We start from the raw sequence: 55,962 nt of genomic DNA, 5'->3' as shown, positions 1-55,962 counted from the left end.
CACCTCGAGGTGATCCGGGACCGGATCGAGCGGGAATATGACATCGACCTGATCACGACTGCACCGTCTGTGATCTATCATGTCTACCTGCGCGACGGCACGATGAAGGAATTGCACAACCCCGCCGACATGCCGGACCTGACCTATGTCGATCACCTGGAGGAGCCGCGCATCAAGGCCACGATCCTGGTGCCCGACGAATATCTGGGCGACGTGCTGAAGCTTTGCCAGGACCGGCGCGGCATCCAGCAGGATCTGACCTATGCGGGCAGCCGGGCCATGGTCGTCTATGACCTGCCCCTGAACGAGGTGGTGTTCGATTTCTATGACCGGCTGAAATCGGTCACCAAGGGCTATGCCAGCTTCGATTACCAGCTGACCGGCTACCAGCAGGACAACCTGGTGAAGATGTCGATTCTGGTGAATGATGAACCCGTCGATGCGCTGTCGATCATGGTGCACCGCGACCGCGCCGAGATGCGTGGCCGGTCAATGGTGGAAAAGCTGAAAGAGCTGATCCCCCGCCATATGTTCAAGATCCCGATCCAGGCCGCCATCGGCGGCAAGGTGATCGCGCGCGAAACGCTGGCCGCCCTGCGCAAGGACGTGACCGCCAAATGCTATGGCGGCGACGCCACCCGGAAGCGCAAGCTTCTGGACAAGCAGAAGGCGGGCAAGAAGAAGATGCGTCAGTTCGGCAAGGTCGAGATCCCGCAGCAGGCCTTCATCAACGCGCTCAAGATGGATACGTGACGGGACGGGGTCTTGCCCCGCCCGCGGGGTGCCCTCCCGTGCATTTGCGTTAATACAAAATTTACCAGTCTGAACAGATACTCGCACCCAGTGCAGGGCAGTTCGCCGCGCACCCCAATCGAGTATCGCCCATGCAAAAGATCATTCCTGCCGCACTTGTCCTTGTGACCCTTGCTGCTTGCGACGTGCCCACCCAAGACCCTGTCGTGACCGCCTATAACGGCGACAGTGTGAACATCATCCAGCCGGCCTTCACCTCGGCCACGGATGCGCAGCTTCTGGCGCTGGCCAACAGCATCTGCCAGCGCGGGTCCAAGAAATTCGCCGAACGTGTGTCACAGCGGGCCTTGCCTGATTTTCAGGGCACGGAATACCTGTTTCTGTGCCTGAACCGGCCCTGATCCAGGTATCGCTTGGCCTCGGGACATGGATGTCGTATTCTTTTCGCTGCATATGTTTTAGCGAGTCTCGATATGTCTACATCCTCACCACGCGCCTATTCCCGCCTTCAGATCCGCCTGCACTGGCTGATCTTCGGGCTGCTTGTCCTGCAATACCTGCTGCACGAACCCATCACCGAAGCCTTCGACATGATCGAGAACGGTCTGGTGCCCGCCTTCAATCCGCTGGTGGCGTCACATGTCTTCGGTGGTTTCCTGATCTTCGTTCTGACAGCGACGCGACTTTATGTACGCGCCGGGCGCGGTGTCCCGCCTCTGCCGGATACCGATCCGCCACTGCAGCGGATCGCGGCCCATGTCACCCATTACAGCCTTTATGCCCTGCTGATCGCCCTGCCGATCAGCGGCGCGGTGGCGTGGTATCGCGCCAATGAGGCCGCGGCCGAGGCGCATGGCGTCATGCGCCTGATCCTGCTGGGTCTGGTCGCGCTGCATGTGGTGGCCGCCCTTTATCACCAGTTCGTGCTGAAGGACGGGTTGATGCGGCGGATGCGAAAGGGCGAAACCATCTGATACAGATCAAGGTGAGGGGCGCTCTGCCGTATTAGGCTTGCTTCAAGTCGGAATCGTCACGGAGGGCGCACCATGCTGCGACTGGGGTTCATCCTTCATCTGTTCATCGGTGCGACCCTGGCCGGTGTCGGTGTGATTGCCGCGCTAGGTACGGGGTTCGACAGTCTGTACCCGATTTTGGGCGCGGCGCTGATCGGGTTCCTGGCCGCCTTTCCGGTGACCTGGTTCGTGACGCGCAAGCTCTACGAGGGTGCTTGAGGCTTTGGGATACCCGCTGTCACCAGCGGGTCTGCAATCCTGTCTTTCGAGACAGGCGGGACGGTGGCGGTGCGAGGGAGGGGTCCCCGTTGGGGCCGCCGCCGTCCCGATAATCCGGGCTAAGGGGGGGGGCTGTGCGGCTTCCCCTTTTCTGTTGCGTCAACTGGCCAGCCAGGTCCGAACCGCCGCTTCGAATTCGCGCGGCTTTTCGGCATGCAGCCAATGGCCGGCGCCGGGGATCTTGGCAAACCGCGCCGCCGGAAACAGCCCCTTGATCAGGGCGCGATGTTCAGGCGCCACATAGTGCGAATTGGCGCCTGTCAGGAACAGCGTGGGCTTGCCGAACTGCGCCGCCGTATCGGGAAAGCCCAGGATATGCGGCATCTGATCCGACAGCACATCCAGGTTCAACCGCCAGCGCCGGTCCTTGATGTCCAGTGACTGGGTGAAGAAGGCCGGCAGAACGGGATCATCGACCAGTGCCGCCAGCTGCGCCTCGGCGTCGGATCGCTTTTCGACCCGGGACAGGTCCACCGCCTGCATCGCAGCGATATAGCGGCTTTGGTCATGGGTATAGGTCACGGGGGCGATATCGCCCACGATCAGCCGCGCGACCATATCGGGATGGGTCAGGGCCAGCATCATCGCGGCCTTGCCCCCCATGGAATGTCCCAGCACCGCCATCGGGCCGCCTTCTGCGTGGATCACGGCGGCCAGGTCTTCGGCCATGTCGGGATAGGTATGGCTGTCCGCCCAGGGGCTTGCGCCGTGGTTGCGCATATCCACCGCGATCACGGTCCGGTCGCTGGACAGCCGCTTGGCGATCACGCCCCAGTTGCGCCCTGAACCATAAAGGCCATGGGCGATCAGCAGCGGTGTGGGGCCATCGGGGCCGTCATGGCGAATGATGTTCAGCATGGGCGCGGGGATAATCGCTTTCGCATGAACTGTCTACGGGATCAGGGCTGCGCGGCATCCACCAGCGCGCGGAACAGGGCGCGCTGTCTGCGGGCATAGATCAGGTATTCCGGGTGCCATTGGACACCCAGCGCGAAGGGCGGGCTGCTGCGCTCGACAGCCTGAATCATACCGCCGCCATCGCGCGCCGCGATCCGCAGGCCGGTGCCCAACCTGTCCACCGCTTGCGAATGCAGCGCGTTCACCCGCATCGGCGCCAGACCCGCAATCGCGGCCAGACCCGTGCCGTCCAGCACCGTCACATCCTTGCGCGGCAGGATCGTGCGGTAGTAGCGGCTGTCGCCATAGTGATCATAGGCGCGTTGATGCAGGTTGCCCCCTAGCGCCACGTTCAGCATCTGTGCGCCGCGGCAAATGCCCAGCACGGGTTTGCCAAGGTCCAGCGCCTGACCGACAAGGCGCTGCTCCAGCGCGTCGCGGTCCGGGTCAAGCCTGGCTTCGGCCACTAGCTCGCCCTGGTAGAGCATGGGCGAGATGTCATCCCCGCCACCCACGACCAACCCGTCGACGGCCGTCATGTCCGCCTCGCCCCTGCTGTCCCACCGGCGCGCCCGCCCCCCGGCCAGCCAGATGTTGAGGGCGATCACGGGAAACACCCGCCACCCCGTCCGGCGCGAGGTGGTGACACCGATGCAGGGCCTCATGACCAGATCGCCGCAGGGCCAAGCGTTGCCTGCACGCGCAAGGCCCAGTCGCCGCGCGTGCCGGTCAGGCTGTCGCGGTGATCGCGCCACAACTCTGCCAGATGCGCCAGAAGATCCGGGTCGGCGGCCACCCGTTCGATCAGGACCCAGCGGTTCCACTCATAGACAGCCGACCAGCCCGGCGCGCCCAGCCGCGCCTCGGGCAGGCGGTAGTGATAGGTCGGTCGCCCGCCTTTCAGCATGTCCGGGTCCATCAGCGCGGATAGCGCCGCAGGGCGCAGATGTTCCAGCAGTGGCAGCAGATCCAGCCCGCGGTTCCTGGTCGGTGTCAGGCGCGCATAGGCGCGCAGCAGGTCATCAAGATCCCAGGCGTCGCCTTCTGTCGCCAGCAGGTCCACCAGGGTCTGTGGCCAGGGATCGACAAAGGGCAGCAGCCGCCGGGATGGGTCGATCGGGTCGATCGCCCGCAGCCAATCCTCCATCAGCCCGTAGGCCCGCACGACAGGCAGGATCCCCGTGGCATCGGTCCCTGCCACTTCGGGGTTCAGATGCATGCCGAAGCCGTAGAACAGGCCGTCTTGCGACCCTTCCGCCCCGGCCGCGACCAGATCCCCGATCAGCCTGTCCACCCGGGCAAGATCGGCGGGCAAAAGCGGCGCTGTCACGATTTCAACCGGCACGACCGCGCGCGACCAGTCCAGCAACTTGTCGGCGATCACATTGCCCGCCCTGTCGCGCAGCACGATGTCCAGCTCGACACCGACATCGCCAAGCGCGCCGCCGGTCACGGTCAGGTCGTGATCCGTCTGTGTCCGGACGTCGCCACCCCAGGCGGCCTGCACGAGCCCCGCGGTCTGCGCTTCGGTCAGGCCGGCCAGCTCGATCTCGACCCCGACACGGCGCGGCTTGCCCTCAGGTCCCTTCGCCAGGGGCAGGGGCCAGGGCTTTTCCAGCGGGATGCGGGCGCGGGTTTCGGTCAGATCGGTCAAGGGGTTGCACTCTCCATGCCATCTGCGGGACAAGGGAACATATGGTCTATCGACACCCAATGGCAACCTTGGCCCTGATCGGGGCACGGATATGACAGGGGCGCGGCGCATGTCGCTGGCCGTGGTGGTGCTTGGCCTGACCCTTTGGGTCGGTATCGTGCACCTGCCCGTCTGGCTGCCCCCGGTCACGCCGGCAATCATCGCGGCGCAGCCGCTGCCGGGGCAGGGGCCGCATCGCGTGTTCGGATATGCGACGATGACCAACCCGGCAATCAGGCTGGCCGTGCTGGGCCGGGTCACACCCGCCCAGGAGGCGCGTCTGGCAGGGTTTCGCCGCGACGGGCGCGACATGCGCCCTGATCAGGACGCAATGCTGTCCGGCATGGTCTTTGCCGTCGATGACCGGGGTCTGTTACGTCTGGATCGCTATGAGCGGCTTGGCGCGCGCTACCGCCGCGACAGTGTCACCCTGGCCGACGGCTCGCGTGCCTGGGTCTACAGGTTGATCCGCGATGACTGACATGCCGACAGAACAGCCCACAGCCGACCGCAAGCGGCGCATCTTCGCCCGGCTGACCGGCAGCGACCCCGCGGATCTGCAACAGGACGAGGCCGCGAACGGGTTGATCCATGTCACCGCGCTGTCCCTGACAAAGGTGGCGGACAGCCTGATCGACCCCAAGCTGGTGCTGGCCTGGCTGCTGTCCGCGCTGGGGGCCCCGGGGTTCATCATCGGTGCGCTGGTGCCGGTACGCGAGGCGGGGTCCTTGTTGCCGCAACTGATCCTAGCGCGGCGGGTCGAGCAGGTGGCACAACGCAAGCGGATCTGGGCCATGGGCGCGGCGATGCAGGGGCTATCGGTCCTGGGAATCGCCTGGGCCGTTCTGACATTGCAGGGCGCCGTTGCCGGCTGGACCGTGCTGGGGCTGTTGGCCGTGCTGGCCACTGCGCGCGCCGCCGCCTCGGTCAGCTACAAGGATGTGCTGGCCCGGACTGTCGCCATGGGGCGGCGCGGCGCAGTAAGCGGCCTTGCCGGCGTTGCTGCATCTGTCGCGGCCTTCGGTTTCGGCCTGCTGATGGCGCTGGGTATCTTCGATCTGGCGATTCCGGTGCTGGCGACGGCGCTTGCCGTGGCGGGGGGGGCATTCCTGTTGGCAGGGGCGCTGTTCCTGCGGCTGGCCGAACCCGCGAACGCCGGTGAAGCACCAGATGACAACGGGGCGGCGGCCCTGTTCCGCCCCCTGTTCGAGGATCGACAACTTCAGATGTTCGTGGCCGCAAGGGCCGCGCTGACCGTGACGGCGCTGGCGCCGCCCTTCATCGTGATGCTGTCATCGGCCAACGGACAGCGCGCGCTGGATCAACTGGGTCCGATGGTCATGGCCTCGACCGCGGCGGCGGTGGTGTCATCCTATGTCTGGGGGCGCTTGTCGGACCGGTCCAGCCGCCAGACCCTGATGGCCGCCGGGGCGCTGGCGTCAGTGGTTCTGCTGATCATCGGGCTGGTCGGGATGCAGCCCGTGGGCCTTGGTGGCGCCTGGGGCGCGGGACTGGCCGTGTTTGCCGCGCAGATTGCCTATGAGGGGGTGCGCGCCGGGCGCAAGCTGCACCTGACGGACATGGCGACTGATGATTTTCGCGCCCGCTATACCGCCTTGTCGAATACGCTGATCGGGGTCGTGCTGATGGCGGGCGGTGTGTTCGGACTGCTGGCGGACCGCTTTGGTCCCGCAATCCTGCTGGTTGTCTTCGCCGTGCTTTCGCTGGTCGGGGCCATCATCGCATCCCGGCTGGACGAGGTGCAGCGCCCCTGAGCACGGCATGTCATAGTGCCCCTCCGGCGGTTGCAGAATCGTCAAGTGATTGATCTGGTGCGGAGATCGCGCGTCATGCGACGCACACCCGGACAGCGCGCAGGAAGGCTTTGTCATGACATTTCCGCAGATGATGATCTTTGGCATCCTTGCCCTGACCATGGCGCTGTTTCTGTGGGGGCGGCTGCGTCATGACGTGGTGGCGCTGGCCGCGCTGATGGCTTGCGTGGTCACCGGGCTTGTGCCGGCGGCGGATGCTTTCGCAGGGTTCGGGCATCCTGCGGTCATCACCGTGGCCTGCGTTCTGGTTCTAAGTCATGGATTGCAACAATCCGGCGCTGTTGATGGGTTAGCGCGCAATATTATGCCGCGAAACGCGGGTAAGCTTGCAACACTTGGCGCGCTTATGGGGCTTGGCGCACTTCTGTCCGGTTTCATGAACAACGTGGGCGCGATGGCGCTTCTGATGCCGATTGCCATACAGGTCTCGGGGCGTCTGGATCTGACACCGGGGCAGGTGCTGATGCCGCTGGCTTTCGGCACGATCCTGGGGGGCATGACCACGCTTGTCGGCACACCGCCCAACCTGATCGTGTCGGGGTTCCGCGCCGATGCCGGGCTGGACCATTTCGGCATGTTCGACTTTGCCCCCGTGGGTGTATCGGTGGCGGTGGTGGGCGTGCTTTTCGTGGTTCTGCTTGGCTGGCGGCTGGTGCCGGCGCGCAAGGCGTCCAGCAGCGAGGGTTTCGAGACCGGCGCCTACCTGACCGAGGTCCGCGTGCCCGCCAAGGCCAAGGCCGTGGGGATGACGCTGCGCCAGATCGAAACCGATCTGACAGGCGCCGATGCACAGGTCGTCGGGCTGATCCGCAACGAGGTCAAGATGATCGCGCCCCATGGCGGACGCCGGGTGCGTGAAGGTGACATCCTGATGCTGGAGGCCGATGTCGAGGGGCTGGCCGAAGCGCTTTCGGCTTTCGGGATCAAGCTGGAGGAACAAGGCTCGTCCTCGGACAGGGCCGAAAAGGCGGAAAAGGCGGACCAAAAGGACAAATCCAAGGCAAAGGCAAAGGCCAAGGCCGCGTCGGACGGGGGCAAGGACGCGAAGGCGACCAAATCCAGTGACAAGGACGCCGCAGCGGACAAGGCAGCGGACAAGGCGGCGGGCAAGGCGGCGGGCAAGGATGAAGGCGGCACTGAGGATGACGATGCAAGCCGTCGGGAAGACGATATCGTCCTGCGCGAACTGGCGGTTCTGCCCGGATCATCGATCGTGGGGCGGTCGGCCAGCGACATGCACCTGCGCTCGCGTTACGGGCTGAACCTGCTTGCCGTCGCGCGCGAGGGGCGCCGCCCGCGCGCTAGGCTGCGGACGCTCAAGCTGAAGTCGGGTGACCTGCTGCTGATGCAGGGGCCGGTCGAAGTGCTGGCGGATTTTGCCAATGATGCGGGTTGCGTGCCACTGGGCGAACGGGATCTGCGGATACCGGATGCGCGCATGGCGGTCCTGTCCACGGCGATCATGGGCGGGGCCATCGCATTGGTGACATTTGGACTGTTGCCGGCGGCGGCGGCCTTTGCGCTGGGCGTGCTGTTGTCGATGGTGCTGCGGACCGTCCCGCCGCGCGATGTCTATACCGCCATCGACTGGCCCGTGGTGGTGCTGCTGGCCGCGCTGATCCCGGTCGCGGGCGCGATGGAGCAGACAGGTGCCGCCAACGTGCTGGCCGGGCTGATGGTGGAAACCGTGGCGCAGGGCAATGCGATCGTGGCGCTGGCGGTGATCCTGATCGTCACGATGTTCCTGTCCGACGTGATGAACAATGCCGCGACGGCGGCGGTGATGTGCCCCATCGCCCTGGGGATTGCGGCCACGCTGGGCGTCAATCCCGACAGTTTCCTGATGGCCGTGGCGATCGGTGCCTCCTGCGCCTTCCTGACGCCGATCGGGCATCAGAACAACACGCTGATCCTGGGACCTGGCGGCTTCCGGTTCAGCGATTACTGGCGGCTGGGCCTGCCGCTCGAGGCGATTGTCGTCGCGGTCAGCCTGCCGATGCTGCTGATCGTCTGGCCGCTATGACGGGGCGGGGCCTTGGCGCGCGGCGCAACCGGGGCTAGAGTGACGAGACAAAGGAACACATGCCATGCATCACTACTCGCTTCTTGATCTGTCCCCGATCCCGGAAGGGGCGGAGGCCGTTCAGGCGCTGGCAAATACCGTCGATCTGGCGGTGAACGCCGAGCGCTTCGGCTATCACCGTTACTGGCTGGCCGAGCATCACAACATGCCCGGCATTGCCAGTGCCGCCACGGCCGTGGTGATCGGGCGGGTTGCGGCGGCGACATCGACCATGCGGGTGGGATCGGGCGGGATCATGTTGCCCAACCATGCGCCGCTGGTCGTAGCCGAACAGTTCGGCACGCTCGAGGCGTTGTTCCCCGGCCGCATCGACCTGGGCCTGGGTCGCGCACCGGGCACCGACATGGGCACCGCCCGTGCGCTGCGCCGCTACATGGACGGGGCCGATACCTTTCCGCAGGATGTGGGCGAACTGCTGGGCTACCTGGGCGATGCGGCCCCGGATGCGCGCGTTCGCGCAGTGCCGGGGCAGGGCAGCCATGTGCCGGTCTGGATCCTGGGCTCCAGCCTGTTCGGCGCGCAATTCGCGGCCTACATGGGGCTGCCATATGCCTTTGCCTCGCATTTCGCGCCCCAGATGCTGGAAGAGGCGCTGCGGACCTACCGCGCGACCTTTCGCCCCTCGGCCTATCTGGCCAAACCCTATGTGATGGTGGCGGCAGGCGTTTGCGCCGCCGATACCGACGCAGAGGCGCAGTATCTGCGATCCTCGCAGGTGCTGTCCTTCGCGCGTCTGCGCAGTGGCCAGCCCGGCAAGTTGCCGCGCCCGGTCAGGGATGTTGCGGCCCATGTGCCCGCCCCGATGATGCGCATGGTCGAAGAGGCGATGTCGGTCTCGGCCGTGGGATCACCCGAGACCGTGCATCGCGGTCTGACGCAGATCGTGGCGCGCTATCGCCCGGACGAGTTGATGGTGACGGGCATGATCCATGACCATGCGGCGCGGGTGAAGTCATTCGATATCGCGGCGCAGGCGCTGGCGCAGATCCAGATCACCACGCAAGCGGCCTGACATCCCAACCGGCCCTCTTGCCCGGCAAGGGGTTCCGGTCAGGACAAGCGCATTCCCGGAGCCCGCATTTTGCAGACAGATGATATTTCCCAGATGGTGCAGGAGCTATGCGCGCTTCTTGATGAAAAGCTTTCGCTCGGGCGTGGCCCGCTGCAAACGCGTCTGAAACGCGCAGGGCGGCGGCTGCCCGCCCGCATTCGGGATCAGGCGCAAGTCGTGGCCGAGGCCGAGACGCTGGCCGCCCATCCCAAGCTGGCCCGCAGGATAGACCATGCACGCGTCGCCCGCGCCCATGCCGAAGCGCGCGCCCATTTGCGGTCGATCGACCCCGCTGATCGGCGGCGCGGCGCGGTTCTGGGCATATTGGGCGGGCTGGCGTTCAACCTGTTGCTGCTGGCCGGGCTGACCCTGGCCTTTCTGCACTGGCGCGGCATCGTCTGATATGCGAAACGCCGCGCCCCTTGGGGGACGCGGCGCTTGTGGTCAGCACCGGCTGAAAGCGGATCAGAGACCCGGATAGATCGGGAACCGCTTGCACAGGGCCTCGACCTCGGCCTTGACGGCGGTTTCCACCGCGTCATTGCCATCTTCGCCATTGGCGGCAAGACCGTCCACGACCTGCACGATCCAACGCCCGATCTGGCGGAACTCGGCCTCGCCGAAGCCGCGTGTCGTGCCGGCAGGGGTGCCCAGGCGCACACCGCTGGTGATCGTCGGTTTTTCCGTATCGAAGGGGATGCCGTTCTTGTTGCAGGTGATATGCGCGCGCCCCAGCGCCTTTTCGGTGGCGTTACCCTTCACGCCCTTGGGGCGCAGGTCCACCAGCATCAGGTGGCAATCGGTGCCGCCGGTCACGATATCAAGGCCACCCTTCATCAGCTCATCCGCCAGCGCCTGGGCGTTCTTGATCACCTGGGCCTGGTAGGTCTTGAACTCGGGGCGCAGCGCCTCGCCGAAGGCCACGGCCTTGGCGGCGATCACATGCATCAGCGGGCCACCCTGGATGCCGGGGAAAATCGCCGAATTCACTTTCTTGGCGATATCCTCGTCATTGGTCAGGATCATGCCGCCGCGCGGGCCGCGCAGGGTCTTGTGGGTCGTTGTGGTGGCAATATGCGCGTGCGGGAAGGGCGAGGGGTAATGCCCCGCCGCAATCAGGCCCGCGAAATGCGCGACATCCGCCAGCAGATAGGCGCCCACGCTGTCGGCGATCTCGCGCATCTTGGCAAAGTCGATGACCCGCGGAATGGCCGAGCCACCGGCGATGATCATCTTGGGCTTGTGCTCGGCGGTCAGCGCGGCGATCTGGTCATAGTCGATTTCCAGATCCTGCTGGCGCACGCCATACTGGATCGCGTTGAACCATTTGCCCGACTGGTTGGGCTTGGCGCCATGGGTCAGGTGCCCACCCGCATCCAGCGACATGCCCAGGATCGTGTCACCGGGTTGCAGCAGCGCGGTATAGACGCCCTGGTTGGCCTGCGAGCCCGAATTGGGCTGCACATTCGCGAAGGAGCAGCCAAACAGCTGGCAGGCACGCTCGATGGCCAGGTTCTCGGCCACATCGACGAACTGGCAACCACCGTAATAGCGACGACCCGGATAGCCTTCGGCGTATTTGTTGGTCATCACGCTGCCCTGCGCTTCCATCACGGCGGCAGAGACGATGTTTTCGGACGCGATCAGCTCGATCTCGTGGCGCTGGCGGCCCAGCTCGTCGGTGATGGACTTAAACAGCTCAGGATCGCGCGAGGACAGCGCTTCGGTGAAGAAACCGGTATCGGTCATGTCGGGCTCCGTTTTCGGGGTCAGCGTTGTCTCGTGTCCTAGTGCAAACTGCCCAAGGGGGGAAGGGCCGAAAGCGACGCAGGCAGGGGCGCGTGCGGCGCGATGGGCGGCAGGGCTGGCGCTGCGGGGCGGTTTGTGCTTCCATCGGCGCGCGACGACGCGCATTGGAAACAGGACGGCCCCCGGAATGACCCTCAAGATCGCCTTTTGCGCCAGCCCGGTTCCCAGCGCGCAGGAGGCGATGGAACGGCTGGTCGCACTTTACGGCGCAGCCCCCGAGGCCAGCGCCGACGTGATCGTGGCGCTGGGCGGCGACGGTTTCATGCTGACGACCCTGCACCGCACACAGAACCTGGCCGCGCCTGTCTACGGCATGAACCGCGGCACGGTCGGTTTCCTGATGAACGAATATCACGAAGACAACCTGCATGACCGGCTGGCCGAAGCCGAAGAGGCCGTGCTGAACCCGCTGGCGATGCGCGCGACCTGCTCCGATGGAACGGTGCATGAGGCGCTGGCGATCAACGAGGTGTCATTGCTGCGGCAGGGGCCGCAGGCGGCAAAGCTGCGGATCACCGTGGATGGGCGGTTGCGGATGGCGGAACTGGTCTGCGATGGCGCGCTGGTCGCGACACCGGCGGGATCGACCGCTTATAACTACAGCGCGCATGGCCCGATCCTGCCGATCCGGTCGGATGTTCTGGCGCTGACCGCGATCGCGCCTTTCCGTCCGCGCCGCTGGCGCGGTGCGCTTCTGCCCAAGACCGCGCTGGTCCGCATTGATGTTGAGGAGGCCGACAAGCGCCCCGTGATGGCCGATGCGGATTCGCGATCCGTGCGCGACGTGATCACCGTCGAGATCCGCAGCGCGCCCGAGATCGAGCACCGCATCCTGTTCGATCCCGGTCACGGGCTGGAAGAGCGGCTGATCCAGGAACAGTTCGTCTGATCCGAAGCCGGTGACCGGTCAGTAGAACCCGACCCACATCACCGAGATATCCGCACTGTGGTCGCGCCCGTAAGCGACGATGCCAAGGCTGCGGATGCTGTCAGGCCGGACCGCCCCGCGCAGCAGATTGCCCGATGCCTTGAAGGCCGTGAAGGGAATCCGCACCTCGGCCCAGTCGGGCGTGGTCGGGAAGGGGGCCTGGTAATATTGCCAGGGCAAGACCGTGCCCGAGGTCCGCAGATGCACGAAATACCCCTCGCCATTGCCGCGCACGCGCAGGACCACGCCTGATGCCTTTTCGGGCGGGGGGCTGTCCAGCGTCACGCGCGCCTGGATGAACCCGCCGCGATTGGCGGTGCTGACCTGCCCCGTCAGGTGCAGCACGGGCTGCCCGTCAACAGTGCCGATCCGCGCGCGGCCTTCGGAGACACCGCCCATCACCTGGTCGCTGACATAGGTCCAGCTGTCGTCCGGGATCAGGCGGGTTTGAGCGGTCATCTCGGCCCTCGCGGTCAAAGGCAGCAGCAGCGCCAGGCAAAGCAGGCTGGCAAGAATGGCAAGGATGGGTCTGATGGTCATCCCCGCAATATGGGCATCGCGCCGTGCCCCTGCAACGGGGCAAGCCTTGGGATGTTGCCATGGATATTTGGAGCAAGAAGAAAGCAGGCCTTCCGGGTGGGATGCGCCGGAAGGCCTGCCGCGGTCATTTCGCGTAGCCGATGGTCTGCAATGCCTCGCGGATTTCATCCAGGATTGCGGGGTCGTCGATCGTGGCGGGCATCTTGAAGTCCTGCCCGTCCGCGATCTTGACCATGGTGGCGCGCAGGATCTTGCCCGAGCGCGTCTTGGGCAGACGATCCACCACAAGCGCCAGCTTGAAGGCGGCGACCGGGCCGATCTGGTCGCGCACCAGTTTCACGCATTCCTTGACGATATCCGCATGGGGCCGATCCACGCCCTTGGTAAGGCACAAAAAGCCCATGGGCAACTGGCCCTTCAGCTCGTCCGTGACCCCGATCACGGCGCATTCGGCCACATCGGGGTGGCCAGCCAGAACTTCTTCCATGGCGCCGGTGGACAGGCGGTGGCCCGCCACGTTGATCACGTCATCGGTGCGCGCCATGATGTAGAGATAGCCATCCTCGTCGATCATGCCGGCATCGCCCGTTTCGTAATATCCGGGGAAATGCGTGAGGTACGATTTGCGGTAGCGTTCTTCGGCGTTCCAGAGCGTCGGCAGCGTGCCCGGCGGCAGCGGCAGCTTGACCGCGATGGCGCCCAGCGTGCCGGGGGCCTGCGGATGCCCGGCCTCGTCGAGGATCTGCACGTCCCAGCCCGGCAGCGCCACCGAGGGCGAGCCGATCTTGACCGGCTGCGGGTCAAGGCCCAGCGGGTTCGCCGCGATCGGCCAGCCGGTTTCGGTCTGCCACCAATGGTCGATGACCGGCACTTTCAGCAGGTCCTGTGCCCAGATGATCGTGTCGGGATCAGCCCTTTCGCCAGCAAGATAGAGCGCGCGCAGGCAGGTCAGGTCGTATTTCGCGCGAAACTCGCCCTTGGGATCCTCGCGCTTGATCGCGCGGAAGGCGGTGGGCGCGGTGAAGAAGGAGCGCACATTGTGATCCTGGATCACCCGCCAGAAGGTACCGGCATCCGGGGTGCCCACGGGTTTGCCTTCGAACACCACCGTGGTGTTGCCATGTATCAGCGGCGCGTAGCAGATATAGCTGTGCCCCACGACCCAGCCCACATCGGATGCGGCCCAGAAGACATCGCCCGGATCGACGTTGTAGACATTCTTCATCGTCCAGTTCAGCGCCACAAGGTGACCCGCAGTGGGACGGATCACGCCCTTGGGCTGGCCAGTCGTGCCCGAAGTGTAGAGGATATAGGCCGGATGATCGCCGGATACGGGCACGCATTCCGCGGGTTCCACGCCATGTTGAAAGCCGTGCCAGTCATGGTCGCGGCCGGGGATCAACCCGGCGACTTGCTGTTCGCGCTGGAAGATCACGCAGAATTCGGGCTTGTGGGTCGCCTGTTCGATGGCCGCATCGACCAGCGGCTTGTAATGCACGACGCGGCCCGGTTCGATCCCGCAGGAGCCCGCGATGATCGCCTTGGGGGTGCAGTCGTCGATCCTGACGGCCAGTTCATGTGCGGCAAAGCCGCCGAAGACGACCGAATGGATCGCGCCCAGGCGCACGCAGGCCAGCATCGCCTCGATCGCTTCGGGCACCATGGGCATGTAGATGATGACGCGGTCACCCTTGGTCACGCCCTTGGCGCGCAGCGCGCCCGCCAGGCTGGCGACGCGGGTCTGCAATTCGGCATAGGTGATCTTGTGCACCGTGTTGGTGACCGGGCTGTCATGGATGATGGCCACGCGATCGCCGTTCCCTGCCTCGACATGCCGGTCCACCGCGTTCCAGCAGGTATTGACCTGCGCGTCCTTGTACCATTCGTAGAGCGGGGCATTCTCGGCAAACAGGGCCTTCGAGGGCGGCTTGACCCAGTCAATGGCGCGGGCCTGTTCCATCCAGAACCCTTCGGGATCAGCTTTCCAGCCCTCGTAGACGTCTTTGTATGCCATTGTATTCCTCCTCCGGCGACTGTGAATGGCTTACCCAAGGCCACGGCCATCGCGCAAGGGGCTTGTCCACGTTACAAGGTCCGTCACCTGCGCGCTAAGGTCACATTTCGCGCTAACAGGCGCCTTACCGCGGTCCGGCGACGATCCCGGCATCGAAAAGCTGCGCGATCTCGTGGCCTGGTAGCCCCGCCACATCGGCCAGCACCTCCTCGGTATGGGCGCCCAGAACCGGGGCCGCTGCGGGCGGTGGGGTTTGCGCCCCCGAAAAGGTGATCGGAGAGGCCGGGACAGGATAGCGGCCGATGCCGGGCTGGTCCACATGGGCGAACATCGGGTTTTCGCCTGGTTGCAGGTCCGGATCTTCCTGCACCGCGCGGGCGAAGCTGCGGAATTCCGACCAGGTCAATCCCTGCGCCTCGAACAGGGGTGCGATATCGGGCAGGGTGCGGGCGGCGAACCAGGGGGTCAAGGCGTCGGTGATCATGGCGCGCGCCTCCCAGCGGGCGGCTTCCTTTGCAAGGTCAAGCCCGGTCTGCCGGGCGATCCTCTCCATCGCCTGGGCGCTGCCGGTTACCTTGACCAGACCGCGCCACTGCCGGTCTGTCAGGCCGATCACCATGATCCTGCGCCCGTCCGCACAGACGAAATCCTGCCCATAGGCGCCGTAAAGCGCATTGCCGCTTTTCGGCCGGTCCACGCCATTCACGGCAACCTCGCCGATGATGCCCAGATGCCCCAGCATGGCGGCGGCCACATCCTTGAGCGTCAGATCGACATCCTGACCTTCCCCCGTCCGCAGGCGGTGCCGTTCCGCCGCAAGCAGGGCGGTGACGGCCATGTTCCCCGCGATGCAATCCCAGGCGGGCAGGACATGCGCCACCGGATCGGTGCTGCCGGCGGGACCCGTGGCATCGGGAAACCCAAGCGCCGGGTTGACCGTGTAATCCACCGCAGGACGTCCGTGACGATCGCCCGAGAGGGTGACCATGATCAGGTCGGGGCGAAACTGGCTGAGGGTGGGATGATCCATCCATCCGCGCACCCGCAGGTTGGTCAGGAACAGGCCCGCATCCTTGCCCGGCGCGGTGACGATCTGTGTCACCAGTTCGCGCCCGCGCGGCGATTTCATGTCGACGGCAACGGATCGCTTGCCCTTGTTCATTCCTGCCCAGAACAGGCTTTGCCCCTGTGCGGTCACCGGCCAGCGATGCGCGTCCAGCCCGCCCTCCAGCCGATCGAAACGGATCACATCGGCCCCCATCTGGGCCAGCGTCATCCCCGCCAGCGGGATCGCGACGAAGGCCGAGCCTTCGACAACGCGCATGCCTTGCAGGATACCCTGCATCAGATCCAGCCTGCGGTGGCCTGCGTGCCGATATGGCCTACGGGGGCGGCGGTGCAAAGTGTCATGGTCTGGTCCTCGGACATGGTTCCGATCAGGCGCAGGGAATGCGTGTCGAACATCGGATGAACGCCCCTGTAGCGGAAAGTTTCAGGGGGCCGGCCCGCGTGGCGGGTGGCGGCGTCGATCAGCAATGTGGCCTGCAGGGGACCATGCACGACAAGGGCAGGATAGTGTTCCACCCCAGTGGCATAGTCGCGGTCGTAATGGATGCGGTGGCCGTTGAAGGTCACGGCGGAGTAGCGAAAGAGGCGCACGGGATCCATCGCGACGGTCTCGTCGAAATCCGCGACCTCGGGCGCGGGGATCGGTTTCGGCGGGCTGTAGCGGTCGGGCAGGGGCAGGTAGACGATCGTCTGATCCTCCTCGATCGCTGGCCCGCGCGCCGTGTCAATCCGGTGGCGCAGGGTCAGCACGGCCATGGGCGTGCTGCCGGCCTGCTTGTGCTCGAGGCTGATGATCTCGGAATGCCGGGTCATCGCCTCGCCCAGATGCAAGGGCGCCAGAAAGCGCAGGCTGCCCCCGGCCCACATGCGCCGCCCCAGGCCCAGATCGGGCAGAAAGCCGCCCAGTTTCGGGTGCCCGTCGGGCCCGATGTCTTCCATCGATGCCGTCGGCGGAAAGCCCGCCCAGTGCCACAGCGGGGGCAGGATATCTCCGTCACGCAGCGATCCCGCCACCCAGCCCGGGCGCAGGGTCGCGCCGATCTGATCGGCCTGCTGTGGTGTGATCGCGCCGCCGGCGCGGGCGGTGCGGCCTGCCGCCGTCGAGGTGCCGTCCATGGCTGATCCCCCTCCCAGAATGATCGTGCCGAAAACATTCAATCAGGGAAATATTATTGCCTATGTGCTTGTCAATGCGTAATTTTTTGTATGCCAAGGTGCACCGACCGGGTATGCAAATGCATGCCGCGCGCCGGTGTCGGGCAGCGGATCGAGTATTTGAGGAACGGTGAAACGACAGGCGCGCCCTGTTGCCAAGGCGCGCCTGTTCGATGGCCCTGTCTGGCCTAGCCGTAATGCGCGACCGGCGTTCCCGCGATGGCGGCCATGTTCAGAAGGCCCCGCGGCGTGATCGAGGGGCTGACGATATGGGCGCGGTTGCCCATGCCCATCAGGATCGGTCCCACCTCAAGCCCGCCCGCCTTCATCTTCAGGATGTTACGCACGCCTGACGCGGCGTCGGCATGGGCGAAGATCAGCACATTGGCGGGGCCCTTCATGCGGCTGTCGGGAAAGATCCGGGCGCGCAACTCGGCGTCCAGTGCGCTGTCGACATTCATCTCGCCTTCATAGGTGAAATCCCGCGGGGCCGAGTCGAGTATGGCAAGTGCTGCGCGCATGCGCTGGCCGGCATCCGTGTCCATGTTGCCGAACTGCGATTGCGTGCAGAAGGCCACGTTGGGCACCAGGCCGAAACGGCGCACGTGGCGCGCGGCGCCGATCGCGGCCTCTGCCAGTTCATCCGGTGTGGGGGCGGCGCGCACATGGGTGTCGGCGATGAAGAGGGGGCCATCCTCGAGGATCATCAGCGACAGCGCGCCATGCGGGCGGTGCGTGGCGCTGCCAAGGACCTGGTTGACATATTTCAGGTGCCAGCGGAATTCGCCGAATGTGCCGCAGATCAGGCTGTCGGCCTCGCCGCGGTGCACCATCACCGCCCCGATGGCGGTAGTGTTTGTCCGCATGATCGCGCGGGCGAGATCCGGGGTCACGCCGCGCCGCGCCATGATCTGGTGATAGCTGCCCCAGTAGTCGCGGTAGCGCGGATCGTTTTCCGGGTTCACGATCTGCACATCGCGGCCCGGCTTGATCGACAGACCGGCACGGGCGCAGCGCGCCTCGATCACCTCGGGGCGGCCGATCAGGATGGGCTTTTCGGTCGTTTCCTCGAGGATCGCCTGCGCCGCGCGCAACACGCGTTCATCTTCGCCTTCTGCAAAGACGATGCTGCGCGCCGCGGTGGCCGCCGCGCTGAACACGGGCCGCATCAGCAGCGCGGATTTGAAGACCGATCCGTCCAGCTTGGCCTTGTAGGCGGCCAGATCCTCGAGCGGGCGAGTGGCGACACCCGTGTCCATCGCGGCCTTGGCCACGGCGGTTGACACCACACCCGACAGGCGCGGATCGAAGGGCTTGGGGATCAGGTAATCGGCGCCGAAGGTCATCTGTTCGCCCTGGTAGGCGGCGGCGGCCTCGGCACTGGTCGTGGCGCGGGCCAGGGCCGCGATACCCTCGATGCAGGCGATCTGCATCTCGTCGTTGATCTCGGTCGCGCCCACGTCCAGAGCGCCCCGGAAGATGAACGGAAAGCACAGCACGTTATTGACCTGGTTGGGGTAATCCGACCGGCCCGTCGCGATGATTGCATCGGGTACGATGGCGCGGGCCTCGGCCGGGTCGATCTCGGGCGAGGGGTTGGCCAGCGCGAAGATGACCGGGCGGCTGGCCATGCGGCGCACCATGTCGGGTGTCAGTACGCCGGGGCCGGACAGCCCCAGGAACATGTCGGCGCCGTCGATCACCTCGTCCAGCGCGCGCTTGTCGGTCTTCTGGGCAAAGGCGGCCTTTTGCGGGTTCATGTCGATCTCGCGGCCCTCGTAGACCAGGCCGTGAATGTCGCAAAGCCAGATGTTTTCCCGTTTCACCCCGAGCTTCAGCAGCATGTTCAGGCAGGCGATGCCGGCCGCCCCGCCGCCTGTGCTGACGATGCGGATATCCTCGAACCGTTTGCCGATCACATGCAGGGCGTTGGTCGCGGCAGCCCCCACCACGATGGCGGTGCCGTGCTGGTCGTCGTGAAAGACGGGGATGTTCATCCGCTCGCGGCAGAGCTTTTCCACGATGAAACAGTCAGGCGCCTTGATGTCTTCAAGGTTGATGGCGCCAAATGTGGGCTCCAGCGCGCAGACGATATCGGCCAGCTTCACAGGGTCAGGTTCGTTCAGTTCGATGTCGAAACAGTCGATGCCCGCGAATTTCTTGAACAGGACGGCCTTGCCTTCCATCACCGGCTTGGAGGCGAGCGCCCCGATATTGCCAAGCCCCAGAACGGCGGTGCCATTGGTCACGACCGCCACAAGATTGCCGCGCGCGGTATAGCGGCTGGCGTTCGCGGGATCGTCGCGGATTTCAAGGCAGGCCTCGGCGACGCCGGGGGAATAGGCGCGCGCCAGGTCACGGCCATTGGCCAGCGGTTTGGTCGCGCGGATCTCAAGCTTTCCGGGTTTGGGAAATTCATGATAGGCCAGAGCCGCCTGGCGCAGGGTTTCCTTGTGGTTGTCCGACATCTGTCCGCTCCTCTTCCCGATATAGTTTAGCGTTAAACTAATATGTGGCGGATGGGAAGATGCCGTTTTTCAGCAGCATCGGTCGCCCCCTCTTTTAAATCCCCCGTCTTGCAAATCCCCGGTCGCAGGGCCAAGCTTTCGCGCACGACAAAAGTGCGCCGCGACGCGGGGAGAACGACACCATGACCGAAACCGTTGCAGAGGTCTGCCTTTCCACGGCCGATCTGACCGGCGACATCGGCTTTTTCACAAAGCGGCTGGGGTTCCGCATGGACATGATCTATCCCGCCGACGATCCGGCCATCGCGGCCTTTTCCGGTCATGGCCTGCGCTTCCGGCTGGAACGCGGGGATGAACCGGCAGGCCATCTGCGGCTGCTGTCCGATGCCCCCGCAGAGATTGCCGGAGGCGAGACCGCGCTGATCGCGCCGGGGGGCACGCGCATCACCATCGCCGAACGCAACCCGCCGCTGGTCCTGCCGCCCACAATCCACAGTTTCGTCGTGCGCCGCCTGGCCGATCAGGCGCCCTGGGTGATCGGGCGCGCGGGCATGCATTACCGCGACCTGATCCCCGACCGGCTTGGCGGTTCGATCATCGCCAGCCATATCCGCATCCCCGATGGCGGGCCCGTCCCCGACATGGTGCATTTCCACAAGGTCGGGTTTCAGCTGATCTTCTGCATCAATGGCTGGGTCGATGTGGTCTATGAGGACCAGGGCCCCCCGATCCGCCTGACGGCAGGGGATTGCTTTATCCAGCCGCCCGAGATCCGCCACCGCGTGCTGGAGGCCAGCGACGGGATCGAGGTGATCGAGATCGGCGTGCCCGCCGAACATGTGACCGCGATCGACCATGACATGACCCTGCCGACCCCGCATCTGCGGCCCGACCGTGAATGGCAGGGTCAGCGGTTCGTGCACAACGTCGGCAAGGGCGCTGCCTGGCAGCCTTTCCGCATCCCCGGCTTTGTTGCCCGCGATACCACGATTGCCGCCAATACCCGCGATGTGGCGGGGGTGCAGGTGGCGCGGCCGGATGGCGGCACAACCGATTGGACTTGGCACGACAGCGATATCCTGTTCACCTATCTGATGCAGGGCGGAATGGTGCTTGAGGGGGAAGGGCGTGAAGCCTTTCCGCTGCAACAGGGCGATGCTTTCGTGATCCCGCCGGGGATGAAGACGCGCTATTCCGACGCGACCCCGGATCTGGAAATTCTCGAAGTCTCCCTTCCGGGGCGCTTCACCACTCATATCGGAGATCGGACATGACATTGATGGATCAGGCCCGCGCGGTGCGCGAAAACGCCTATGTGCCCTATTCGCATTTCAAGGTGGGCGCTGCGATCCGGGCGGCGTCCGGCAAGGTCTATGTCGGGTGCAACGTCGAGAATGTGGCCTATCCGCAAGGCACCTGCGCCGAAGCCGGGGCGATTGCCGCCATGGTCGCCGCCGGTGAGACGGAACTGACCGAGGTGGCCGTGATCGCGGATGGCGAGCATCCCGTCACGCCCTGCGGCGGATGCCGTCAGAAACTGGCCGAGTTCGGGCGCGGAGCGGTGCCGGTCACCATGTCCACGCTGGACGGGCAGGCGTTGCAAATGACCCTGGCCGACCTGCTGCCCGGCGCCTTCACCGCGGCGCATATGACCCGCGCGGGAGGGGGCGTGTAGCACCTTGGACGCCCGCGGCATCATCACCCGTCTGCGCGACCGCCTGCCCTTGACCCGGGACGAGCTGGACTGGTTTGCGCGCGGTCTGGCCGATGGGGCGGTCTCGGATGCACAGGCCGGGGCTTTTGCCATGGCCGCCTTGCTGAACGGTCTGGGGGATGAGGGGCGCGTGGCCCTGACCCTGGCGATGCGGGATTCGGGTCATGTGCTGGGTTGGGATATGGACCGTCCGGTGCTGGACAAGCATTCCACCGGCGGGGTGGGCGATTGCGTTAGCCTGATCCTTGCGCCTGCATTGGTGGCCTGCGGGGCCTGCGTGCCCATGATTTCCGGGCGCGGCCTGGGGCATACCGGCGGCACGCTGGACAAGATGGAAGCGATCCCCGGCCTGCGCACGGATCTGGACGAGGTGCGGCTGCGCGCGGTCGTGGCGCAGGCGGGCTGCGCCATCGTCAGTGCCAGCGCCGCCATCGCCCCGGCTGACCGTCGGCTATACGCGATACGCGACGTGACCGGGACGGTGGAAAGCCTTGATCTGATCACCGCCTCGATCCTGTCCAAGAAGCTGGCCGCCGGGCTGGATGGGCTGGTGCTGGACGTCAAGACGGGCAGCGGGGCCTTCATGAAGACACCGGAACAGGCGCGCGCGCTGGCGCGGGCCCTGGTCGAGACGGCCAATGCCGCCGGATGCCCGACCATGGCCCTGATGACCGATATGAACCAGCCGCTGGCCCCCGATCTGGGCAATGCGCTTGAGGTGGCGGCGACGATGCGGGTGCTGACCGGGCAGGCGGGCGGGCGTTTGCTGGATGTCACGGCGGCGCTGGGCGCTGCGGTTCTGGCGGGCGCGGGCCTGTCTGCGGATGCCGAGACTGGCGCGCAGGCGATCCGGGCCAGCATCGCGGATGGGCGCGCGGCAGAGTGTTTCGGCCAGATGGTCGCGGCCCAGGGCGGGCCGACCCGCTTCGTGCAGGATTGGGCGCGCTTTCTGCCCGAAGCCAATGTGATCCGCGAGGTGAAAGCCCCGCAATCCGGCTATATCGCCGCGATCGACGGTCATGCGCTTGGCCTGTGCGTCGTGGCATTGGGCGGGGGGCGGCAGGTCGAAAGCGACCGTATCGATCCCGCCGTGGGCCTGTCGGACATGGTGGAACTGGGCGCATGGGTCGATGCGGGTCAACCGCTGGCGCGCATCCATGCCGCCCGGCCCGAGGCCGCGCAAAAGGCGATGGCGCAGGTGCTTGGCGCGATCACGATTGCACAAGATGCACCGGACCTGCCGCCGCTGATCCATGACAGGGTCGGACCATGAGCCGTGCCTTTCTGGTGGTGATGGACTCGGTCGGTATCGGCGGGGCGCCCGATGCGGACCGTTTCTTCAACGGGACGACCCCTGATACGGGGGCGAACACCCTTGGCCATATCGCGCTGGCCTGTGCGGCGGGGCGCGCCGACACGGATCGCGCGGGTCCGCTGCATCTGCCGAACCTTGATCGGCTGGGGCTGGGGGCGGCAATGGAGCTGGCAAGCGGGCTTGCGCCGCCGCCGGGTCTGGGCGCCGCGCCGCAGGGCTTGTGGGGCGCGGCCACCGAAGTGTCGAACGGCAAGGATACGCCGTCGGGCCATTGGGAACTGGCCGGTGTGCCCGTGCCATGGGACTGGCACCATTTTCCCGACACGCAGCCCGCCTTTCCGCCCGACCTGAGCGCCCGGATCGCAGCGCTGGCGGGGACCGATGGCATCCTTGGTGATTGCCATGCCTCAGGCACCGAGATCATCGCCCGGTTGGGGGGCGAGCATATCCGCACCGGCTGGCCCATCTGCTACACATCGGCCGATTCCGTCTTTCAGATCGCGGCGCATGAGAAACACTTTGGCCTCGACCGCCTGCTGGACCTGTGCCGACGCGCCGCCCCGATCCTGCATGCCATGCGCGTGGGGCGCGTGATCGCGCGACCCTTTGTCGGCACGGTCGAGGGTGGTTTCACCCGGACCGCCAACCGCCACGACTATGCCATCGCCCCCCCGTCACCCACGCTGTGCGACTGGGCGCAGGCCGATGGACGCCGCGTGCATGCGGTGGGCAAGATCGGTGACATCTTCTCGATGCGGGGGATCGACGATCTGGCCAAGGGCGATGACGCCGCGTTGATGGGCCATCTGGCGCGGCTGGTGGACACAGCCGAGGACGGCAGCCTGACCTTCGCGAATCTGGTGGAATTCGACAGTCTTTATGGCCATCGCCGCGATGTCGCGGGCTATGCCCGCGCTCTTGAACGCTTCGATGCCGGGATCGGCCCGATCATCGCGGCGCTGCGCCCGGGTGACATGATGCTGCTGACCGCCGACCATGGCAACGACCCCACCTGGACCGGCACGGACCATACCCGCGAACGTGTGCCGGTTCTGGTCGCCGGGCTGGGCGCAGGCGCGCTGGGGCATCTGGCCTTTGTCGATGTGGCGGCCACCATTGCCGCGCATCTTGGCCTGACCCGGCGCGGGCCCGGAAGGGTGGTCGCATGAGCTGGCAAGACTACCCCAAGGTCGAACTGCACCTGCACCTTGAAGGTGCGGCGCCTGCCGATCTGATCCGCCGTCTGGCACGGGAAAAATCCGTGGATATCGCCGGTATCTTCGATGAGCGCGGGCATTACAGCTTCGACGATTTCCCCGATTTCCTGCAGGTCTACGAGGCCGCGACAAGCGTGCTCAAACGGCCCGAGGATTACGCCCGCCTGACCGCGGCGGTGCTGGAGCGCAGCGCCGAAGACGGCGTGATCTATACCGAGGCATTCATAAGCCCCGATTTCTGTGGTGGCGGCGACCTTGCCGCCTGGCGCGAATACCTGCATGCCATCCGCGAGGCGGCGGACCGGGCCGAAGCCGCCCATGGCATCATCATGCGTGGCATTGTCACCTGCATCCGTCATTTCGGCCCCTACACGGCGCGCCAGATTGCCCGCTGTGCCGCCGAAACCGCCGGCGACTGGATCACCGGTTTCGGCATGGGCGGGAACGAGACCATGGGCAAGCAGGGCGATTTCGCATGGTCCTTCGATTGCGCGCGCGAGGCGGGGTTGAACCTGACCACCCATGCCGGTGAATTCGCAGGCCCCGCTTCGGTCCGGCAGGCGCTGGACGACCTGCGCGTCACGCGCATCGGCCATGGTGTGCGCGCCGTCGATGACCCGGCCCTGATAGACCGGCTGGCCGAGGCTGGCACGGTGCTGGAGGTTTGCCCCGGATCGAACGTCGCCCTGGGCCTTTATCCCGATCTGCGCGCCCATCCCATTGCGAAACTGCGCAAGGCGGGGGTAAAGGTGACAGTGTCCACTGACGATCCGCCCTTCTTCCGCACCAGCATGTCGCAGGAGTTCGCGGGGCTGGAGCGCGCCTTCGGCTGGGACTTGACCGATTTTGCCGTGCTGAACCGCACGGCTGTTGATGCGGCCTTCTGCGATGCCGCCACGAAAGACCGCCTGCGGGACAGGCTGAAGACAGAAACGGAGTAGCCATGACCGATCATCTGACCATCGTCACCCACCCGCTGGTGCAACACAAGCTGACGCTGATGCGCGACAAGAACACCTCGACTGGGGAATTCCGTGCCTTGCTGCGCGAAATTTCGGCTTTGCTGGCCTATGAGGTGACGCGCGAACTGGAACTGACCACGCGCGCCGTCGAAACCCCGATGCAGGAAATGGACGCGCCGGTTCTGAAGGGAAAGAAGCTGGCGCTGGTGTCGATCCTGCGGGCGGGCAACGGCCTGCTGGACGGGGTTCTGGAATTGATCCCCTCGGCACGGGTGGGGTTTGTCGGCCTCTATCGTGACGAGGCGACGCTGAAGCCCGTGCAATATTACTGCAAACTGCCCGAAGGGTTGGAGGATCGTCTGGTGATCGTTGTCGATCCGATGCTGGCCACGGGCAATTCCTCGGTCGCGGCGGTCGATCTGCTCAAGGCTGCGGGGGCCACCAATATCCGGTTCATGTGCCTTCTGGCGGCCCCCGAAGGCGTCGCCCGCATGAAAGAGGCTCATCCCGATGTCCCGATCGTCACGGCTGCGCTGGACAAGCGTCTGAATGACAAGGGATATATCCTGCCCGGACTAGGTGATGCGGGTGACCGCATGTTTGGCACTAAATAAGCTATCATCCCTTTACGATCGTTTCCGTTTCAGGCAAAGTGCCGCCACGCTATGTTGGGGGCGCTTATGATGTCTGTACGGGTTTTTTCGATGGCTGCGTTGATCGCTGCCTCTACGCTGACCTGGGTTCTGCCAGCCGAGGCACAGTCGATCCGCTTTCGTGAGCCGGCCGAGTTTCCGCCGGCTTCCTTCACCGGATCACAATATGTCGACAGCCAGGGGTGCATCTTCGTGCGCGCCGGTGTGGCCGGGGCCACGACATGGGTGCCGCGTGTCACGTCAAGCCGCCAGAACCTGTGCGGCGCCAGGCCAACCTTTGCAAACGGGGTGCCGGCCGGTGCCGGCGCAAGCGCGCAGGCAGCACTTCCGCCGGGCGCCCGGCTGATCACGATACCGCCGGCTGCGGCGGGCGCGGCCGCTGCCGGGACAACCGTGGCGTCTTCCGCGCGGCCGTCCGCCGCGGCACCTGCCGCCGCAGCACCTGCCGCCGCCCGGGCAAGACCGTCCGCCACTATGAACACCCCCGTGAACGCGCGCATGGCGCCGCAGCCGCCCGTCATGGCGCCGCGTGCCGGCGCCCCGATGCGCACCGTTGCATCGATCGCGACCGCCCCGACGCTGAATGCCGCAGGGCAAAGGGCCGCCGGGACCATCGCGGGACAGATCGCAACCACCACCGGCCGCTGTGGCGCCGATGTGCGCTGCGGACCGCAGACACAGGATCCGGTCAGCCGTGTGAATGGCACGGCCCGGCGCCTGGGGGCGCCCGCCATCGCCCAGAACCGTCAAGCAGGCGCCGTGCTGGACCCGCAGACCAGGATCGTGCCGCGCCACGTGGCTCAGGCCCAGGCCAATGCCGCAGATGCGGGGGTCGTGCCGCCAGGCTATCGGCCCGTCTGGAAGGATGACCGGCTGAACCCCTATCGCGCGCAAGGAACCGTGGCGGGAAAGGCCGCGATGGACCTGGTCTGGACCCAGACCGTGCCGCGCCGTCTGATCGATCGGCGCAGTGGGCGCGACATGACGGCCTTTAACCCGAACCTTGTCTATCCCTATACCGATCTGGCGACCCAGGTGCGCGCCGGTGTGCCGGTTGCAGAGCGGGCGGCAGACCGGGCGGCAGACCGGGCGAGCGTGTCGACCCGTGGCACCCAGAAGGCCCAGCCTCAGCGGCAAGTGGCCGCTCAGCCGCGCGTGTCCACCCGGGCCACGCCGCCGTCCGCCCCCAAGACCGTGACGGGCCGCTTCCTGCAAGTGGGCGCGTTTGCCGATCCCGCCAATGCCCAGCGCACGATCAGGCGGCTTCAGGCGGCCGGGCTGCCTGTCAGTATCCAGCGCAGCAGCAGCAAGGGCAAGCCGGTGCAGGTGATCCTTGCGGGTCCCTTTGCCAATACCGCAGCCCTGTCTCAGGGGCTGACGGCCGCGCGCGCCGCGGGTTTCCGCGAGGCTTTTGCGCGGAACTGACGCCTAGCCGCCGCAGATCGCCTGCAACCGCAACCAGTCGCCATCGGACATCAGGGGTTGCGGGGGCGCGCTGGCGAAGGGATCGGCCTCGATCAGGGCCAGGGTCTTCTCGCCTGTCGGGTCCAGCGCATAGGCATAGGGCGTCGCGCGCACGGACAAACGCTGGAACCCTTGCTTCAGCCCCTCGTCGGTGAGGGGCAGGGGCGGTGCCGTCAACAGGGTCTCCGCATAATCGCGCAATGTCTCATCGGGCAGCGTGCCGGTTGTCAGCAACCGAAAGCTGGCCATGATACCGCCCCAGTCCAGCAGGCGGCCCAGCGGATCGCTTTCCTGGGCGCGGAGCTGTTCGGCGATGATATAGCCTGCCAGAACGTCTGGCTCCTCATAGCTTTCGACCAGGCCGCGCCCGATCAGCAGGATGCGGCCGGGCAGGCGCACCGTGTCGCGCACACCGCTGCGGAACACGATCAGCGCGTTGCGCTGGCCCGACACCTCGGGCAGGCGGGCGGAAAACTTCTGCAACACCTGTAAGCCTTCGGGGGCGACGCACGGCAGGCCGGTCATCCGTTCAAGATGGGTCATCAGGGCGCGGCCCAGATCCTCGCGCTTCACATCGGGCACGACAGAAAGGGTATGATCGCGCAGCGCGCCGGGCAGCCAGAACACCGCCAGCAGCGCGACAGCCGCACAGGACGCGGCAAGACCGATCCCGCGCAACCGTCCGGGCCGGGGGCGGCGGCGATCCACCGCGCTACGCAGTTTTTCGATGGCGGTGATCATCGCGGCCTCATCCGCCGCCAGTTCAAGCGTTTCGGAAGGATCGCCTTCGGGATGATAGAGCGCGGGGGTCTCATCGGGGTTGGCCCGCGCGATGGCAGCCAGCGACCAATGGGCAAGGGGGCGGTCGGTCAGGTCGGAAATCACCAGCGTCGCCTCGCCGATCGAGACGATGACCTCGCGCCGCTGCTCCTCGGGCGCGGGGCGCCAGAGGGCGGAGGCCTCAAGCCGTTGATACTCCTGCAATGCGGTCATGGATGGGCTGCCCTGCCTCTGTTTGGGCAAGTTTAGCATGGGGTGGACCGGGGTGGTAGGGGGCAGGGACAGGGGGCTGTCCCATGATGGGACATTTTTGGGGTTGTTTGGAATCAATGGGTTGCGGGGAGGCGTTAGGGGGATTCTAACGGTTGGGGGATTTGGCACGGGGCACCGCTAGAACCAAGTCTCGGAATGTAAAAAGCAATATCCCCGTTCTCTATGATCACGAAGTGCTCGCTTTCTTGATGAAAGTAAAGCGCACCCCCAAAAACTGGCATCATTGGAGCCAATCTGCAAACACCATTCGGTAAGTTATAGAAAACGTTTGGACCATAAATTATAGAAACAGTCCTCCCAATGCCTAGGAAAAAGAACGCTAAAAGACACATCGAAATTATGAACTGTGCGCCAGCTTGTGAAGTGAGGAACTCCGATTTTGATTTCACTTCAGTGGCTCGATATGAATTTAATGTTGCTAATATTGTTATGATTGGCAGGAATATTATTGGAAAAAATAGCATTGCGAAGATGCCGAATGCGGGATTTGCATTGTCATCAATATTGAAAAGAAGTGCTAACAGTATTAATGAGATGATAATAGATTTTTGAAAATTTATTAATTTCCTAAATGCACGACCTTCTACCACCTGCCTGTTTCTGCGATATTCAAGCCGGTAGAATGCCGCTTTCCGAATAGTCCTTTTTCTATTTCGTCCCAGCTGGAAGTCACGAACTAGCTGGTTCCATAGAAAAAGAGCGCCAACCAGTAGCGGATGCAACACCTTTGTTAAAGATATTGCCAAGATCATGACAAACGTAATCTGCGTGGTTAGGTGGATAATGCTTGATTGGTTGATTATAGTGACTATAGCTTGCGGCAAGGTTATCGCTACGCCGAGCAAGTATGCGCTAATGGCTCCTAGGTAAAGTGCAACAAATATCACGCCAAAACTAAATGGTTGACTGGTGGTAAGGTTTTCCAGTAGTTTCAAATTTTTTGTTTTTGTGATAGTATAAGAAAACAGGCTTCCAAAGTTACCCAAGCTACAAATCCCCAACCATACGATATTTGGACACGTAAATTTCTATCATTGAGAAGATCCCAATGTCTTGCCCTTTTTTTCCCTCCCCCGCGCGGAACAAGGCGCGGTACGCGCCGCCGCGCGATCGCCGACCCGCCCCCTGGGGCGGCGATTTTGCGACCGTGGTGCGCAGAACTGAGGTTCGATGACTGGGTGGGGATAAAGTGCGCCGAACTGTCGTAGGCTCGCCACCCCGCGGGTCGGCGACCGCGCGGCTTGGGGCGAGGTCGAGCGGCGATTTTGCGACCGTTGTGCATAGAACTGAGGGCCGATGACTGGGTGGTGATAAAGTGCGCCGAACTGTCGGCGGCATCGCCACCCCGCGGGTCGGCGGGCGCCCGGCTTGGGGCGAGGTGGAGCAGCGATTTTGCGACCGTTGTGCATAGAACTGAGGTTCTATGACTGGGCGGGGATAAAGTGCCCTGAATGATCGTTGTGTCGCCACCCCGCAGGTCGGCGAGCGCACGGCTTGGGGCGACCGCCCCCTCCCTCACAACCCCTTGGCTATCGCGCGCAGCTCGAACTTCTGGATCTTGCCGGTCGAGGTTTTCGGCAATTCCTGGAACACCACTTTCTTTGGGGTCTTGAAGCCTGCCAGCTTCTCACGGGTGAAGGCGATCAGGGCGGCCTCGTCGCCCGCCACGCCCTCTTTCAGCTCGACGAAGGCGCAGGGCACCTCGCCCCATTTCTCGTCAGGCTTCGCGACCACCGCGCAGAGCAGCACGTCGGGATGGGCCATCAGCACGCCTTCGACCTCGACCGAGGAGATATTCTCGCCGCCCGAGATGATGATGTCCTTGGCGCGGTCGGCGATCTGGATATAGCCGTTGGGATGCTGCACGGCGATGTCGCCAGAATGAAACCAGCCACCGGCAAAGGAGTCTTCGGTGGCTTTGGGGTTCTTGAGGTAGCCTTTCATCACGCCATTGCCGCGAAACATGATCTCGCCCTGGGTGACGCCATCCATGGGGATCTGCTGCATCCCGTCGGTCATCACGGTCACGCCCTCAAGAAACGGCATGGCGACACCCTGGCGCGCCTTCATCGCGGCGCGGGCATCGCCTTGCAGCTCGTCCCATGCGGCGTTCCATGTGCATTCGGTGCCGGGGCCATAGGTTTCGGTCAACCCGTAGACCTGGGTGACGTTGAAGCCCATCGGTTCGATCTTGGCCAGGGTCGCGGGGGCGACGGGGGCACCGGCGGTGAATACCTCGACCGTCTGGGAAAAGGCGCGGCGTTGCGCGGCGGGGGCGTTCACCAGCGTGTTCAGCACGATGGGCGCGCCGCCGAAATGGGTGACACCCTCATCGGCGATGGCGTTGAAGATGGCGGGCGCGGTGATGTCGCGGCAGCAGATCAGCGTGCCACCCAGCACCGGCATCATCCAGGTGTGGCACCAGCCGTTGCAGTGAAACAGCGGCACGATGGTCAGGTAGCGCGGATGCAGCACCATGCGCCAGCTGATGACCTGCCCCATGGCATTCAGATAGGCGCCGCGATGGTGATAGACCACGCCCTTGGGCCGCCCCGTCGTGCCGGAGGTATAGTTGAGCGCGATGCTTTCCCATTCGTCCTCGGGCATGATCCAGTCGAAATCGGGATCACCCGCCGCCAGCAGGCTTTCGTAATCGGTGTAATGGCCCTGGCCATGCACACCTGCATGGTCGTCGGGCACTTCGATCACGGTGGGGGCGGGGCCTTCCATCCGGTCCATCGCCTCGGCGGCCAGTGGCAGGAATTGCGGATCGACCAGCAGGACCTTCGCGCCGCCGTGATCGAGGATATAGGCGACGGTGTCGGGTTCCAGCCTTGTGTTGATCGTGTTGAGGATCGCGCCGCAGGCCGGCACGCCGAAATGCGCCTCGGCCTGGGCGGGCAGGTTGGGGATCAGGGTGGCGACCACATCGCCCGGCTGCACGCCCAGTTTGACAAGGGCCGAGGCCAGACGCGTGACGCGTTCGAAATATTCCGCATAGGTCTTGCGGTGCGGGCCGTAGATCACCGCCGGATGGTCGGGAAAGACCTGCGCCGCGCGTTTGAGGAACGACAGCGGCGTGAGGGGCACGTAATTCGCCGCCGTCTTGCCAAGACCCGTTTCATCCTTGAGCCAGCCCATCATATCCCCCCTTGTGATCTGTCGCCATGCGGCGCTTGTGCGACACAATATTGCGCGCCCCACGGCGAAGGGAAAGGGGGAAAGGCGCGGGCCTGCACGAATGCCGCCCGCGCCATCCTGTCAGCCGACCACGTTGAAGGCCGGACCATAGGGGTAGCCGGTGATATTCTCGTTCCCCGTCTCGGTGATGATCAGGATGTCATGCTCGCGGTAGCCACCGGCGCCGGGCGCGCCTTCGGGCAGGGTCAGCATCGGTTCCATCGAAATGACCATGCCGGGTTCAAGAACCGTGTCGATATCCTCGCGCAGTTCCAGCCCGGCCTCGCGGCCGTAGAAATGCGACAGCACGCCGAAACTATGGCCATAACCGAAGGTGCGGTATTGCAGCAGGTCGCGCGCAGACAGGAAATCGTTGATCTTGTGGGTCACCTCGGCGCAGCTGACACCCGGTTTCAGCAGGGACATGCCGTATTCATGGGTGGCGACATTCGCCTCCCATATCGCCAGGCTGGCGGCATCGACTTCGCCCACGAAAAGGGTGCGTTCAAGCGCGGTGTAATAGCCCGAGATCATCGGGAAGGTGTTCAGCGACAGGATATCGCCACGCTCCAGCGCGCGCGCGGTGACAGGGTTATGCGCGCCGTCGGTGTTCAGGCCTGACTGGAACCACACCCAGGTATCGCGGTACTCGGCATCGGGGAAGCGTTTTGCGATCTCGACCTCCATCGCGTCGCGCCCGGCCATGGCGATGTCGATCTCGCGCGCACCCACGCGCACCGCGTCCCGGATGGCATAGCCGCCGACATCGGCCACATTGGCGCCCGCGCGGATCAGGTCGATCTCGGCCGCGGATTTGCGCATGCGCCGCTGCATGGTGGCGGGCGCGATGTCCACGCGGAGAGAGGGGGCAAGGAAAGCATCCAGCTTGGCCGATTGCAGCAGCGTCAGGTGATCGGCCTCATAGCCGATCACGCGGCCTTCGCCGGTGACGGACCGCACGGCGCGCCAGAAATTGTCGCGTGTCCAGTCTGTATAGGTGATGTTGTCGCCCACGCTGCGCCGCCAGGGCTGGCCTGCGTCGATGCCCGCGCTGATTGTCACGCAATCGGCTGGCGTGACCACGCAGGCATAGGGTCGCCCGAATGAGCAATAGAGAAAGCCCGCGTAATAGGCCACGTTATGCATCGAGGTCATGACGCAGGCATCCACGCCCTGCGCGGCCATATCGGCGCGCAAGCCTGCGAGGCGGGCGGCATATTCGGCTTCGGAAAAGGGCAGGGGCGCTTTCTGGCCGTTGTGAAAGCGGTACATGTCGGGTCTTGCGGTCTGTGTCATCATCGGTCCTGCGGGGCCGGAAATCTGCGGGCCCCCTTGTCAGAGGTCCCGGCGTACAGGACGACGGCGGAATGATCCGCAGGAAAGGGAATGCAGTTCCCCGCGCCGACGCCATCGGCACGCCCTGTCACGAAGTATACATGACAATGCAGCGCCCCTTCAAGCATCGCTTGAGATTGATGTTGCCGCGACATAAGCAGGAGGCAGAGATTGAAACCGGACATCCCATGACCCTTGTAGCCCATGCCGATCAGGACAGGCCCCTTGCCGCCGCCAGCGTGATGCTGGTGGCCATGGTGATCATCGGGTTCATCGACAATTACGTGGCCGCCATCGCAACCGAGATCGGCCTTTGGCAGTTTCAGGTCATGCGGACCATCCTGATGGCTCCGATGCTGCTGGTGATGTCCTGGCTTGGTCTGGGCACGTTGCGCCCGCGTTCGATCCTGCGGGTGGGGGGGCGGTCGGCTTTCGCCGGGATCGCCATGATGTGCTATTTCGGGGCGCTGGGCTTCATGCCCATCGCACAGGCGCTGGCGGGGTTGTTCACCTCGCCGATTTTCATCCTGCTGATCACCTGGGGCCTGATGGGCTACAGTATCGGGCCATGGCGCATCCTTGCGGTGCTGATGGGGTTCCTGGGGATCCTGATGGTGCTGCAACCCGATGCGGATGCGTTTTCGGTCTGGACGCTGCTGCCCGTGGCGGGCGGGCTGTTCTATGCCGTGTCCATCATCGCCACGCGGTCCTGGTGCGCGGGCGAAAGCACGATGGCGCTGCTGCTGGGGGTGATGTTGTTTCAATGCCTGTTTTCGGGGGCAATGGCGCTGGGCCTTGTCGTGCTGGACATGCCCGAAACCGGGTTTCTGACACGCCGCTGGGTCTGGCCGCTGGTCGATGTCTGGCCGCTACTGTGGTTGCAGGCGGTGGGGTCGCTGGCGGGGGTCTGGTGCATCATCAAAGCCTACCAGACCGGCGAGGCTGGCTTTGTCTCGGTCTTCGAATATTCGGTGATGATCTTCGGGCCGTTCTTTGCCTGGTGGCTGTTCGCCCAGCCCGTCGGCGCAGGGCAGGCCATCGGCATCGGGTTGATCGCATCGGCGGGGGTGATCATCGCGCTGCGATCGGGCGCAGAGCAGCGCCGCCAGATCATTCCCGGTTAAGGGCGCTTGCGCCATGGCACCGATGGGATAGCGTGACCGCATGATCATTTCGCCAGGCCGCCGCTATGTCTTTGTCCATATCCCCAAGACCGGGGGCACCGCGCTGGCCCTGGCGCTGGAAGGTCGCGCACAACCAGATGATATCCTGCTGGGCGACACACCCAAGGCGCAGCGGCGCAAGCATCGCCTGAAGGGCGCGCAGGCGGCGGGGCGATTGTGGAAACATTCCACCCTGGCCGATATCGACGGGTTGGTCAGCCGTGACCAGATCGCGGAGAGTTATTGTTTCACATTGGTGCGCAATCCCTGGGACCGGATGGTCAGCTATTATCACTGGTTGCGCGGGCAGCGCTTCGATCATCCCGCCGTGGGGCTGGCCCATGCGCTGACCTTTTCGGAGTTCCTGAACCATCCGCAGACCCGCGCAAGCCTGACCGCCTGGCCCTATGGGCGGTATATGAAAGATGCGACCGGAACCGAACGCTGCGCGGCCTATATCAGGCTGGAACAGCTGGAACAGGATGCAGCCCCCCTTTGGGCGCATCTGGGGTTCCGGCTGGTCCTTGACCGGGTGAACCGGTCGGATCGCGCCCCTGATTATCGTGGTTACTACAGTCCGGATGATGCCGCACTTGTCGCGGATCTCTGCGCCGAAGATATTGCGCGCTTCGGCTATTCCTTCTGAAATTCGATCCTGATTGTTTCCAAAATTGACATAATGATCGTATTTTTGTTTACTGTTTCTAATTTGTAAATAATACTGCCCCCGCAGCACCACCCCCAATGCAAACGGCGCGGACCCCCGGGACCGCGCCGTTTGTTTTTTCTGCCTGGTGATCCGGGGATCAGGCGGCTTTCTTGTCCACGCCGAAACGGCCGTAGAAGCTTTGGCCCTTGTCGGCCATCTCGCGCAGAAGCGCGGGGCAGGCAAAGCGCGCGCCGTAGGTCGCTTCCAACTGGTCACAGCGTTCCGCCGCATAGGGCGTGCCGATGATGTCGAGCCAGCTGAACGGGCCGCCCGACCAGGGCGCAAAGCCCCAGCCAAGGATCGCGCCCACGTCGCCTTCGCGGATGTCTTCCAGCACGCCTTCCTCCAGCGCGCGGACAGCTTCCAGGACCTGCGCGAACATCAGGCGGTGCTGCACCTCGATCAGGCTCGGCTGATCCTCGAGCTGCGGATACTTGTCGGCCAGACCTTCCCAGTATCCCTGCCGCTTGCCGGCTGCATCATAGGTGAAGAAACCGGCCTTGGCCTTGCGGCCCATGCGACCCTGACCTTCCATCCAGAAGATGATCTCGTCCACCTCGCCGTCGGGGTAGGCATTGCCCATCGCGGCCTTGGTGGCGCGGGCGATCTTGGCGCCCAGATCAATCGAGGTTTCATCGACCAGTTGCAGCGGACCCACGGGAAAGCCCAGCATCCGCGCGGCATTGTCGATCAGCGCGGGCGCCACGCCTTCCTTCACCATCCGCATCCCCTCGTTGATGTAGGGGATGATGCAGCGGTTGGCGTAGAAGAAGCGCGCGTCATTGACCACGATGGGCGTCTTGCGGATCTGGCGGACGTAATCCAGCGCCTTTGCCACGGCGACGGGGCCGGTTGCCTCGCCCTTGATGATCTCGACCAGCAGCATCTTTTCGACCGGCGAGAAGAAGTGGATGCCGATGAACTGCTCGGGGCGGGCGCTGGCCTTGGCCAGTTCGCTGATCGGCAGGGTCGAGGTGTTGGAGGCATAGATGCAATCGGCCGGGATCACGGCCTCGGCCTTTTTGGTGACCTCCGCCTTGATCTTCATGTCCTCGAACACCGCCTCGATGATCAGGTCGCAGCCTTTCAGCGCGTCATAATCGGTGGTGGCGGTGATCAGGCCCAGCATGGCCTCTTTCTTGTCCGCCGTGACCTTGCCGCGCTTGATGCCGCCGTCAAGGTAAGCCTCGGTATAGGCCTTGCCCTTGTCGGCGCTTTCCTGCGTGGCGTCGATCAGCACGACCTCGATGCCGGCCTGGGCGCTGACCAGCGCGATACCCGCGCCCATCATGCCCGCGCCCAGCACGCCCAGCTTTTTCACACGCTGATCAGAGACGCCTTCGGGACGCACGGCGCCTTTTTCCAGCGCTTCCTTGTTCAGAAAGAGCGAGCGGATCATCGCGGCGGAAGACGGGTTCATCAGCACGTTGACGAACCAGCGCGCCTCGATCTTCAATGCGGTGTCGAAGGGCACCAGCGCGCCCTCATAGACGGCCGAAAGCAGCGCCTTGGCGGCCGGGAAGGCGCCTTGCGTCTTGCCGTTCACCATGGCCGAGGCGCCCACGAATGTGGGGAAGCCACCTGCGCTGTAGGGTGTGCCACCCGGCATCTTGTAGCCCTTGGCGTCCCATGGCTTGACGATATCGGCATCCTTGGCCGCCAGCACCCAGCCGCGCGCGGCAGCCACCGGATCATCCACCACCTCGTCGATGATGCCCGCCGATTTCGCCTTGGCCGGATCCAGCAACTTGCCTTCCAGCAGGTATGGCGATGCGCCCATCGCCCCCAGTTTGCGTACCAGCCGCGTGGTGCCGCCCGCGCCGGGGAAGATGCCGACCATGATTTCCGGCAGGCCGATCTTGGCCTTGGGGTTGTTCGCGGCAAAGATGCGATGCGTGGCCAGCGGCAGTTCAAGCCCGATGCCCACGGCGGTGCCGGGCAGGGCAGCGGCGATGGGCTTGCCGCCCTTCAGGGTCTTGGGGTCCATCCCTGCGCGCTCGATCTTTCGCAGGGCGGCATGCATCTGCATGATCCCCTCAAAGAGGCCGCGCTCGGGTTCGTCGCCCGCGTCTTCGCGCATCTTGGCCAGCACGTTCAGGTCCATCCCGCCGGCGAAATCCTTCTTGGCGGAGGTGATGACGATGCCCTTGACGGCGTCATCGGCCAGCGCGTCGTCGATCAGGCTGTCCAGATGGATCAGCGCCTCGGTGTTCAGCACGTTCATGCTTTTGCCGGCACAATCCCAGGTGATGGTGGCGATGCCTTCGGCATCTTTCTGCATGGTGAAATCGGTCATGTCATCTCTCCCGTCAGGGTTTCGGGGCGGGGGCGTGCAGGTCGCGGCCCTCGTAATGTTTCAGGTAGCTGAGGATGGTTTGCAGCGTGGCGGCGGGACCGTTTGCGAAATCATCCTGCTCCAGCACGATGCGCTTGTGACCGCTGAAATCGGTGCGGTCGAGGCTGTCGCGCGGGTCGGCCTTGTGCTTGAAGATCAAGGCCGGGCTGTCGCAGACGATGCGGACGTAAGCGCCGTCATTCTCGGTCACCAGGCGCAGATCGCTGCGGTTCGTGGCCAGATCGGCCACGGCGCGCAGAGGATGAGGGGCGGCGGCCATCAGACCCGCTCGATGATGGTGGCGGCACCCATGCCGGAGGCGATGCAGAGCGTGGCAAGGCCGGTGCCCTTGCCGGTGCGCTCCAGCTCGTCCAGCAGCGTGCCGATGATCATGGCGCCGGTGGCCCCCAGCGGGTGCCCCATGGCGATCGAGCCGCCGTTGACGTTCACGACAGAGCTGTCCACGTCGAAAGCCTGCATGAAACGCAGCACGACCGAGGCGAAAGCCTCGTTCACCTCGAACAGGTCGATGTCGCTGATGCTCATGCCGCTGTCGGCAAGGATCTTCTGCGTGGCAGGCACGGGGCCTGTCAGCATGATGGTGGGATCGGTGCCGATCTTGCAGGTGGCCTTGATGCGGGCGCGGGGCTTGATACCCCATTTCTCGCCGAATTCCTTGTTGCCGATCAGAACGCCGGCCGCCCCGTCCACGATGCCGCTGGAATTGCCGGCATGGTGGATGTGGTTGATCCGCTCCAGATGCGGGTACTTCATCAGGGCGACCTTGTCGAAACCGGGCATGACCTCGCCCATGTCCTTGAAGCTGGGCTTGAGCGCGCCAAGGCTTTGCATGTCGGTCTGCGGGCGCATGAATTCGTCATGACCCAGGATGGTCAGGCCGTTCTGATCGAGGACCGGCACGATGGACCGTGCGAAACGCCGGTCATCCCAGGCGGCCTTGGCGCGGCGCTGGGATTCCACGGCCAGCGCATCCGCCTCGTCCCGCGAAAACCCGTATTCGGTGGCGATGATGTCGGCGCTGATCCCCTGCGGGACGAAATAGGTATCCATCGCGATGGACGGATCCACGGCAATTGCGGCCCCGTCGCTGCCCATGGGCACGCGGGACATCATCTCGACCCCGCCGGCGATATAGGCCATGCCCGCCCCGCCGCGCACCTGGTTGGCGGCAAGGTTGACCGCCTCCATTCCGCTGGCGCAGAAGCGGTTGATCGCAAGACCGGGGATCGCTTCATCAAGATCCGAGGCCAGGACGGCGGTGCGCGCCAGGCAGGCGCCCTGTTCCATCACCTGGGTGACGTTGCCCCAGATCACATCCTCGACGGCATGACCCTCGAAACCGTTGCGTTCCTTCAGCGCGTTCAGCACCTGGGCGCTGATCCGGGCCGATGTGACCTCGTGCAGCGATCCATCGGCGCGGCCCTTGCCGCGCGGCGTACGGATGGCGTCGTAAATATAGGCGTCTGTCATGGTTTTCTCCTTGCTCGGGCCCGCATGTCCGGGGCCGCAGTGGATCTCAGGCGCGGTCAGCCGGGCTGCCGGGCATCAGGTCATAGGGGTGTTTCCAGCCGGGGGTCTGTTCGATCCGTGTCAGCCAGGCATCGATATGGGGCCATTCCTTGCGGTCAAAGCCGAAGGGTTCGGGGTAGAAAAGATACCCGCAGCAGGCGATGTCGGCGATGGTCAGCCGATCACCGACCAGCCAGTCCTTGTCCGCCAACTCGTCGTTCAGTACCTTGTAGGCGGCCTTCAGGCGGCCCTGCATGAAAGCAATCACCTCGGCCGGGCGCTTGTCCTCCGGAAGAAAATTCATCAGGAAGCGGGTCATGCCCGCCTGGCTGGACAGCTTGTGATTGTCCCACAGGATCCAGCGCATGATCTCGCGCCGCTCGTTGGCGCTGCGTCCGCCCAGCTTGCCGCCCTTGGTGCTGATATAATCCTGGATCGCGCCGGACTGCGACAGGGTCAGGTCGCCGTCCACCATCACCGGCACCTCGCCCATCGAGTTGATGGCGCGGAATTCCGGCGTGCGGTTTTCACCGTTGAAGAAGTCGACGAAGACCGGCTCCCATTCCAGTCCGGAGAGTTCGAGTGTCAGCGCCGCCTTGTAGGCATTGCCGCTTTCGCCGAAGCAGTAGAGTTTGATGGTCATGCCGGTCTCCTGTTGATCTGTTGCGGTGGGGGTTTCACACCCCCACACCCCCGTGGAGTATTTCCTGAAAGATGAAGGGGGTCTTGTTCTATTTACCTGGAATTAAGGTTGATACGTGCAGGCTGGCACCGCGCCACAGGCTGGAGAGCCGATGGGCGTGAAAGGTGAAGCCCCGTTCCGATAAGTCCGACAGCCAAGCGGTGAGGCGGAGCGGGGTGGACCGCGCCCGCTTCATCGTTCCCCAAATACTCCCGCCGGAGGCATCCGTCCTGTCGACCCGCGCAAGGCTCATGCGGTTTTCCTGTCGATGAAGCTGCGCGCGATCAGTTCCTTCATGATCTCGTTGGTGCCGCCGTAGATGCGCTGCACGCGGGCATCGGTCCACATTTCGGCGACCGCATATTCCTGCATGAAACCGTAGCCGCCATGCAGTTGCAGGCAGTCGTCCAGCACCTGGTTCTGGGTGTCGGTGATCCAGTATTTCGCCATGGCGGCCTTTTCGACGGTCAGTTCGCCGCGCAGATGTTCGGCCATGCATTCGTCGAGGAAGGCGCGCGCGACCTTGGTGCGGGTCAGGCATTCGGCCAGTTTGAAGCGGGTGTTCTGGAACTGGGTCAGCGGCCCGCCGAAAGCCTCGCGTTCCTGGCAATACTGGATGGTGCGGGCGACGGCACCCTCCATGGCGCCGATGGCGCCACAGGCGATGATCAGGCGTTCCTGGGGAAGCTGGCTCATCAATTGGGCAAAGCCGCGCCCTTCCTCGCCGCCCAGAAGATTCTCGGGCGGGATGGCGACGTTGTCGAAGAACAGCTCGGAGGTGTCCGAGGCTTTCATGCCGATCTTGTCGAGGTTGCGGCCGCGTTTGAAACCTGCTGCCCCTTCGGTTTCCAGCACCATCAGCGACACACCCTTGGCGCGCTGGCTGGGGTCGGTCTTGGCGGCGACGATGATCAGCGTGGCATGCTGGCCATTGGTGATGAAGGTCTTCTGGCCCGACAGTTTGTAGGTATTGCCGTCCTTGATTGCCTTGGTCTTGATCGCCTGCACATCAGAGCCGGTCGAGGGTTCGGTCATCGCCAGCGCGCCGACCAGTTCGCCGCTGGTCAGTTTCGGCAGCCAGCGGCGTTTCTGATCCTCGGTGCCATAGGCCAGGATGTAATGCGCGACGATGCCCGAATGGATGCCCACGCCCCAGCTGGCCAGGTTGGCCCGGCTGGCCTCGATCAGGATCGCGGCCTCGTGGCCGAAATCGCCGCCGTGTCCGCCCCATTCTTCGGGGATGGAGGGGCACAAGAGCCCCAGTTCGCCCGCCTGTGGCCAGATCGACGGGTCCATCTGGCCCTGATTGCGCCAGCGTTCGAAATGCGGGGACCATTCGTCAGTGATGAACCTGGCCGTCATGTCGGACAGCATCTGGTGTTCGTCGGTCATCCAGGCGGATGTCATGCGGGTCTCCTCCCCCGGTTTGGTCGTGCCGTCGTCAGCGTTTTCGCGCGTCGATCTCGGAATTGAACAGGCGCAGGCGGTGCGCGAATGTGTCCTGGTTGATGACGCTGTCGAAATGTTCGAACAGGAAGGACAGCGCCTCGCCCTCGTCCAGCCCAGCCTCGGCCGCGAATTTCTTCAGCCTGCGATAGCCGTCTTCGGTCATGGCGACGGGAAAGCGGCGGGTCAGGCGGAAGCGTTTGGGCATGGGCGGCTCCTTGGCGGAAGGGGCGGGCGGGGCAGACCCCGCCCGGCACCGATCATCAGAAGTTGGCGGCCTCCAGCGCCATCACGGTCTCGGCGCCCGAATGGATCCGCGCCAGGTGCAGGGCGGTCGCAGGCAGGCGGCGGGCCATGTAGTAGCGTCCGGTGGCCAGTTTCGTCTGGTAGAAGGTGACGTCTTCCGTGCCGGCCTGCAATGCCTCATCCGCGGCTTTCGCCATTTGCGCCCACATCAGGCCAAGGCAGACATGACCGAACAGATGCATGAAGTCATAAGAGCCCGACAGCGCATTGTTGGGGTTCTTCATGCCGTTCTGCATGAAATACATCATCGCGGTCTGCAGATCCTTTGACGCGGCCTTGAGCGGGTCGAGGAAATCGGCCTTTAGCACCTCATTCCCTTCGTTTTCCTTGATGAAGGTCTTGACCATCTCGAAGAAGGCCATCGCGTGCTTGCCGCCGTCGGTGGCCAGCTTGCGGCCCACCAGGTCCAGCGCCTGCACGCCATTGGCGCCCTCGTAGATCATGGCGATACGGGCGTCGCGGGTGAACTGCGACATGCCCCATTCCTCGATATAGCCGTGCCCGCCATAGACCTGCTGCGCCTTGACGGTCATGTCATAGCCCTCGTCGGTCAGGAAACCCTTGATCACCGGCGTCATCAGCGAGATCAGACCGTCTGCGGCCGCATCGTTGTTGCGATGCGCGCGGTCGATCAGCAGCGCACCCCAGAGCATGAAGGCCCGCGCCCCTTCGACAAAGCTTTTCTGATCCATCAGTGAACGGCGGATGTCGGGGTGCACGATCAGCGGATCGGCGGGGCCGTCGGGGTTCTTGACGCCGGTCACGTCACGTCCCTGCAGGCGGTCCTTGGCATAGGCCAGCGCGTTCTGGAACGCCACATCGGCCTGCGCCATGCCCTGCATGCCGACGCCGATGCGGGCCTCGTTCATCATGGTGAACATGGCGCGCATGCCCTTGTGCGCCTCGCCCAGCAGATAGCCTGTCGCCTCGTCATAGTTCATGACGCAGGTCGAGTTGCCGTGGATGCCCATCTTCTCTTCGATCTTGCCGACAGAGACGCCGTTGCGCGCGCCAAGGCTGCCATCGGCATTCACAAGGAACTTGGGCACGATGAAGAGCGAGACACCCTTGATGCCCTCGGGGCCGCCGGGGATCTTGGCCAGCACCAGATGGATGATGTTGTCGGCCATGTCGTGATCGCCGGCCGAGATGAAGATCTTCTGCCCGCTGATCCTGTAGCTGCCATCGTCCTGCGGCACGGCCTTGGTGCGCATCATCCCCAGGTCGGTGCCGCAATGCGGTTCGGTCAGGTTCATGGTGCCGGTCCATTCGCAGGACACCATCTTGGGCAGATACATGTCCTTCTGCGCGTCCGAACCATGGGCCAGGATCGCCGAGGCCGCGCCATGGGTCAGGCCCTGATACATGGTGAACGCCTGGTTGGAGGCCGAGAACATCTCGCCCACCGCGGTGCCCATCACGTAGGGCATGCCCTGGCCGCCGTATTGTTCGGGCATGTCGAGGCCGGTCCAGCCGCCCTCGCGCACCTGGTCAAACGCCGCCTTGAAGCCGGCCGGCGTACGCACCACACCGTTTTCCAGCTTGCAGCCTTCCACGTCGCCCACCGCATTCAGCGGGGCCAGCACCTCGGAGGTCAGCTTGCCCGCCTCTTCCAGCACGGCCGAGGTGAAATCGGCCTCAAGCTCGGCGTAACCGGGAATGTCGGATTCGGATACTTTCAGCAGGTCGTGCAGTACGAACTGAAGGTCTTTGACGGGGGCGGTGTAGCTGGGCATGGATCTCTCCCTTGGGTCTCGTCGGGGTGCGTTTGGCCTGGCGGCGCTATCTTATTCGGCGGCACGCTTGGGCAGGTTGATCGAGGCGATCATCTTCTCGCCCCATTTCATCTGTTCGCGCAGATCGTCGATCGCGGCATTCAATTCGTCACGCTGGCGGATCAGGTCATCCAGCCGTTTTTGCGCCAACTCGTAGGTCCGGGCCAGCTGGGTCTGCTGCTGGTCGCCGATCCGGTAGAGATCGAGAAGCTGGCGGATTTCCTCCAGGCTGAAGCCGAAGCGCTTGCCACGCAGGATCAGCTTGAGCCGCGCGCGGTCGGACGCCGTGAACAGGCGCTTCTGCCCGTCGCGGATGGGAAAAAGAAGCTCCTTCGCCTCATAGAAGCGCAGGGTCCTGGGCGTGACGTCGAATGCGTCGCACATCTCGCGGATCGTCATGGTCTTTTCGGTCATCGCATTACCTCTGAAACGCGTATCTGTGGGCAAGCTGTGCATTCCTGTGCCTCGATACAACAGGTTTCGTAGTTGACGTAACCACTACGTCACGTCACTTTGAAGTTGACGTAAGATAAGCCAAGGTAAAGCAGGGTTTCGGGCAATTTCCTTGCACGTCGGAAAGGCGCAAGACGTACCGTAAGAAGGGGCGTTTGGCGGCCTTGGGCCGAAAAGCCGCTTCAAATCCGTGAATCAGGTCTGACGGGAAAAGGGGTGCCGGAAAAGCCGGCGCTGCGCCTTCAGCGGGTCTGGCCGCGGGGGCGACACGCCGCCCGATGACCGCCGCAAAACCGATCTCAGCCGTTCTGCAGCGCCTTGGCGGTTTCATCGCGCAGGCGGCGCAATTCATCCATCGCCTCGTCCAGCTGGGCGCGTTGCTCGGCCAGTTCGAGAAGCTGGCGGTCAGCCATCTTGACCCAGGCTTCCATCTGCGCGTGGGTGCCTTCCTTTTCGTAGATCAGCAGCCACTGGCGGATATCCTCCAGCGCATACCCGAATTTTCGGCCACGCAGAATCAGCGTCATGCGGGCGCATTCCCGCGGTCCGTAGAACCGCGCGCGCCCTTCGCGTTCTGGCTGCAACAATTCGATATACTCGTAATATCGCAATGTGCGTGGGGTTACGTCGTATTTCGCGCACATTTCCTTGAAGGTCAGGCGGTGATCGGACATCGTTCGGCTCCCTTGATGGCAGGCTAAGCGAGACGCGCGGCAAGGGCAACGGGTGGTCTTGCACTGATGCGGCGAAGCGGGACATAGTGCGCCAGCAGCAAGGGACCGGATCCATGGACAAGGACAAGATGGCGCGGCAATTCACCGAAGCGATCCCGCATGCGCGCGCACTGGCCATGCAGATCGACCATTTGGGGGACGGAGTGGCCGAGATGTCGATGCCCTATGATCCGCGCTTCATCGGCGATCCCGATACCGGCGTGATCCATGGCGGCGCGGTGTCCGCGCTGCTGGATACATGCTGCGGCGCCTCGGTCGTGTGTCATCCGGCCTCGAAAGGCGGGACCGCCACGATCGGGCTGCGGATCGACTACATGCGCGCGGCAACCCCCGGACAGCGCATCAGGACAAGGGCGGAATGTTATCACGTCACCCGTTCGGTCGCCTTCGTGCGCGCGACCGCGATGGATGACGACAGCGACCGTCCCGTGGCCAGCGCCACCGGCACGTTCACGGTGGAGGGCGCGGCATGAGCGAAGGGTCCTTTGTCAAACCGCGCGGCGGCCGCCCCGAACCCGTGCAGGTGGTCAAGCAACGCCGCGACGCGGCGCTGAACGCGCTGGTGCATGGCGTGCCCTTTATCAAATATCTGGGGATCGAATTCGAGCGGCGCGGGGATGAACTCACGGCCGTCCTGCCCTTTGATGAAAAGCTGATCGGCAATCCCCTGCTGCCGGCCCTGCATGGCGGGGTGACGGCGGCCTTTCTCGAGGTGACGGCGATCATCGGTCTCAGTTGGGCCAACCTCTGGGAAGAGATCGAAAGCGGCCGGATCGACCCGCAGAACCTTGTGGCGGGCAATCTTCCGCGCCTGCCCAAGACCATCGACTTCACGGTGGATTACCTGCGTACCGGCCTGCCGCGCGATGCCTATGCGCGTGCCAAGGTCAACCGGTCGGGGCGGCGCTATGCCTCGGTCCATGTCGAGGCCTGGCAGGACAATCGCGCCCGTGCCTTCGCGCAGGCCACCGGGCACTTCCTGATGCCAAGACTGGATGGCTGAGACCGCGGCGCGGCCGGCTCCCGGCCAGAGGGTCACCCACGCACGGGTGCTGCATGTCGCGCTGCCGATCGTGCTGTCCAACGCGACCGTGCCGATCCTGGGCGCGGTTGATACGGCCGTGGTCGGGCAGATGGGTCTGGCCGCGCCGATCGGGGCCGTGGGGCTTGGCGCCGTGATCCTGACCGCGCTTTACTGGATTTTCGGCTTCCTGCGGATGGGGACGACCGGCCTGACCGCGCAGGCGCAGGGCGCGGGGCACCAGGGCGAGGTGGCAGCCATGCTGACCCGCGCCCTGATGATCGGCGGTCTGGCGGGCCTGGGCGTGATCGCCTTGCAGTTTCCCTTGTTCTGGGGCGCCTTCCTGCTGGCTCCGGCCAGCGCCGAGGTCGAGGGGCTGGCCCGCGACTACATGCAGATCCGCGTGTTCAGCGCCCCGGCCGCCATCGCCCTCTACGGGCTGACCGGCTGGTTGATCGCGCTGGAACGCACGCGCGCGGTGCTGGCTCTGCAGGTCTGGATGAACGGGGTGAACATCCTGCTGGACCTGTGGTTCGTCCTTGGCCTCGGCTGGGGCGTCGAGGGTGTGGCAATCGCGACCTTCCTTGCGGAATGGAGCGGGCTTGCCCTTGGCCTGTGGCTGTGCCGTGCGGCCTTTGCCGTACCGGCCTGGCGCGACTGGACGCGGATCTTCGACCGGCCCGCCCTGGCGCGGATGATGGTCGTGAATACCGACATCCTGATCCGGTCCTTGCTGTTGCAGGCGATATTCCTGTCCTTCCTGTTCCTCGGCGCAGGGCAGGGGGACGTGGTGCTGGCGGCAAATCAGGTCTTGCTGCAATTCCTGCACATCACAGCCTATGCGCTGGACGGTTTCGCCTTCGCCGCCGAGGCGCTGGTGGGCCAGGCGATGGGCGCGCGCGACCCCGGCAGGCTCAGGCGCAGCGCGGGCCTGGCCAGTGTCTGGGGCGGGGTCAGCGTGATTGCCATGGCGTTGACCTTCGCGGTGGCGGGCGTCGCGATCATCGCGGTCATGACCACTTCGGACCCGGTGCGCGCAGCGGCGGCAACCTATCTGCCCTGGATGGTGGCGGCCCCGCTTCTGGGTCTGGCCCCCTGGATGCTGGATGGTATCTTCATCGGCGCCACCCGGACGCGCGACATGCGTAACATGATGGCGATCAGCGCCGCGATCTACGCCGGCTGCGTGGTCATCCTGCTGCCGCTGATGGGCAATCACGGTCTGTGGCTGTCGCTGCTGATCTCGTTCCTGGCGCGTGGCGTGACACTGGGGCTGCGCTACCCTGCGCTTGAAGCCGCAGCCGCGCGCAGCTGACGGGGGCGCGCCGCCCGGCTTCTTCTTGCCCGAAATATCCCCGCCGGAGGCATGGCCGCCTGCGGCCATTCAGCCCGCTTGCAGCCCGCGTGCCGGATCAAAGCCAGTCGGCGCGCCCGGTTCCGACCGCATCGGCGACATTTGCAAAACCGTCCCGCGCCAGAAGCGCATCAAGCCCCAGCGCGATCTGCGGCACCAGCGACAGGCCGTGATAGACCAGCGCGGTATAAAGCTGCACCGCCGATGCGCCGGCCCTGATCTTCTGATAGGCCTGTTCCGCCGAAGCGATCCCGCCCACGCCGATCAGGGGGATGCGCCCCTCGGTCAGGTGCGACAGTTGCGCCAGAACGCGGGTCGATTTCTCGAACAGCGGTGCGCCAGACAGCCCTCCCTTCTCGCCCCGATGCGCGCTGTGCAACCCGTCGCGGTCCAGCGTCGTGTTCGTGGCGATGATCGCATCCACCCCGGACGCGCGGGCGACATCGGCAATTTCGGACAGCTCCGCGGCGGTCAGGTCCGGCGCGATCTTCAGAAACACCGGGATCGGGCGCGACAGCCAGGCGCGCGCCTCCATCACCCCGGCCAGAAGCGCGCTCAGCGCCGCAGCACCCTGCAGGTCGCGCAGTTTCTCGGTGTTGGGCGACGAGACATTGACGGTGGCGAAATCAAGGTGCCGCCCGCAATGGGCCAGCACGCGGGCGAAATCCTCGGCCCGGTCGGCGCTGTCCTTGTTGGCGCCAAGGTTCAGACCGATCACCGCATCCTTGGGGCGGTGCGCCAGCTTTTCGGCCATGGCCTCCATGCCCTGGTTGTTGAAGCCGAAACGGTTGATGGCGGCGCGGTCTTCGGTCAGGCGGAACAGGCGCGGGCGCGGGTTGCCGGGCTGGGGGCGCGGCGTGGTGGCGCCCACCTCGACAAAGCCGAAACCGGCGCGCGACAGCGGCCCCAGCGCATCGGCGTTCTTGTCGAAGCCGGCGGCCAGCCCCACGGGATTGAGCAGATCAAGCCCGGCCAGAGTGGTCCTGAGCCGGCCCGAGGTCACGGGGCCCGGCAGCGGAACCAGCCCGGTTTTCAGAGCGCGGATCGCCACCCCATGTGCGGTTTCGGGATCAATGCGGCGCAGCGCGGCAAGACCGATGGTTTCCAGAAGGCTCATGTCATCTCCGGGGGAAAGCGGTGCAGGCCATCCGCCAGGGGCAGCGGTTTGTGCCAGATCACGTCGGACAGGCGCAGCGGCCGGTAAAGATGCGGGAACAGCGCCCCGCCCCGCGACGGCTCCCACCGCAGGGCCTCGCCCAGTGCGTCAGCGTCCAGCGCCAGAAGGGTCAGCTCGCCCTCGCCCGCGAAATGCTTGGCCGCGGTTTCGCGCGCCTGGGCGGCGGTCGAGAAATGGACATAGCCATCGGCGATGTCGACGGGGGCGCCCAGGGTTTCGCCCTGTGCCTGCAATGCGGCCCATTCGTCCGCGCGGAATATCTTGTAGATCAGCATGGTGCTCACATGACGCGCAGTCTTGATTTGGTCAAGCGCGTTCCCGCCGCGTCACGGCAGATCAGCTTTGACAGGGCAGCGCGGGCGCGCCACCATTTCCGCCGATACACCCAGAGGGAGACCCCGCCCGTGATCCATCGCCCCGCCAGCGCCCTTGCGGCGCTATGTCTGACCGCCGGCCTCGCGCAGGCCGACTATACGCTGCACATCCTGCATGTGAACGACCTGCACAGCCGGATCGAGCCGATCAACCGCTTCGATTCGACCTGCAACGCCGCGGACGAGGCCGAGGGCAAATGCTTTGGCGGCGTGGCGCGGCTGGCGACCAAGGTCGCGGAGGTGCGCGATGCGCTGCGCGCGCAGGGGCAGAACGTGGTCCTGCTGGATGCGGGCGACCAGTTCCAGGGCAGCCTGATGTACACGACCTACAAGGGCGCGGTCGAGGCAGAGTTCATGCAGGCCATCGGGTTCGACGCCATGGCGGTGGGCAATCATGAATTCGACGATGGCCCCGAAGGTCTGGCGGCGTTTCTGGACAAGGTCGGGTTTCCGGTGATTTCGGGCAATATCGACGTCAGCCGGTCGAACCTGCTGGCCGGGCGCGTGGCGGATCATGCGATCCTTGAGGTTGGCGGCGCGCGCATCGGGATCGTGTCCGCGCTGGCGACGGATACGGTCGAGACATCCAGCCCCGGTGACGATGTGATCTTTACCGATGAGGCCGAGGCGTTGCGCGCCGATGTGGCCGCACTCGAGGCGCGGGGCGTGGACAAGATCATCGCCCTGACCCATGTGGGACTGTCCAGGGATCTTGACCTGGCCGCAAGCGTGCCTGGGCTGGACGCCATCGTGGGCGGGCATTCGCACACGCTGATGAGCAACACCGAAGATGGCGCGCTGCCCTATCCGCAGATGGTGGGCGCCGTGCCGGTGGTGCAGGCCTTCGCCTATTCCAAATACCTGGGCCATCTGGTGCTTGAGTTCGATGATGCGGGCCATGTGACATCGGCCAGCGGCGACACGATCCTGCTGGACGCCAGCGTGACGCCAGACCCCGCGATTGCGGCGCGGGTGGCCGAACTGGCCGGCCCGATCGAAGAGGTCAAGGCCCGCGTGGTGGCCGAGGCTGCGGCGGATATCGACGGGGCGCGCGAAAGCTGCCGCATCCGCGAATGCACCATGGGCAACCTGGTGGCCGACGCCATGCTGGACCGGGTGCGGGATCAGGGCATCAGCATCGCGATCCAGAACGGCGGCGGTCTGCGCGCCAGTATCGCGGCGGGGCAGGTCACCATGGGCGATGTGCTGGGTGTGCTGCCCTTTCAAAATACGCTGTCCACGTTTCAGGCGACCGGGGCCACGGTGCTGGCCGCGCTGGAGAACGGGCTGAGCCAGATCGACGAAGGGGCAGGCCGGTTCCCGCAGGTGGCGGGCATGCGCTATGTCTTCGATGCGGCCGCCGACGCGGGCGCGCGCGTGCTCGGCGCCGAGGTGATGGAGGGTGGCGCCTGGGTGCCGCTTGATCCCGCACGGACCTATGGGGTGGTGACCAACAACTACATGCGCGGAGGCGGTGACGGCTACGCCATGTTCAAGACGGATGGCATGAACGCCTATGATTTCGGCCCCGACCTTGCCGATGTGCTGGCAGCCTACATGGCCGCGAATGCGCCCTACCAACCCTTCACCGACGGGCGCATCACGATGAAATGATCCAGCCCTTGCCGGTGGTCTTTTGAGGATGCGGGCGCGGGGCGGCTATGGCATGAGGGGGGCATGCATCAGACGACCCTCTCTGATCCGGCAGGCAGCGGGGCGGTTCATCCGTCCAACCGGCTGCTGATCGCCGTCCTGTCGATGTCGAATTTCGTCATCGGCATGGGCGCCTTCATGATCATCGGCCTGCTGGAGCCGCTTGCCGCGGACCTGGATCTGCCCATGGCGCGTGCCGGCGCGGTTCTGACAACCTATGCCGTGGCCTATGCGGTCCTGTCGCCGGTTCTTGTCTCGGTCACGGGCGGGATCGGACGGCGACGGGTGCTGGCGGCGGGGCTGTCCCTGTTCGGGCTGGCCTGCCTGCTGCCAGTCCTGCTGCCAACGGAAGGCGTGTTGCATGCAAGCCGGATCCTGGCCGCAGCTGGTGCGGGTATCTTCACACCCGTGGCCGCGGCGGTGGCGGCGGGCCTCAGCGCGCCGGGAAACCGGGCCAAGGCGCTGGCGGCGGTCTTTTTCGGCATGACGATGAGCCAGGTTCTTGGCCTGCCTCTGGGTAGTTTCATCGCCTACACCTTCGGCTGGCGCGCCGCCTTCGCCGTGGTGCTGGTCGTCTTGCTGCCCTGCCTCTGGCTGGTCTGGACAATCGTGCCGCGCGGTCTGTCGTTCCAGCCGGTCACGCTGCGCGACCTGGCGCGGATGATGCGAAACGGCAGGCTGATGCTGGCGGTGGGCTTTACCGCGAGTTTCCTGACGGCGGGCTATGTGGTGAACACTTTTCTGGCGCCGCTTCTGTCGCAGAACCTGGGCTGGGGGCGGGATGGCATCACCTTGGCGCTGCTGGTCTGCGGGATCGGCGCGGTTCTGGGCAATATGATGGGCGGCGCGCTGAGCGACCGGATCGGGCCCGCGCGCACGTTGACCCTGCTGTGCCTGGCGCAGCTTGTGGTATTGCCGGGCTTTTCCGCACTGCCGCTGGCGGGCGGGCAGACGACACTGCTGTCCGGGGCGCTGGCGATGGGGCTGTTGCTGCTGTGGTCGGTCTTTGGCTGGTCCTTCATGGCCGCCCAGCAGGCCCGGCTGATCGGGCTTGCGCCCGAGGCCGCCCCCGTGATCCTGGCGCTGAACGCCGCGGGGGTCTATGTGGGCGCGGCCCTGGGATCGGCCATGGGCGGGATGGTGCTGACGGGGTTCGGGCTTGCGCCGCTGGGGCTGGTCGCGGGGGCGCTTATGGTGGTGGCGCTGGCGCATCTGCGGCTGTCGGTGCGGCTGGGGTGAGCTGCGGCGCTTTTTGAGTATTTGGGGAACGATGAAGGCGCGGGCGCTGGATTTGCCCGCCCGGCTGAGGCAGTCTGGCCCCATGTGCGGACGTTTTGCCCTGACCCTGCCCAATGACGCGATGGCGCGGCTGTTCCAGGCCACGCCCGCAAACGACCTGCCGCCGGTGCCGCGCTTCAACATCTGCCCGACGCAGGCGATCCATGTGGTGACATCCGGTGACGCGGGGCGGCGCCTTGGCGCGATGCGCTGGGGCTTCGTGCCGCAATGGTACAAGAGCCCGACCGATGGCCCGCTGCTGATCAACGCGCGGGCCGAGACGCTGGCCGAGAAACCGGCCTTTCGCGCGGCGGCCCGCACCCGGCGCTGCCTGGTGCCGGCGGACGGGTTTTATGAATGGACCAAGGGCGCGGATGATGCACGGCTGCCTTGGTACATCAGCCGACGTGACCGGGAACCGATGGTCATGGCCGGGGTCTGGCAGGACTGGGGACCCGAGGAAGCGCGGATCACGACCTGCGCCATCGTGACCACCGCCGCCAATCCCGATATCGCCGCGCTGCATGACCGGATGCCGCTGATCCTTGATCCGGGCGACTGGCCGCTCTGGCTGGGCGAGGCCGGGCATGGCGCGGCGGCGCTGATGCGGCCCGCGCCCGAGGCTACGCTGGAGGCCTGGCGCGTCGACCCGGCCGTCAATTCCAACCGGGCCGAGGGCGCGGCGCTGCGCGACCCGATCGACGTCTAGTCTTTGGGGGCCTGATCCAGCGTGCCTTCGGCGCGCATGTCGTCCAGCACGCCGCGCGCCACGCGGAAGCTGTCGATCATCGCGGGCACACCGCAATAGATGCCGACCTGCAGCAGCACTTCCTTGATCTCGTCCGGGGAAAGGCCGTTGTTGATGGCGCCGCGCACATGCGCGCCCAGCTCGTGCGGCCGGTTCAGCGCCGCCAGCATCGCCAGGTTGATGGTCGAGCGCGTCTTGCGATCCAGACCGTCGCGGCCCCAGATCTCGCCCCAGCAATAGGTGGTGACGAGTTCCTGCAATTCGCGGGTGAAATCGTCCATATTGGCCACGGCGCGGTCCACATAGGCATCGCCCAGGGTTGCGCGGCGGATCTTCATGCCCTTGTCATGGGTTGCCTTGTCCATCTGCTGTGTCCTTTCCGTGTTGCAGGGTCGGCGAGCAGAGTGGGGCGCAAGCCCGTGAACTTGCAAGCGCAATCATGCGGTCACGCAGCGGCACGAATGCGGCGCCCGTCACGCCGGAGCGGTCAGGCTGCGGTGGTCCGGCTGCTCGGCTGCGGCAAGGCCCACGCCCGACGGAATGATGCGTCCAGTTGCAGGATATCCGGGATCGTCCCCTCGGTCGGGACATGGAACAAGGCGCTGTGCGAGGGGGCCGAAGACCAGGCGATGATCGCGGGGGCCAACAGCATCGGCACCAGCACCGGCGCGAGCCACGGCAGCAGGGCGGGCGACAACACGAAGGCCAGCGCCCCGCCCAGCAGGCCGCCAAAGACGATCCAGCTGCTGGCCTGCCATGCCTCTGCCAGCGTCATGCGCCCGTCACCGCGCGCCTGCGCGGGCCAGCCGCCATCGACACCGGACAGCACCTGCATCACGGACCGGGTGTTGAACATCAAGAAGACCGGGGCCGACAGCGCCGAAAAGGCCAGTTCCGCCCCGACCGAACGCGCCGCCGCCATGCTGCCGCCGAACCCCGAGGCGCGCTGGCGCAGGGCCGCGTCCACAAGGATCAGAAGCTTGGGCAGAAACAGAAGGCCGACGATGCAGATCGCCAGCGCTATCGCCTGCGAGGCCTGCGATACCGGGATCACCGGCCAGCGCCAGCCTTCGATGGGGAAATAGTTGACGGGTGGAACGAACAGCGGCGCTGCGATGGAACAAAGCAGAAAGGCCAGCCAGATCACGGGCGAAAGATAGGCCAGAATGCCTTGCACGAAGACAAAGCGGCTCCAGAGTTTCAGGTCGGGCGCCGCCAGAAGCCGCGCATGCTGAAGATTGCCCTGGCACCAGCGGCGATCGCGCTTGGCATGCAGCACCATGTTTTCGGGGCCTTCCTCGAAGCTGCCGGTGAGGTCGTCATCGACACGGACGGTCCAGCCTGCCCGCGACAGAAGCGCTGCCTCGACATAATCATGGCTGAGGATATGGCCGCCGAAAGGGGGCGGGCCAGAAAGTTCGGGCAAGCCGCAGCTTTCCGCGAATGCGCGCACGCGGACGATGGCATTGTGGCCCCAGAACGGGCCGGTGCGTCCCTGCATCATTGCAAGGCCACGGCAGAAGACAGGCGAATAGAAGGCGGCGGCAAACTGCTGGATACGGCTGAACCGCGAACGGGAATTGACGATCTGCGGCAAGGTCTGCAGCAACCCCAGCTTTGGATCGGCCTCCATTCTGCGGACCATCTCGACCAGGGTGTCGCCTTCCATCAGGCTGTCGGCATCCAGGATAACGGCAAGATCATAGGCGGCCCCCGAACGGGTGATGAAATCCTCGATATTGCCGGCCTTGCGCCCGCGATTGCTCTCGCGCCGGCGGTAGAAGATCCGCCCCTGCGCGCGGGTCAGTTCCAGCAGGCGCAGGACACCCTTGCGCTCGGCCTCGGCGGTCGCCTCGTCGCGGGTGTCGGACAGGATCGCGAAATCGAAATGATCGGCATGGCCGGTGCGCTGCAATGACGCCTCCATGGCCGCGATGCGCGGAAAGGTTCCGGCGGGATCTTCATTATAGACCGGCACAAGGATCACGCAGCGCGACGTCAGCGGGCCATCATGCCGCGCGGGCCTTGGCGGCCGCGTGGTCAGCCCGGCAAAGGCTTGCACCGCACCCCAGGCCAGCCAGAAGGTCGAAACCAGGATCAGGCCGGCCCGCAGCACATCCATCAGGTCAAGGCCATCGGCTGCCCCATAGCGCAGAAACAGCACGAACCCGCCGCAGCCGATCAGGATGCTGGCGCTCAGAAGGCCCATCCTGATCAGTCCCACCCGCCAGTCGGAGGGCGCAGTCACGTCTCAGACCTCGCGAGAGGGGCGCCGGGCCGGGCGAAAGGCCGCCAGCAGCATCGGCAGGATGCGGCGCGGCGGCTGTTCCAGAATCTGCGTCGGCATCGCCATGGGCGCATCGGGCGGCGCCGACGGCGCAAGCGCCACGGTTTCGGGATCTGTCAGGAACATGCCGGATAGGTCGTTCATCTTGCGTTGATCCACTGATAAAGCCAGTTTTCCGTCAGTTTGCGCCCATAGCCCGCCAGATGGGCAGACATCTCGACCACCGCGTCATCCTCGGCGCCAAGGTCCAGAAACAGACGCCAGACGCCGGTCTGCGGCACCCGTTGCAACACGCTGCTGAGCACTTCGCCGTTTGACACGGTGACGACCGGTGCGATTTCGGCATCCGGCCCAAGCTGGTCCAGAAAGCCGCCCCGGAAATCAACGACGAATTTCCGCATATTGTCCTGCAGCTCGACGCCGGCCACGCCACCATGACCGGCGCGTGTCACTTCGACATGGGCGATCGGGTCGGCGGGATCAAGCGGCAGGTCCCCCCAATGCATCCGATAGGCGAATTCACGCGCGTCACCGGCACGGGCAGGGGCCTCGGGCACCCAATAGGCGACGATATTGTCATTCGCTTCCAGGTCGGACGGGATTTCGACCAGGCGCACATGGCCGGGACCCCAGTCGCCGACGGGTTCGATATCCAGCGAGGGGCGGCGATGGTAATTTGCCTCTGTATCCTGGAACTGCTCGAAATCACGCTCGCGCTGATGCAGGCCGAAGCGGCGGGGCGAGGTTTCGGGGAAATAGCTGCCCGACAGGCGCGGCGGGTTGTTCAGCGGCCGCCAGATCGCCTCGCCATCGGCGCGCAGGATCCGCAGCCCGTCGCTGTCATGCACCTTGGGGCGGAAATCGTCGAACTGCATATGGTTCTTTTCCGAGTAGAGATACATCGAGGTCAGGGGCGCGATGCCCAGTTCCTCGACATCCTCGCGGAAGAAAAGCCGTGCGGTCACGTCGATGGTGGTGGTGGCGCCGGGAAAGAACACGAAGCGGTAAGCCCCGGTCACGCTGGGGCTTTGCAACGTCGCATAGACGGTGATCACGCCTGCGCCGGTTCCACGCTCCATATAGAAGCGCGAGAAACGGGGAAATTCTTCTCCGGTTGCGGTGGCGGTGTTCAGCGCCAGCCCGCGCGCCGAAAGCCCGTAGGCGGAGCCGCGACCCAATGCGCGGAAATAGCTGGCGCCGACAAAAGCCACCAGCTCGTCCATGACATCGGGACGGTTCAGCGGATGATGCAGCCGGAAGCCGGCCACGCCGGGCATGTCGGTCAGCGGGGGAATGCGTGACCCCAGATCGTTGAGGTATTCGAAATCCTCGGTGGTAAAGCGCATCTCGGTCGCGTTGCCGTCAGCCACTTCATATAGGATCACGGGTTCCTTGAAGAGCCAGCCCATCGGGAAGGCCGCAAGCGCAAGCGTGCTTGTCTCGCTGGACCAGCGCATCCGGTCGGGACGGAACCGCACCAGGCGGTAGTCGTCATAATCCAGCTCGGCCAGGAAACCGCCCACGGGTTCGGCAGGCTGATGCGGGCCCTGCGAAAGGGCGCGCATTTCCTCGGCCAGTAAATCGAAGGAAAAGGGCTGTGGCGCAGGCTGTGCGGACGCCGCATTATCCTGTGCATGAAGGCGCAGCGGAAAGGTGCAGGCCAATGCGGCTGTGGCCGCAAGAAAGTGTCGACGTGTGCGTGAGGTGGACGAAAGACCGAAGTCAGACATTTTTTGTTCAAACCTGAAGGTTTACGGTACCGAAAACCGGCGCGCATTCGCCGGGCTTATATGTGTCGGGCATATTCCAAAGCAAGCGGCATTGCAGCCCAATCCGTTCGATTCGAAAGCAAACAGCGGGCCATTGCCTGATTTCTGTGCGCAGCCCTGCGGGAACCTGCCGAAACCCGCGCAATTCGCCCCGTTTTCGGCCCATGATCGCATAGGAGCGGGCAGGTCTGACCTTGTCGAAAGAGGGCGCTGCGCGTCTTGCCTTGCGACCCCGGTGCGACTCGCCAGCAGAATCGCGGCAAAATCCCTGTGGCGCGACTCGCGATTACCATGCCTGTGGCGCGATTCCCCGATCCGCAGCGCGACTCGGGCCTTTGCGCCGCCATAAAGGTCATGCCGCGGTCAACCGCATCGGTCCGCGTCGCGGGGGCAAGGCAAAGTATATATTGTCGGCGGGATAGCCAGGCCCCAATGGAACAGGGGGCTTGGCGCTGTCGTAACAGGCATCCATCCGCTTTTGTCATCGGATTTTTGCAATTCGTCGATTTTCCTCTTGCGGCCGGAATCGGTTATCACTAAATAGCCCCTCACGGCGACGCAGTGATGGGTTGCCAGACCGGGACGGAACGACGGAGCGGTGCTTCTGAGGGAGATCCTGGGTTAGAATTTGGGGACAAGTTGGGCGGGATGCGCTTAGTGATTTAGGCGCGCCTGGTTGATTTTGTCTC

At 64.8% G+C, this 55,962-nt stretch carries 53 protein-coding genes (1 of these 53 only partly in view); 25 read left to right on the top strand and 28 right to left on the bottom strand.

Annotated elements, in window-relative coordinates; all coding sequences use genetic code 11:
- From lepA to ACFQ3C_RS16855, 4 genes are all read left to right on the top strand, one after another.
- A protein-coding gene (gene lepA, locus ACFQ3C_RS16870; RefSeq protein WP_380794274.1) for a translation elongation factor 4 crosses the window boundary here: on the top strand, positions 1-753 show its end. Its footprint begins 1,047 nt before the window's first position; the window shows 753 of its 1,800 coding nt (coding positions 1,048-1,800); its start codon lies beyond the left edge, outside the window; its stop codon occupies positions 751-753.
- A gap of 131 nt (positions 754-884) precedes the next feature.
- Complete coding sequence (locus tag ACFQ3C_RS16865) at positions 885-1,154, top strand: hypothetical protein (RefSeq protein ID WP_380794271.1); 270 nt, start codon at positions 885-887, stop codon at positions 1,152-1,154.
- 72 nt (positions 1,155-1,226) lie between these two features.
- Positions 1,227-1,727 (top strand): cytochrome b, encoded by a 501-nt coding sequence (locus ACFQ3C_RS16860; RefSeq protein ID WP_380794268.1) that lies wholly within the window; start codon positions 1,227-1,229, stop codon positions 1,725-1,727.
- Positions 1,728-1,799: 72 nt separating this feature from the next.
- A complete protein-coding gene (locus ACFQ3C_RS16855; RefSeq protein WP_380794266.1) occupies positions 1,800-1,985 on the top strand; it encodes a CTP synthetase in 186 nt (61 codons plus the stop codon).
- A gap of 159 nt (positions 1,986-2,144) precedes the next feature.
- Here the strand turns inward: ACFQ3C_RS16855 and ACFQ3C_RS16850 are convergent, their stop codons facing one another.
- The 3 genes from ACFQ3C_RS16850 to ACFQ3C_RS16840 are packed head-to-tail and all read right to left on the bottom strand — an operon-like array spanning position 2,145 to position 4,596.
- Positions 2,145-2,903: an alpha/beta fold hydrolase gene (locus tag ACFQ3C_RS16850; RefSeq protein ID WP_380794263.1), complete on the bottom strand. Its 759-nt coding sequence runs from the start codon at positions 2,901-2,903 to the stop codon at positions 2,145-2,147.
- Between the two features lie 41 nt (positions 2,904-2,944).
- Positions 2,945-3,607 carry a gamma-glutamyl-gamma-aminobutyrate hydrolase family protein gene (locus ACFQ3C_RS16845; protein ID WP_380794261.1) on the bottom strand — a complete coding sequence of 221 codons (663 nt, stop codon included), beginning with the start codon at positions 3,605-3,607 and terminating at the stop codon, positions 2,945-2,947.
- Complete coding sequence (locus ACFQ3C_RS16840) at positions 3,604-4,596, bottom strand: amidoligase family protein (RefSeq protein WP_380794259.1); 993 nt, start codon at positions 4,594-4,596, stop codon at positions 3,604-3,606. Before ACFQ3C_RS16840 ends, ACFQ3C_RS16845 begins: the two co-directional genes overlap by 4 nt.
- A 109-nt stretch (positions 4,597-4,705) precedes the next feature.
- On the opposite strand from ACFQ3C_RS16840, the gene ACFQ3C_RS16835 reads away from it, so the two are divergent.
- The 5 genes from ACFQ3C_RS16835 to ACFQ3C_RS16815 all read left to right on the top strand — a co-directional run bounded on the left by ACFQ3C_RS16835 (position 4,706) and on the right by ACFQ3C_RS16815 (position 10,006).
- A complete protein-coding gene (locus ACFQ3C_RS16835) occupies positions 4,706-5,116 on the top strand; it encodes a gamma-glutamylcyclotransferase (protein WP_380794256.1) in 411 nt (136 codons plus the stop codon).
- Positions 5,109-6,410 (top strand): MFS transporter, encoded by a 1,302-nt coding sequence (locus tag ACFQ3C_RS16830; protein ID WP_380794254.1) that lies wholly within the window; start codon positions 5,109-5,111, stop codon positions 6,408-6,410. The genes ACFQ3C_RS16835 and ACFQ3C_RS16830 overlap by 8 nt, the downstream gene beginning before the upstream one ends.
- A gap of 115 nt (positions 6,411-6,525) precedes the next feature.
- Positions 6,526-8,493, top strand: a complete 1,968-nt coding sequence (locus ACFQ3C_RS16825) for an SLC13 family permease (protein WP_380794252.1) — start codon at positions 6,526-6,528, stop codon at positions 8,491-8,493.
- A gap of 64 nt (positions 8,494-8,557) precedes the next feature.
- The gene (locus ACFQ3C_RS16820) at positions 8,558-9,565 is read left to right on the top strand and encodes an LLM class flavin-dependent oxidoreductase (protein WP_380794250.1); all 1,008 of its coding nucleotides are present in this window, start codon (positions 8,558-8,560) and stop codon (positions 9,563-9,565) included.
- A 69-nt stretch (positions 9,566-9,634) separates the two neighbouring features.
- Positions 9,635-10,006, top strand: coding sequence for a hypothetical protein (locus ACFQ3C_RS16815; RefSeq protein ID WP_380794246.1), 372 nt, complete (start codon positions 9,635-9,637; stop codon positions 10,004-10,006).
- A 63-nt stretch (positions 10,007-10,069) separates the two neighbouring features.
- Here ACFQ3C_RS16815 and glyA read toward each other — a convergent pair whose 3' ends face one another.
- Entirely contained in the window at positions 10,070-11,353 is a 1,284-nt protein-coding gene (gene glyA, locus ACFQ3C_RS16810; protein ID WP_380794243.1) for a serine hydroxymethyltransferase, read from the bottom strand.
- A gap of 187 nt (positions 11,354-11,540) precedes the next feature.
- On the opposite strand from glyA, the gene ACFQ3C_RS16805 reads away from it, so the two are divergent.
- Positions 11,541-12,302, top strand: coding sequence for an NAD kinase (locus ACFQ3C_RS16805; RefSeq protein ID WP_380794241.1), 762 nt, complete (start codon positions 11,541-11,543; stop codon positions 12,300-12,302).
- A gap of 18 nt (positions 12,303-12,320) precedes the next feature.
- Here ACFQ3C_RS16805 and ACFQ3C_RS16800 read toward each other — a convergent pair whose 3' ends face one another.
- The 5 genes from ACFQ3C_RS16800 to ACFQ3C_RS16780 all read right to left on the bottom strand — a co-directional run bounded on the left by ACFQ3C_RS16800 (position 12,321) and on the right by ACFQ3C_RS16780 (position 19,586).
- Positions 12,321-12,881 carry a CIA30 family protein gene (locus ACFQ3C_RS16800; protein WP_380794238.1) on the bottom strand — a complete coding sequence of 187 codons (561 nt, stop codon included), beginning with the start codon at positions 12,879-12,881 and terminating at the stop codon, positions 12,321-12,323.
- A 124-nt stretch (positions 12,882-13,005) separates the two neighbouring features.
- Positions 13,006-14,895, bottom strand: a complete 1,890-nt coding sequence (gene prpE, locus ACFQ3C_RS16795; protein ID WP_380794235.1) for a propionate-CoA ligase PrpE — start codon at positions 14,893-14,895, stop codon at positions 13,006-13,008.
- Between the two features lie 124 nt (positions 14,896-15,019).
- Entirely contained in the window at positions 15,020-16,240 is a 1,221-nt protein-coding gene (locus ACFQ3C_RS16790) for a CoA transferase (protein ID WP_380794232.1), read from the bottom strand.
- Positions 16,240-17,079, bottom strand: a complete 840-nt coding sequence (locus tag ACFQ3C_RS16785; protein WP_380794230.1) for an FAS1-like dehydratase domain-containing protein — start codon at positions 17,077-17,079, stop codon at positions 16,240-16,242. The genes ACFQ3C_RS16790 and ACFQ3C_RS16785 overlap by 1 nt, the downstream gene beginning before the upstream one ends.
- Before the next feature lie 227 nt (positions 17,080-17,306).
- Positions 17,307-19,586 (bottom strand): NADP-dependent malic enzyme, encoded by a 2,280-nt coding sequence (locus ACFQ3C_RS16780; RefSeq protein ID WP_380794227.1) that lies wholly within the window; start codon positions 19,584-19,586, stop codon positions 17,307-17,309.
- 182 nt (positions 19,587-19,768) lie between these two features.
- On the opposite strand from ACFQ3C_RS16780, the gene ACFQ3C_RS16775 reads away from it, so the two are divergent.
- From ACFQ3C_RS16775 to ACFQ3C_RS16745, 7 genes are all read left to right on the top strand, one after another.
- Positions 19,769-20,860 (top strand): cupin domain-containing protein, encoded by a 1,092-nt coding sequence (locus ACFQ3C_RS16775; protein WP_380794224.1) that lies wholly within the window; start codon positions 19,769-19,771, stop codon positions 20,858-20,860.
- Entirely contained in the window at positions 20,857-21,261 is a 405-nt protein-coding gene (locus tag ACFQ3C_RS16770; RefSeq protein WP_380794222.1) for a cytidine deaminase, read from the top strand. Before ACFQ3C_RS16775 ends, ACFQ3C_RS16770 begins: the two co-directional genes overlap by 4 nt.
- A gap of 4 nt (positions 21,262-21,265) precedes the next feature.
- Positions 21,266-22,573 carry a thymidine phosphorylase gene (locus ACFQ3C_RS16765; RefSeq protein WP_380794220.1) on the top strand — a complete coding sequence of 436 codons (1,308 nt, stop codon included), beginning with the start codon at positions 21,266-21,268 and terminating at the stop codon, positions 22,571-22,573.
- On the top strand, positions 22,570-23,784 hold the full coding sequence (locus ACFQ3C_RS16760; protein ID WP_380794218.1) for a phosphopentomutase: 1,215 nt from the start codon (positions 22,570-22,572) through the stop codon (positions 23,782-23,784). The genes ACFQ3C_RS16765 and ACFQ3C_RS16760 overlap by 4 nt, the downstream gene beginning before the upstream one ends.
- The gene (locus ACFQ3C_RS16755; protein ID WP_380794215.1) at positions 23,781-24,773 is read left to right on the top strand and encodes an adenosine deaminase; all 993 of its coding nucleotides are present in this window, start codon (positions 23,781-23,783) and stop codon (positions 24,771-24,773) included. Before ACFQ3C_RS16760 ends, ACFQ3C_RS16755 begins: the two co-directional genes overlap by 4 nt.
- 2 nt (positions 24,774-24,775) lie before the next feature.
- Positions 24,776-25,408 carry a uracil phosphoribosyltransferase gene (gene upp, locus ACFQ3C_RS16750; protein ID WP_380794213.1) on the top strand — a complete coding sequence of 211 codons (633 nt, stop codon included), beginning with the start codon at positions 24,776-24,778 and terminating at the stop codon, positions 25,406-25,408.
- 90 nt (positions 25,409-25,498) lie between these two features.
- Positions 25,499-26,872 carry an SPOR domain-containing protein gene (locus tag ACFQ3C_RS16745; RefSeq protein ID WP_380794210.1) on the top strand — a complete coding sequence of 458 codons (1,374 nt, stop codon included), beginning with the start codon at positions 25,499-25,501 and terminating at the stop codon, positions 26,870-26,872.
- Between the two features lie 3 nt (positions 26,873-26,875).
- Here the strand turns inward: ACFQ3C_RS16745 and ACFQ3C_RS16740 are convergent, their stop codons facing one another.
- The 4 genes from ACFQ3C_RS16740 to ACFQ3C_RS16725 form a co-directional block, all read right to left on the bottom strand.
- The gene (locus ACFQ3C_RS16740) at positions 26,876-27,904 is read right to left on the bottom strand and encodes a hypothetical protein (RefSeq protein WP_380794208.1); all 1,029 of its coding nucleotides are present in this window, start codon (positions 27,902-27,904) and stop codon (positions 26,876-26,878) included.
- A 134-nt stretch (positions 27,905-28,038) separates the two neighbouring features.
- Complete coding sequence (locus tag ACFQ3C_RS16735; RefSeq protein ID WP_380794206.1) at positions 28,039-28,950, bottom strand: hypothetical protein; 912 nt, start codon at positions 28,948-28,950, stop codon at positions 28,039-28,041.
- Positions 28,951-29,479: 529 nt separating this feature from the next.
- Positions 29,480-31,105 (bottom strand): AMP-binding protein, encoded by a 1,626-nt coding sequence (locus tag ACFQ3C_RS16730; protein ID WP_380794203.1) that lies wholly within the window; start codon positions 31,103-31,105, stop codon positions 29,480-29,482.
- A 120-nt stretch (positions 31,106-31,225) separates the two neighbouring features.
- Complete coding sequence (locus ACFQ3C_RS16725) at positions 31,226-32,440, bottom strand: M24 family metallopeptidase (RefSeq protein ID WP_380794201.1); 1,215 nt, start codon at positions 32,438-32,440, stop codon at positions 31,226-31,228.
- A gap of 227 nt (positions 32,441-32,667) precedes the next feature.
- Between ACFQ3C_RS16725 and ACFQ3C_RS16720 the strand changes: the two genes are divergently transcribed.
- Positions 32,668-33,603: a DMT family transporter gene (locus tag ACFQ3C_RS16720; protein ID WP_380794199.1), complete on the top strand. Its 936-nt coding sequence runs from the start codon at positions 32,668-32,670 to the stop codon at positions 33,601-33,603.
- A 40-nt stretch (positions 33,604-33,643) separates the two neighbouring features.
- Positions 33,644-34,288 carry a sulfotransferase family 2 domain-containing protein gene (locus ACFQ3C_RS16715; RefSeq protein WP_380794196.1) on the top strand — a complete coding sequence of 215 codons (645 nt, stop codon included), beginning with the start codon at positions 33,644-33,646 and terminating at the stop codon, positions 34,286-34,288.
- 160 nt (positions 34,289-34,448) lie between these two features.
- Here ACFQ3C_RS16715 and ACFQ3C_RS16710 read toward each other — a convergent pair whose 3' ends face one another.
- The 9 genes from ACFQ3C_RS16710 to ACFQ3C_RS16670 all read right to left on the bottom strand — a co-directional run bounded on the left by ACFQ3C_RS16710 (position 34,449) and on the right by ACFQ3C_RS16670 (position 43,552).
- Positions 34,449-36,647 (bottom strand): 3-hydroxyacyl-CoA dehydrogenase NAD-binding domain-containing protein, encoded by a 2,199-nt coding sequence (locus ACFQ3C_RS16710; RefSeq protein ID WP_380794194.1) that lies wholly within the window; start codon positions 36,645-36,647, stop codon positions 34,449-34,451.
- Positions 36,648-36,660: 13 nt separating this feature from the next.
- Positions 36,661-36,966, bottom strand: coding sequence for an acetyl-CoA acetyltransferase (locus tag ACFQ3C_RS16705; protein ID WP_380794191.1), 306 nt, complete (start codon positions 36,964-36,966; stop codon positions 36,661-36,663).
- Positions 36,966-38,177: an acetyl-CoA C-acetyltransferase gene (locus ACFQ3C_RS16700; RefSeq protein ID WP_380794189.1), complete on the bottom strand. Its 1,212-nt coding sequence runs from the start codon at positions 38,175-38,177 to the stop codon at positions 36,966-36,968. The genes ACFQ3C_RS16705 and ACFQ3C_RS16700 overlap by 1 nt, the downstream gene beginning before the upstream one ends.
- A 46-nt stretch (positions 38,178-38,223) precedes the next feature.
- Complete coding sequence (locus ACFQ3C_RS16695) at positions 38,224-38,859, bottom strand: glutathione S-transferase family protein (protein ID WP_380794186.1); 636 nt, start codon at positions 38,857-38,859, stop codon at positions 38,224-38,226.
- A 288-nt stretch (positions 38,860-39,147) separates the two neighbouring features.
- The gene (locus ACFQ3C_RS16690; RefSeq protein ID WP_380794183.1) at positions 39,148-40,305 is read right to left on the bottom strand and encodes an acyl-CoA dehydrogenase family protein; all 1,158 of its coding nucleotides are present in this window, start codon (positions 40,303-40,305) and stop codon (positions 39,148-39,150) included.
- 34 nt (positions 40,306-40,339) lie between these two features.
- Complete coding sequence (locus ACFQ3C_RS16685; protein ID WP_380794180.1) at positions 40,340-40,552, bottom strand: hypothetical protein; 213 nt, start codon at positions 40,550-40,552, stop codon at positions 40,340-40,342.
- Between the two features lie 55 nt (positions 40,553-40,607).
- Positions 40,608-42,386, bottom strand: a complete 1,779-nt coding sequence (locus tag ACFQ3C_RS16680; RefSeq protein WP_380794177.1) for an acyl-CoA dehydrogenase C-terminal domain-containing protein — start codon at positions 42,384-42,386, stop codon at positions 40,608-40,610.
- A 51-nt stretch (positions 42,387-42,437) separates the two neighbouring features.
- A complete protein-coding gene (locus ACFQ3C_RS16675; RefSeq protein ID WP_380794175.1) occupies positions 42,438-42,839 on the bottom strand; it encodes a MerR family transcriptional regulator in 402 nt (133 codons plus the stop codon).
- 338 nt (positions 42,840-43,177) lie between these two features.
- A complete protein-coding gene (locus ACFQ3C_RS16670) occupies positions 43,178-43,552 on the bottom strand; it encodes a MerR family transcriptional regulator (RefSeq protein ID WP_380794172.1) in 375 nt (124 codons plus the stop codon).
- Between the two features lie 113 nt (positions 43,553-43,665).
- Between ACFQ3C_RS16670 and ACFQ3C_RS16665 the strand changes: the two genes are divergently transcribed.
- From ACFQ3C_RS16665 to ACFQ3C_RS16655, 3 genes are read left to right on the top strand one after another with little or no spacing between them, the layout of a single operon-like run.
- Positions 43,666-44,085, top strand: a complete 420-nt coding sequence (locus tag ACFQ3C_RS16665) for a PaaI family thioesterase (protein ID WP_380794169.1) — start codon at positions 43,666-43,668, stop codon at positions 44,083-44,085.
- A complete protein-coding gene (locus tag ACFQ3C_RS16660; protein ID WP_380794166.1) occupies positions 44,082-44,615 on the top strand; it encodes a PaaI family thioesterase in 534 nt (177 codons plus the stop codon). Before ACFQ3C_RS16665 ends, ACFQ3C_RS16660 begins: the two co-directional genes overlap by 4 nt.
- A complete protein-coding gene (locus ACFQ3C_RS16655) occupies positions 44,608-45,948 on the top strand; it encodes an MATE family efflux transporter (RefSeq protein WP_380794163.1) in 1,341 nt (446 codons plus the stop codon). Before ACFQ3C_RS16660 ends, ACFQ3C_RS16655 begins: the two co-directional genes overlap by 8 nt.
- A 97-nt stretch (positions 45,949-46,045) precedes the next feature.
- On the opposite strand, the gene ACFQ3C_RS16650 is transcribed toward ACFQ3C_RS16655, so the two are convergent.
- On the bottom strand, positions 46,046-47,104 hold the full coding sequence (locus ACFQ3C_RS16650) for a quinone-dependent dihydroorotate dehydrogenase (protein WP_380794160.1): 1,059 nt from the start codon (positions 47,102-47,104) through the stop codon (positions 46,046-46,048).
- Positions 47,101-47,439 carry a DUF952 domain-containing protein gene (locus tag ACFQ3C_RS16645; protein WP_380794157.1) on the bottom strand — a complete coding sequence of 113 codons (339 nt, stop codon included), beginning with the start codon at positions 47,437-47,439 and terminating at the stop codon, positions 47,101-47,103. Before ACFQ3C_RS16645 ends, ACFQ3C_RS16650 begins: the two co-directional genes overlap by 4 nt.
- A gap of 129 nt (positions 47,440-47,568) precedes the next feature.
- On the opposite strand from ACFQ3C_RS16645, the gene ACFQ3C_RS16640 reads away from it, so the two are divergent.
- From ACFQ3C_RS16640 to ACFQ3C_RS16630, 3 genes are all read left to right on the top strand, one after another.
- Positions 47,569-49,152: a bifunctional metallophosphatase/5'-nucleotidase gene (locus ACFQ3C_RS16640; RefSeq protein ID WP_380794155.1), complete on the top strand. Its 1,584-nt coding sequence runs from the start codon at positions 47,569-47,571 to the stop codon at positions 49,150-49,152.
- 63 nt (positions 49,153-49,215) lie between these two features.
- Positions 49,216-50,430: an MFS transporter gene (locus ACFQ3C_RS16635; RefSeq protein WP_380794152.1), complete on the top strand. Its 1,215-nt coding sequence runs from the start codon at positions 49,216-49,218 to the stop codon at positions 50,428-50,430.
- Between the two features lie 82 nt (positions 50,431-50,512).
- Positions 50,513-51,178 carry an SOS response-associated peptidase gene (locus tag ACFQ3C_RS16630; RefSeq protein WP_380794150.1) on the top strand — a complete coding sequence of 222 codons (666 nt, stop codon included), beginning with the start codon at positions 50,513-50,515 and terminating at the stop codon, positions 51,176-51,178.
- Here ACFQ3C_RS16630 and ACFQ3C_RS16625 read toward each other — a convergent pair.
- The 4 genes from ACFQ3C_RS16625 to ACFQ3C_RS16610 form a co-directional block, all read right to left on the bottom strand.
- A complete protein-coding gene (locus ACFQ3C_RS16625; RefSeq protein WP_380794148.1) occupies positions 51,175-51,582 on the bottom strand; it encodes a carboxymuconolactone decarboxylase family protein in 408 nt (135 codons plus the stop codon). The two genes, ACFQ3C_RS16630 and ACFQ3C_RS16625, sit on opposite strands and share 4 nt — an antisense overlap.
- 122 nt (positions 51,583-51,704) lie before the next feature.
- Positions 51,705-53,465 (bottom strand): glucans biosynthesis glucosyltransferase MdoH, encoded by a 1,761-nt coding sequence (gene mdoH, locus ACFQ3C_RS16620; RefSeq protein ID WP_380794146.1) that lies wholly within the window; start codon positions 53,463-53,465, stop codon positions 51,705-51,707.
- Positions 53,466-53,468: 3 nt separating this feature from the next.
- Positions 53,469-53,648 carry a hypothetical protein gene (locus ACFQ3C_RS16615; RefSeq protein WP_380794144.1) on the bottom strand — a complete coding sequence of 60 codons (180 nt, stop codon included), beginning with the start codon at positions 53,646-53,648 and terminating at the stop codon, positions 53,469-53,471.
- Positions 53,645-55,234: a glucan biosynthesis protein gene (locus ACFQ3C_RS16610; RefSeq protein WP_380794141.1), complete on the bottom strand. Its 1,590-nt coding sequence runs from the start codon at positions 55,232-55,234 to the stop codon at positions 53,645-53,647. The genes ACFQ3C_RS16615 and ACFQ3C_RS16610 overlap by 4 nt, the downstream gene beginning before the upstream one ends.
- Positions 55,235-55,962: the final 728 nt, after the last annotated feature.

Origin of the sequence: Seohaeicola saemankumensis, from assembly GCF_042678485.1 — a bacterium.
GTDB classification, from domain to species: Bacteria; Pseudomonadota; Alphaproteobacteria; order Rhodobacterales; family Rhodobacteraceae; genus Seohaeicola; species Seohaeicola saemankumensis.
This window is presented reverse-complemented; position numbering and strand designations above follow the sequence as displayed.

Coding starts and splice junctions, on each gene's coding strand:
- ACFQ3C_RS16695 (WP_380794186.1), bottom strand. CDS start 38,859: ATGACCATCAAACTCTACTGCTTCGGCGAAAGCGGCAATGCCTACAAG.
- ACFQ3C_RS16825 (WP_380794252.1), top strand. CDS start 6,526: ATGACATTTCCGCAGATGATGATCTTTGGCATCCTTGCCCTGACCATG.
- ACFQ3C_RS16835 (WP_380794256.1), top strand. CDS start 4,706: ATGTCGCTGGCCGTGGTGGTGCTTGGCCTGACCCTTTGGGTCGGTATC.
- prpE (WP_380794235.1), bottom strand. CDS start 14,895: ATGGCATACAAAGACGTCTACGAGGGCTGGAAAGCTGATCCCGAAGGG.
- ACFQ3C_RS16710 (WP_380794194.1), bottom strand. CDS start 36,647: ATGACCGATTTCACCATGCAGAAAGATGCCGAAGGCATCGCCACCATC.
- ACFQ3C_RS16650 (WP_380794160.1), bottom strand. CDS start 47,104: ATGAGCCTTCTGGAAACCATCGGTCTTGCCGCGCTGCGCCGCATTGAT.
- ACFQ3C_RS16730 (WP_380794203.1), bottom strand. CDS start 31,105: ATGGGCTGGCTCAAGGATGAAACGGGTCTTGGCAAGACGGCGGCGAAT.
- ACFQ3C_RS16855 (WP_380794266.1), top strand. CDS start 1,800: ATGCTGCGACTGGGGTTCATCCTTCATCTGTTCATCGGTGCGACCCTG.
- ACFQ3C_RS16740 (WP_380794208.1), bottom strand. CDS start 27,904: ATGACCGCATTGCAGGAGTATCAACGGCTTGAGGCCTCCGCCCTCTGG.
- ACFQ3C_RS16630 (WP_380794150.1), top strand. CDS start 50,513: ATGTGCGGACGTTTTGCCCTGACCCTGCCCAATGACGCGATGGCGCGG.
- ACFQ3C_RS16755 (WP_380794215.1), top strand. CDS start 23,781: ATGAGCTGGCAAGACTACCCCAAGGTCGAACTGCACCTGCACCTTGAA.
- ACFQ3C_RS16715 (WP_380794196.1), top strand. CDS start 33,644: ATGATCATTTCGCCAGGCCGCCGCTATGTCTTTGTCCATATCCCCAAG.
- upp (WP_380794213.1), top strand. CDS start 24,776: ATGACCGATCATCTGACCATCGTCACCCACCCGCTGGTGCAACACAAG.
- ACFQ3C_RS16690 (WP_380794183.1), bottom strand. CDS start 40,305: ATGACATCCGCCTGGATGACCGACGAACACCAGATGCTGTCCGACATG.
- ACFQ3C_RS16785 (WP_380794230.1), bottom strand. CDS start 17,079: ATGGACGGCACCTCGACGGCGGCAGGCCGCACCGCCCGCGCCGGCGGC.
- ACFQ3C_RS16860 (WP_380794268.1), top strand. CDS start 1,227: ATGTCTACATCCTCACCACGCGCCTATTCCCGCCTTCAGATCCGCCTG.
- ACFQ3C_RS16660 (WP_380794166.1), top strand. CDS start 44,082: ATGAGCGAAGGGTCCTTTGTCAAACCGCGCGGCGGCCGCCCCGAACCC.
- ACFQ3C_RS16725 (WP_380794201.1), bottom strand. CDS start 32,440: ATGACACAGACCGCAAGACCCGACATGTACCGCTTTCACAACGGCCAG.
- ACFQ3C_RS16820 (WP_380794250.1), top strand. CDS start 8,558: ATGCATCACTACTCGCTTCTTGATCTGTCCCCGATCCCGGAAGGGGCG.
- ACFQ3C_RS16745 (WP_380794210.1), top strand. CDS start 25,499: ATGGCTGCGTTGATCGCTGCCTCTACGCTGACCTGGGTTCTGCCAGCC.
- ACFQ3C_RS16670 (WP_380794172.1), bottom strand. CDS start 43,552: ATGTCCGATCACCGCCTGACCTTCAAGGAAATGTGCGCGAAATACGAC.
- ACFQ3C_RS16850 (WP_380794263.1), bottom strand. CDS start 2,903: ATGCTGAACATCATTCGCCATGACGGCCCCGATGGCCCCACACCGCTG.
- ACFQ3C_RS16770 (WP_380794222.1), top strand. CDS start 20,857: ATGACATTGATGGATCAGGCCCGCGCGGTGCGCGAAAACGCCTATGTG.
- ACFQ3C_RS16705 (WP_380794191.1), bottom strand. CDS start 36,966: ATGGCCGCCGCCCCTCATCCTCTGCGCGCCGTGGCCGATCTGGCCACG.
- ACFQ3C_RS16805 (WP_380794241.1), top strand. CDS start 11,541: ATGACCCTCAAGATCGCCTTTTGCGCCAGCCCGGTTCCCAGCGCGCAG.
- ACFQ3C_RS16720 (WP_380794199.1), top strand. CDS start 32,668: ATGACCCTTGTAGCCCATGCCGATCAGGACAGGCCCCTTGCCGCCGCC.
- ACFQ3C_RS16685 (WP_380794180.1), bottom strand. CDS start 40,552: ATGCCCAAACGCTTCCGCCTGACCCGCCGCTTTCCCGTCGCCATGACC.
- ACFQ3C_RS16800 (WP_380794238.1), bottom strand. CDS start 12,881: ATGACCATCAGACCCATCCTTGCCATTCTTGCCAGCCTGCTTTGCCTG.
- glyA (WP_380794243.1), bottom strand. CDS start 11,353: ATGACCGATACCGGTTTCTTCACCGAAGCGCTGTCCTCGCGCGATCCT.
- ACFQ3C_RS16865 (WP_380794271.1), top strand. CDS start 885: ATGCAAAAGATCATTCCTGCCGCACTTGTCCTTGTGACCCTTGCTGCT.
- ACFQ3C_RS16830 (WP_380794254.1), top strand. CDS start 5,109: ATGACTGACATGCCGACAGAACAGCCCACAGCCGACCGCAAGCGGCGC.
- ACFQ3C_RS16635 (WP_380794152.1), top strand. CDS start 49,216: ATGCATCAGACGACCCTCTCTGATCCGGCAGGCAGCGGGGCGGTTCAT.
- ACFQ3C_RS16665 (WP_380794169.1), top strand. CDS start 43,666: ATGGACAAGGACAAGATGGCGCGGCAATTCACCGAAGCGATCCCGCAT.
- ACFQ3C_RS16700 (WP_380794189.1), bottom strand. CDS start 38,177: ATGACAGACGCCTATATTTACGACGCCATCCGTACGCCGCGCGGCAAG.
- ACFQ3C_RS16845 (WP_380794261.1), bottom strand. CDS start 3,607: ATGAGGCCCTGCATCGGTGTCACCACCTCGCGCCGGACGGGGTGGCGG.
- ACFQ3C_RS16680 (WP_380794177.1), bottom strand. CDS start 42,386: ATGCCCAGCTACACCGCCCCCGTCAAAGACCTTCAGTTCGTACTGCAC.
- ACFQ3C_RS16790 (WP_380794232.1), bottom strand. CDS start 16,240: ATGCAGGGTATCCTGCAAGGCATGCGCGTTGTCGAAGGCTCGGCCTTC.
- ACFQ3C_RS16775 (WP_380794224.1), top strand. CDS start 19,769: ATGACCGAAACCGTTGCAGAGGTCTGCCTTTCCACGGCCGATCTGACC.
- ACFQ3C_RS16675 (WP_380794175.1), bottom strand. CDS start 42,839: ATGACCGAAAAGACCATGACGATCCGCGAGATGTGCGACGCATTCGAC.
- ACFQ3C_RS16645 (WP_380794157.1), bottom strand. CDS start 47,439: ATGCTGATCTACAAGATATTCCGCGCGGACGAATGGGCCGCATTGCAG.
- ACFQ3C_RS16760 (WP_380794218.1), top strand. CDS start 22,570: ATGAGCCGTGCCTTTCTGGTGGTGATGGACTCGGTCGGTATCGGCGGG.
- ACFQ3C_RS16610 (WP_380794141.1), bottom strand. CDS start 55,234: ATGTCTGACTTCGGTCTTTCGTCCACCTCACGCACACGTCGACACTTT.
- ACFQ3C_RS16780 (WP_380794227.1), bottom strand. CDS start 19,586: ATGTCGGACAACCACAAGGAAACCCTGCGCCAGGCGGCTCTGGCCTAT.
- ACFQ3C_RS16625 (WP_380794148.1), bottom strand. CDS start 51,582: ATGGACAAGGCAACCCATGACAAGGGCATGAAGATCCGCCGCGCAACC.
- ACFQ3C_RS16655 (WP_380794163.1), top strand. CDS start 44,608: ATGGCTGAGACCGCGGCGCGGCCGGCTCCCGGCCAGAGGGTCACCCAC.
- ACFQ3C_RS16615 (WP_380794144.1), bottom strand. CDS start 53,648: ATGAACGACCTATCCGGCATGTTCCTGACAGATCCCGAAACCGTGGCG.